Genomic DNA, 52,927 nt, shown 5'->3' with positions numbered 1-52,927 from the left:
TCTTTACGTCCGTCTCATCTCATGATGTTCAGGGTTAAGTTCCAAACTTCATCCTATTTGATACCGAGATAAACACCTCCGCTGGAACCCAGATATAGCGGGACGTAACACAGCCCCGTCGCACCGCTGCGTTATCGATGTTGTAAACCGCGCGGCAGACTCGTAAACTACGGCGCATGTCGAACGGCGCCGATCTTCCTGACGATGTCGAACTCCTGAAGGCCTTGCTGGTCGAGGCCCGTAGTCTGCTTGCCGAACGCGATGTCGAGATTGAGCAGCTCAAAGCCCAGATCGACAAGCTCAGGCGCATGCAGTTCGGTCGCAAGTCCGAGCAGTTGCAGCGGCAAATCGAAACGCTCGAGACTCAACTTGAAGATCTGGCCGCCGGGCGCGGCGTTGCGGATGTGGAGCGTGCGCAGGCGCGCGGTGCAAATGCGTCCACCTCGAATGCGACGACGGACGAAGCGGCGTCAAGGCGAGCGCTTCCCGCGCATCTGCCGCGCGAGGATCATGTACTCCAGCCCGAATCGAGTTGCCCGGACTGCGGTCAACCAATGCAGATGCTCGGCGAGGACGTGTCCGAACAACTCGCCCGGGTCGCAGCGGCGTTCAAGGTCATTCGCACGATCCGGCGCAAACTGGTTTGCCCATGCTGCAGCACTATCACCCAGCTGCCAATGCCCGGCCTGCCGATCGAGCGGAGCATCGCCCATCCGAGCTTGCTGGCAGACATCCTCGTCTCGAAGTATGCAGACCACCAGCCGTTGTACCGACAAGCGGCGATCGCGGCGCGCGACGGCGTGACGCTTGACCGGGCCAGTATGGGCCGCTGGGTCGGCCAATGCGAGGCACTGTGCGCACCGCTAACAGAGGCGCTGCGCCGCTATACGGTGGCCGCCACCAAGCTGCACGCAGATGACACGCCGATCCCGGTGCTCGCACCGGGCAACAGGAAGACCAGGACCGGCCGGCTGTGGGTCTACGTGCGCGACGATCATCGCTCGGGCTCGACGCAACCGGCTTCGGTCTGGTTCTCGTACTCGCCGAACCGGCAAGGCATCCACCCTCAAACCCATCTCGCCAGGTTCAAAGGGATCCTGCAAGCGGACGCTTACGCGGGCTATGTTGCGGCCAAATTTATGTGGCGGCGATGTCTTCGAGTCAGGGCTTATCCAATCCCCCCTGACTCGTGCCCGCACATAAAAAATGCCAGCGAACAACTAAAGTTGCTTCAGAAACGTCATCAGTGAAGGCAGCGTGGTCGCACGCCTTGATGCTGCGGGCAGGCCTGAGATGTCGACGCGAGCAAGCGCCTTTGCTTTCATTTCCAGGTCGACCTCGGCGTAGATGTGTGTCGTATCCAAAGAGACATGCCCTAACCAGGCTCGGATCGTGTTGATATCGACGCCGGCACGTAGCAGATGAACCGCGGTCGTGTGGGGGCAATGTCTCCAACGACATTGCGGGCAAAGTACTAAACCGCTGACGCGGTAGGGGGAGGAGTGCGAGAGCTGATGGCTGACGTTCAGTGTGGCGGTGAGCCGACGCAGGATCCCAACGAGGGGACGCAGATACCTCCAGGAGCAGTATGTGGATGCCCAACCGGGCTCCACCACTGCTTCCAGGAGGTTAGTCATGACGCCGCTGCGCCAACGCATGTTGCACGACATGGAGATCCGCAATCTCGCCGAGAACACGCAGAAGTCCTATCTGATTCAGGTACGCAGTTTCGCCCGGCACTTCCACCGCTCGCCCGAACTGCTGGGTCCCGACGAGATCCGGGCCTGGCTCGTCTACCTCCTCGAAGAGCGCAAGCTGGCACCCGCCAGTCTCGGCGCAACGATCGGTGCACTGCGCTTTCTTTACCGCGTGACGCTCAAACGCAACTGGAGTGACGAGGACTTTCCCTTGCCGAGGAAGCCGTTCCGACTGCCGGTCGTCCTCAGCCTGGAGGAGATCACCACCTTCTTCGAGTCGGTCGCCAGTCTCAAGCACCGCACCATCCTGATGACCGCGTACGCCGCCGGCCTGCGGGTGTCGGAAGTCGTGCATCTGAAGGTCACCGATATCGACAGCAGGCGTATGGTCATCCGTGTAAATCAGGGGAAGAACCGTAAATGTTCTTGAGAACATTTGGCAGAGGGATTTTTGGTTAGCGATTGCGGCTACGAACCTTTGAAGAGTCCTTATAAGTCGCACCGCAATCGGTAACTAAAAATCCGTTTGTGCTGAACCGCTCCACAGGCGGTCGCGTCTATGGGCATTGAATGACCGGCGGGGCCATCCAGCGCGCGCCACCCGCTTGGGGCGGGCACCGGACGACGATGAAGCGGAGTGGATGAGTGCGTGAGGGTGGTGCGAGCGTTGGGTTGGCGAGGTCAAGGGTGCGGATTGGGGGCGTTCACCTGCGGCAAAGACCCGATGACGCAAGGCCGGGCGCGTTGCCATCCGGAATGCATGGAAACGTGACCGGCCGCGGTGCGAACGCGCATCAGTGAACATGGTGAGCGGGTGGCGGCGCACGCGGCAATGCGCCTGGCAGGAAGGTTTCGATGCAGACCATGTGGCCGTTGCCGCAGACGGGGCAATCGCGCAGGGACCTGCCGGTGAGCCGCTGGTAACGGTCGCGGTAGTCTTCTGTGGGGCCGGGCATTTCGTCCGGGGGAGCCACGACGCCGAGCAGGCTGCGGCAGGTGGCGAGGCGGGCTGCCCGGTGGCAATTGGCCAGCAGGCCGTAGCTGCGGATGTGCTTGAAGCCGTCGGGCAGCACGTGCAGCAGGAAGCGGCGGATGAATTCGTTAGCCTCGAGGGTCATGGTCTTCGTTGTGTCGGGGTGTTTATAGTCTTTCCACCGGAAGGTGACGTGGCCGTCGTCGAAGCTGACCAGCCGGTGGTTCGAGATGGCGACGCGATGGGTATAGCGGCCCAGGTAGTCGAGCACGTGCCGGGCGTCGCCGAACGGAGGCTTCGCGTAGACCACCCACTCTGCCTGTGCGGCCGGCGCGAGAAAGGCGGAGAATGCCTGAATGTCGGCGAGCGGTTCAAGCTGGCCGTAGAAATGCAGTGCGCCGGTGTCAAAGGCGTGGCGCAGCTGTTCAAGGAACAGTCGCCGGAACAGCCGCGAGAGCACCCGCACGGGCAGGAAGAAGCCGGGACGGCAGGCGATCCAGTGTTCGCCGTCCGGGGCGATGCCGCCGCCCGGTACCACGCAATGCACGTGCGGATGATGCTGCAGGTTTTGCCCCCAGGTGTGCAGCACCGTGATGAAGCCGATCTCCGCGCCCAGGTGTTTCGGATCGGCGGCGATCGTGCGCAGCGTCTCGGCGCTGGTGCGGAACAGCATGTCGTAGAGCGCTTTCTTGTTCTGGTAGGCGATCATCGCGATGGGTTCGGGCAGCGTGAAGACCACATGGAAATACTCGACCCCGGGCAGCAGTTCGGCCTGCCGGTGTTCGAGCCATTGCGCGCGGGCGAGCGACTGGCACTTCGGGCAGGCGCGATGCCGGCACGAGTTGTAGGTGATGCGCTGGTGACCGCAGGCGTCGCACTGTTCGACATGGCCGCCGAGGGCCGCGGTGCGGCACAGCTCGATCGCGCTCATCGCACGCCGCTGGGCACGACTGAGCCCGTCGGCGTGGGTCTGCCGGTACTGCGGGCAGCCGCGGAAGATGTCCGCCACTTCGAGCGCCGGTCGCATGGCCGCACTCAGAAGTACTCGGGCGTGGGCGGCTGGGTTGGAATCGGTGCGGGATGCGGCAGCAGGTCGAAGGGACTCGCGGTCGCGCACACGGTGCTGGTCGCCACTTTCAGGTAGCGAGAGGTTGTGGCGAGGGACCTATGCCCCATCAGCAGCTGGATCCTGCGCACGTCGGTGCCGGCCTCGAGCAGATGCGTGGCGAAGGCGTGCCGCAGCAAATGCGGGGTGATGGGTTTGCTGATGCCGCTGCGCTCCCGTGCGAGATTGCATGCCCGTGCCACGGCAAACCGGGTGATCGGCTGACCGGGGATGTCCCCCGGAAAGAGCCAGTCCCTCGGGTGAGCCTCGTGCCAGTATGCACGCAGGATCTCGAGCAGCCGCGGCGAGAGCATCACGTAGCGGTCCTTACGATTTTTGCCCTGATCCACACGGATGACCATGCGCTGGCTGTCGATATCGCTGACCTTCAGATGCACGACTTCCGACACCCGCAGCCCGGCGGCGTACGCGGTCATCAGGATGGTGCGCTGCTTGAGACTGGCGATCGACTCGAAGAAGGTAGTGATCTCCTCCAGACTCAGGACGACGGGCAGTCTGAACGGCTTCTTCGGCAAGGGAAAGTCCTCATCGCTCCAGGGTCGCTTGAGCGTCACGCGGTAGAGGAAGCGCAGCGCGCCGATCGTTGGACCGAGGCTGCCGGGGGCCAGCTTGCGTTCCTCGCGAAGATGGACGAGCCAGGCCCGGATCTCCTCGGGGCCGAGCAGTTCAGGCGAGCGATGAAAGTGTTTGGCGAAACTGGAAACCTGCAGCAGATAGGACTTCTGGGTGTTCTCTGCCAGGTTCCGGATCAGCATGTCGTGCTGCATGCGTTCACGGAGCAGTGTCATGGTGGACCTCCTGGGAACAGTGGATGGAGTGCCCGGTGGGGCACCTCCATGCTGCTCCTGGTGGCCTGCTCACCACCTCGCTGGGGTCCGGCTCCAGATAACCGTCCTCACGGAACGCCAGCCACTCGCCTTCGCGTCCCTCCCACTACCGCTTCAGCGGTTTAGTACATGCGGCCTCATGTGTTGGCGAAACTTATGTTGCGGCGCTCCTCCTACGTCAATGCGGGCGGCCCTCTTTCTCCTATCGACAACACATAATTTTTCTGCTTCTCTGGACGAACTTCCCGGTGCATTGATGGAGGTTCGACCATGTTTGAACAACTTTTTCACCATGCCGCAACGGTAACCCGTCATGCGACCGCTCCCTTCGCTGAAGAACGGATTCACTATCTGAACTACTGCTGGCAACGAGGGGACTCCCGTTGGTCGATATTGCGCAAAGCCGATGACGTGCTCTGGATCGCACGTAAGCTCGAGGTGCACACCGACTTGCATGTTACGGTCGAGCAAGTACGAGCGCTTGTTGCCAATCACAGCGATCGTGACGGTACCGATGGTCCACAGCTCCACCTGCTCTCGACACGCAAGCGCCTGATTGCTAACGCCTGCGCATGGCTTCGATTTCTCGGTTACCTGCGCGAACCGGTTGAGCAGATTCCGTTCGGATCACGGTTGGACGAGTACGCGAACTGGGCAAAGCACGAGCGCGGGCTCAGCGAGGCCACCATTGACCGTTTCCGCCGTACCATCAGGCAGTTTCTGCATTGGTATGGTCCAAACGGACGGCCACTGTCCAGTCTCCATGCCAACGATATCGATGCCTACCTTGCTTTTGGGAGCGGCCGCGGATGGACTCGTGTCACCATCCGCAACGTGGCTGATGCCCTGAAGGCATTCTTACGCTATGGTGCTCAACAGGGGTGGTGTGAGGCACGTCTACCGCAAGCGATTCAAGGGCCGCGGATTTATGCTCTGGAGAGACTGCCAACGGGGCCCAGGTGGGAAGATGTACAACGGCTTTTTGCCGGAATGGATGAGAGTCGTCCCACGGACGTACGTGACCGCGCCATTCTGATGTTGTTCGCCATTTACGCTTTGCGCGAGAGCGAGGTGGCAACGCTTCGCCTCGATGATATCGACTGGGAGCACGACCAGCTGCGTGTACCGCGCGCCAAGCGGGGTAAGGCACAGGTGTACCCGCTTCTACCTTCGGTCGGCAACGCCCTCATCCAATACCTGCAGGCAGTCCGTCGGTGCGACACCTTGCATCGTGAGGTATTCCTGACCCTGGTGTCGCCGTATCATCCGCTGTCACGCAGCGGGCTCTACGACATGGTCTACGCCAGACTGAAGTCGCACAATGTGCAGTCCGACCATTATGGCCCCCACAGTCTGAGGCACGCCTGTGCGACCCGATTGGTTGCGGAAGGATTGACCCTCAAGGAGATTGGCGATCATCTCGGACATCGCAGTACCTCTTCAACGCGGGTGTACGCAAAGGTGGATCTACCTGGCTTGCGTGAAGTGGCGACCTTCGATTTAGGAGAACTATGATGAGACTCCATGATCTCGTCGAGGCCTACATCGCGTTCAAGCGTTCGTTGGGTATGCGATTCCGATCACAGTCCGCCCTGCTGCGCGCCTATAGTCGCGCTATGGGTGATGTTGCCGTCGAGGAAGTCAGGCCCGAAGCTGTCCTCGTCTTTATCACTGGGAGGGGGCCGGTAACCACGCGTTGGATGGATTGTTATGGGGTATTGGCCGGCTTCTACTGTTATGCGATCACTCGTGGCTTCGCGACGATGTCTCCGCTCCCCGTGGATACTCCCAAACATCCGCCGCCGTTCATCCCCTACGTCTATACAGTGGACGAGTTAAAGCGCTTGGTGGCGGCGACCGACATCCTGGAAACACCCTTGTCACCGCTGCTGGCCGTTACCATGCGCAGCCCGCTACTGCTTCTTTATGGCACCGGGATGCGCATTGGGGAGGCGCTGTCGCTCACTTTGAAGGATGTCGATCTGGAGAGCCGCGTGCTGACCGTACGCGATGCCAAGTTTTTCAAGACGCGCGTGGTTCCCATTGGGACGCGACTGGCGATGGTTCTGAGTGACTATCTCTCACGCCGTCGTCAGCTCCCGTTTCCGGTCGGCAGTGACTCGGCGTTCCTTGCTACGCGCACCGGCCTTCATCTCGACTACAAGCGCGTGAACAAGCTGTTTTGCCGACTTCGCCGAGTTGCAAAGATCCAGCGCGAATCGACGGCGCGCTATCAGCCTCGTATTCACGACATTCGACACGCTACCGCCGTTCATCGGATCATCGCCTGGTATCGCGCCGGTGCCGATGTGCAACGACTACTGCCGCAATTGGCAACCTATCTGGGACACGTTGATATGCGGTCCACCCAGCAGTACCTCAGTATGACCGCAGAACTGTTGCAGGAAGCCAGTTTGCGCTTCGAACGCTACGCTCAGCCGGAGGTGCGCCATGCGTGACAATACTTTGATTGGCCCTTGGGTCCGCCGCTTCCTTCTGGAGCATCTCGTCACAGAACGAAACCTCGCCCGCAATACCCAACTCAGTTATCGCGACACGCTGGTCCTTTTGCTGCCCTTTCTAAGTAAAGCACAAGGGAGGCCAGTCGATCGCCTGACGATAGACGATTTGTCACCGGCTCGAGTGCGCTCTTTCCTGCAATCTCTGGAGAAGGAACGCGGCTGCAGCGGCGCTACTCGTAATTTGCGTCTCGCGACGATCCACTCACTCGCCAAGTTCATCGGCACGCATAGCCCGGAGCATGTGGCCTGGTGCTCCACGATACGCGCAGTACCGTTCAAGAAGACGGCGAAGTCGACACTGACGTACCTGGACAAGCCGGAAATGGACGCGTTACTGCAGACGCCCGATCTGCATACGGCACTGGGGATGCGAGATTATGCCTTGTTGCTGTTTCTCTATAACACCGGGGCGCGCGCTGACGAGGCTGCTCATCTGGCCGTGGGTGATATCACCTGGGGCACCTGTCCCGCAGTGCGCCTGGTGGGCAAAGGTAACAAGACGCGCTGGTGTCCCATTTGGACGCGTACCGCGGATGTTCTAAAACCGCTCGTTGCCGGACATGCCAGCGAGGACTTCGTGTTCCTTAACCGAGTCAATCAACCGCTGACACGGTTCGGTATCTATGCTCTCGTCCATCGTGCGGCTGTACACGCAAGTCAGGCCTTGCCGTCGCTCGCGGCAAAGACCATCAGCCCGCATTCCCTGAGGCACACCTGCGGGGTTCATATGCTCCGTTCGGGTGTGGACATCAATACCATTCGGTCCTGGCTGGGACATGTCTCCCTGGACACCACTCATATCTATGCCGAAGTCGACCTGGAAATGAAAGCGAAAGCACTCGCACTCTGCGATCTCCCAGATGAGGCGAAGACCGCCCCTTGGCATACCGTTCCCGGTCTCATTGACTTCTTGAAAACGCTCTAACGATTCATGGGGCAAAATTAATGTTGCGGCTCCTGCCGGGATACTGGCTTTCCGATTACCTCTTCGGTGGCCGCCGTAACATAAGTTTCGCCAACACATGAAACCGTAAGGATCGCTATGTAATGCTCTCGCCGAGGCTGCTCGACATCCTGAGGCTGTACTGGCAGGACGCCTATCCGAAGGAATGGCTCTTTCCAGGCAACATTCCGGGGCGGCCCATCACCCGCCATGCCGTGGGCGACGCATGCGAGCTTGCACGCAAGCGCAGCGGCATCCCCAAACCCGTGACACCCCATTCTTTGCGCCACGCGTTCGCCACGCATCTGCTGGAAACCGGTACTGACGTGCGCCGGATCCAGCTGCTGATGGGCCATAGGTCCCTTGCGACAACGTCCGGTACCTGAAGGTGGCCACCAGCACCGTGTGCGCCACCACCAATCCCTTCGATCTGCTGCCGCACCCCGCACCCATTCCGTCCCCGCCACCTGCGCCCGAGTACTTCTGAGCGCAGTCATGCGGCCGGCGCTAGAAGTGGCGGACATCTTCCGCCAGTGCGGGCCCAGTTTCCGGCTATCCCATGCCGAGGGGCTCAGTCGTGTCCAGCGACGCGTGATGAGTGCCATCGAGCTGTGTCGTACCGCCGCGCTTGGTGCCCATCTCGAGCAGTGCGATGCATGCGGCCATCTGCGCATCAGTTACGACTCGTGTCGTAACCGGCACTGTCCGAAGTGCCAGTCACTCGCCCGCGCGCAATGGCTCGAACGCCGGCATGCGGAGCTCCTCCCCTCGACCGAGTATTTCCATGTCGTCTTCACGCTTCCCGAATCCATCGCCGCTCTCGCGTTCCAGAACAAGAGGACGCTCTACGATCTGCTGTTTCGCGCCAGCGCCGAAACGTTGCGCACGATCGCCGCCGATCCGAAACACCTGGGTGCCGAGATCGGCTTCCTCACGATCCTGCATACGTGGGGACAGAATCTGCAGCATCACCCTCATGTGCATTGCGTGGTGCCGGGCGGCGGCCTCTCCCCGGACGGCGGGCGCTGGATCGCCTGCCGTCCCGGCTTCTTCCTGCCCGTGCGGGTCCTGTCACGGCTCTTTCGCCGCCTGTTTCTCTAACAACTGCGTCGCACTTACGACGCCGGCGGGCTGCGCCTGCACGGTCAGTTCGAATCCCTGAGCGATTCCGTCGAATTTGCAGCCTGGCTTGCACCCGCAGCACGGGCGGAGTGGGTGGTCTACGCCAAGCCACCCTTTGGCGGAGCCGAACACGTGCTCGATTACCTGGGCCGTTACACCCACCGCCTCGCCATCTCCAACAACCGGCTGCTCGCCTTCGACGGGCACACCGTCCAGTTCCGCTGGAAGGACTACCGGCACGAGTCCAGACAAAGGACCATGACGCTCACGGCCGACGAGTTCATCCGCCGCTTCCTGCTGCATGTGCTGCCTGACGGCTTCAAGCGCATTCGCAGCTACGGGTGGCTCGCCAACTGCCACCGTGCCGACAGGCTCGCCACCTGCAGACAGCTGCTCGGTGTCGAGGCTCCCGCCGCCGCCGAGCCCGGGGAAGACTACCGTGACCGCTACCAGCGACTCACAGGCAGGTCACTGCGCGACTGCCCCGTATGTGGCAAGGGACACATGCTCCGCATCGAAGACATGCCCGGCAGCCTTCCACGAGCCCCGCCAGGTCCCACCCATGCGCGCTAGCTGCCACCGCACCTGTTTCCGTACACGTTCGCCTTTCCTGACGAGGCCAACGCGGCTCCACTCGTGCCTTCGATCTGCTGGCACACCAGCGTACTCCAGAACGGCGGGTGATTTGCCGGTTCACGCGCACATTCCTGCTTCCTTTACACGTGATGCTTCCCACTCCCGCCGGAAGTCCGTGTGTGATCGCCCCTGCAAGACATCACAAATTACCGCGGCGGTCATTCAATGCCCATAGCGGCCACCGCCTGTGGAGCGGTTTAGCACAAACATTTTTTTGATTACCGGTCGCGGATCAGGTCCGACGACATGGCGATGCGCTGGTTGTCGCGACCGCCAACCAAAAAAATCTCTGCCAAATCACCAGCTGGTGATTTGCTGACAACGCCGCCACAGAATTCCATCGCGTCGATCAGGCCGCCGATCCAGTCCGGCGTCGTCTCCGAGCGTGTCGCACAGGCATACGTGTAATTCGATGCGCCGAGCACAGCAACAAAGATATGGGCCTGGAAGGCAACCCCGCCGTCACGAGCGAGGACCGGCATGGCCTGTCCGGCAAAGTCGGCGAACAACTTCTCGCCGGCGCGGTGCTGCTGACGCATTGAACGCTTGAGCGTTTGCGCCCAGTCCTTGTAGCGCTGACAGAACTGCGTGTAGCGGTACGTGCGCCCGCCGGGATGGGACTCAACGTATTCCTCCCAGAGCAGTTGCAACGTTACGCCCTTGCGGCGCAGTTCCCGGTGGATGACGTTGCAATCTGGCTCGACCCGCTTCGCCGGCGCCGGCGACGACGCAGGCGACAGGATGCGCCGCTCAAGCTCGTCCTCTTCCAGTGGCTCGGCCGCAGCCCAATCGAGCCCTGCGGCGGTGGCGAGCTGAAGGTATTGCGTGATCGTCCCGAGGCCGACGCCGAGCGCGCCCTGTACCTGTCGGTGCGTGAGATTGCATGCCCACTTCAGGCGGAGCACTTCCTTGATTCTGCGCATGGTCGTCCGGTGAGCCGGCATCGTCGATAACTCCCAAAGGGAGCTACCTTAATGCCGGCAGATTGGTCCATACGCAGCACCGCCATGATGAAGCCGACGATCCGTTTCGGTTTGCCGAACACTCATTCCGGGAATCCGAACAGGTGTTTCGGCAAATCGAACAACCGTTTCGGAACACCAGCGTCTTTGTTCGACTTCAACCGAAACGCGTGTTCATCTTCCAGCGAAAACCCTGTTCGACATCAACCGAAATCTCTGTTCGGCTTCGCCGAAATACGCATCTTTAGTCAAGCTTCGCCTGTCCACATGACTTGAAACGCACATCGGCAGCCGCGTCGGCAAAGCGATGTCAGAGTACGTAAAAGACGCCTGCGAGGATAGCCCCGAACAGCAGCCATTTGACCACATAGTATGTCGGCCGGTGCCATGCCTTCAGTCTCTTCCCTACTCTTCGGACCGCATATACGTATCTGAATATTCGGTTGAGGAAACCCGTCTTATCGCCGACGTCATTTGGCGAAGCTGCTGCGCGCATGAGCGTCGCGGCGAACGCACGGTTGATCACCCCAGCCCAACGGAAGCGCATGGGTCTTTCGACGTCGCAGAACAAAACGATGCGGGATATCGAGGTATCGTTCTTCGCATAGTGAATGAAAGTCTCGTCGAAGAGCACGTCCTCTCCGTCACGCCAGTAATACTGCTGTCCGTCCACATCGATGAAACACTTCGGGTCCGCCGGCGTCGTGAGGCCAAGGTGGTAACGAATGGAACCGGCATAGGGGTCACGATGGCGCACGAGACTCGCCCCCGGAGGCAACTGGGCGAACATGGCCGCCTTCACGGACGGAATCGACTGAAGCAGGTTCGTCGTGAAAGGGCACAGCGCCTCGGCCGACGGATGCGGTGTGTCGTACCACTTCAGGTAAAAGCGGCGCCAGCCTGTCTTGAAGAACGAGTTGAATCCGATGTCGTTGAAATTCGAGGAAGCCACGATTTTCTCGGCTGCTCCGACTGCGAGCGCCTCTTGCTGGATGGCTTTCCAGTTGTCCCGTAGTGGCTTGAGCTCAGGGAAGCTCGACGTGTGGAAATACGGCGTCGCCTTTAACGGCGAAAGCAGATAGCACCAGATGTTGACCGGCGCCATAAAGGTCGAATGGTCAGATAATTGCCGCCAGAACGGAAAGCGCACCGCTCCGCGCCTGAAGACATAAGCGGCGCTGACCACAAACCATACCAATACGATCCATCTCATAAGTGTGCTGGGCAAACGGGTTGAAGGTTGAGATGTTGTGCGGCGCAGCTTCTGTAATAGGAGCCGTATAGTCGCGTGTTGCAATTGAGGGAAAGGGAGAAGCTGACCTCGGAGCAACTCACGCTGAATCACAGGTGTCGTGACTTCCGTACCCGCTCTGCAGTCCTATGCTGTCATTAAAATCTCGGCCTTGTCATATAGGTCAACGGCGCGCTGCGTCCGACTTTCGTCTCGGGTCAAGTTCGATCGCGGGAGCCGAATCCGTTGTCCCACTATGAATGCAGCGGTCGCCACACACAGACGAAATATCGGGGAAATCCATCGCCCGATGAACCGGAGCCGGCTCGGGAATGTGATGGAGACAGGATGGTGCTGCTGGAGAGTTGAACCAACCGGCTTGCGGCAAATCGTTCGGTACGGGGCATCACAGGCATTCCTTTTTATTGGGCCACGATGACGGTACCGGAGTTCGCCGGGAATTGCCATGCGACGAATCCGAATTCGAACGGAATTTAACAATAATTCACATCCAATTATGTCCTTGCATTTTCCGATCAGGCTGCGCGGCCCGATTCAGTGGGGCGAGCCAGTGCGTACGGCAGTGTCCGCGCCGACTGAATTTTGAGCCACCGCGCCAGCCAGCGTGCGCACCGCTTCGGCGGTAGCGTCGCTAGTCCACAATCCGTGGATCACCTCGACGAGCGGCACCGAGCCGCATATCGCCGCCGGGCTCACTGCAATCGAAATGAAAGTCTAATTGCTGAGCCGAGACCAGTGCAGCTGGTGAGGATCAGCCAGGCTGAGGCGACCTTACCTGGCGCGCGAGCCCCCTTACTGGCCAAACGGCTTCTTGACGGTGAGCCTGTTGGTGATGGACGTTACCCCCGGAACGCCTTTTGCGATCTCGGCGACCTTGTCGATCTGCGAGGCATCGACCACCGTCCCGTCAAGCGTCACCGCCCCTCCCTTTGTAACGACGCTGATGTTTCCCGCGGCGATCTCCTTGTGCTTCCCAATGGCGGCGTACACCTTCCTGCGCAGCGCGCGATTGGCCTGCCGCGTCTCCTTTGGTGTCTCGCCAGCAGACGCCGCAATGGCGGAACCGCTAGATGCTGCGCTCGGTTCGCTGGTCTGAGACCATGTGTGAACGGATGCGAGCGCGATCAAGATGCCACCGGCCATCCTGAGTACCGTGTCTGTTTTCATTGAGTTCTCCAGTTGTTGTGCGTCACAGAATCAGAAGCTGTGGCGGATGCCGATCATCGCCGCGGTGGTCGACGTGCCAGGCGCAACAGGCTGGCCATACACGATCGTCTGGTTCATTGTGCCCTTGTTGTTGACGTACCCGACCTGTACGTAGGTGAGTGTTCTCTTGGACAGGCTGTATTCGGCGCCCACGGCAAATTCATCCGAGTGATTGGCCGAATTGTTCCGGTCCTTCAGGTAGTAGAAGCCCGAGGTGACCCGGAAGGCCGGTGTGAACCTGTAGCCGAGTCCTGCGGAAACCATCTCATAGTCGGCGTGATTGGCGTTCGCCGGGTTCTTGCCAATGCCGTAAGACGTCGACACGGAGAAATCGTGAAACGTGTACATCGCGCCGAGGTAGTAGAAGCGGTTATCGTTCTTGCCGGTCGGGACCGCAATGTCCGCAGGACTTGACTCGTGCCCGTTGTAGTACACGGCTGCCAGATTCAGACCGTAGTTCGAATACTCCAACACGGCTGACTGTCGAGTATTGCCCTGGGGCTGGCCCGCGACGCCGCCTGGCGCGTACTCGAGCGCGACGGATGCGCCATAGAATTTCGGCGACCGGTAAACCAGCGCGTTGTCGTCATACAGCGCGCCGATCGGGGCGTTCGTGTTGGTGCCAGGCCAGCCCGCCGCCTGGTTCATGCCAACCCATGCGGTCAGGATACTGCCGAAGTACTGCGCGCCCCGTACGTCGGTGTCGTAGAGTGCGTAGCTCATCGGCGCGTACTGCCGGCCCGCGTCGAAGGCGCCGAACGGACCCGATATGCCCACTGTTGTTTGCTGGTTGAAGAGCGCGGTGGCGCCCGTCGTGCTGGCCAGCCCGAGCCTCCCGGTGCCACTGTTGTACGCCCCCTGCAGCTTGAAATTAACCTTGTAGCCGCCCCCGATGTCTTCGACCCCCTTCATACCCCAGAAGCTTGAATAAATGCCGCCGTCCTTGAATGCGTAAACTTTCCCGGTATTGTGCGCGTTCGGCGCGAACGAAGCCGCCGACGTACTCTGATACAGCAGCCCGGAGTCGGTCGCACCATACAACGTTACCGACGACTGAGCGTGCACGCCCGTCGCACATGCCAGCAGCGCCGCCGTGGCTGTCACTTTCAACTTCATTTCGTCTCCTCCATTGAATGGTCAATGCCACTTTGCATCTGCAAGGTACCCAACCCGAAACTGGCCCCGGCCCTGCGTCGGCTATCCCTGCCTAGTGCGGCGCCAGGAAGCCGAATCCGATGATCATTGCTGCCAGCCCGAACGGAGTCGCCAGGCCAGTAAAGCGTATTTGTCGCGTCAGCTTGCTTACGCACGCATCGTCAGTTGCCTTTACCCGCGCCCGCACCAGCACAACGCAAATGAGGTTGGCGACTACAGCGATCAGCCCTGCGCCGACCTTCAGCATCAACAGCGGTGGCGCAGGCCAGGCGCGCGCCAGAAGCATGGCCCCGGTCACGAGCACCAGCGCGATCAGCGGCACCTCGATCAGAATGTCGATCCAGGCGTGAATGGAGGCGATCAGCCGGCGCTCTGCGGGTTCGTGCTCGCGAAGTTCAAGCACCGCCTCTGCAGCGATCAGGCCGAACCAGGCGCAGACTGCAGCAGCATGAATTTGCAACAGGGTCATCTTGGAGTCCTTACGTTTAGACGTTGATAGTTGGATTGGTTGGCAGAGCGGCACGTTCTACTGCGGCGCAGCATGAATGGCGAATACGAGCGACCGCCCAAGGATGCCTGGCGTGTAACCCGTTTCGGTGCTCTGCCTTGAGCGTGGACAATGCTCCCGAGAGGCAACAATAGGTAGCCGTTATCCACGCCGCCTGTCATTACGGCGAAACGTTTTGTCTTGGGAACGCAAAATCTGCGAAAAGGAAAGTTGATCTAAGGGCCGCACACGGCGAGCCGATGCCGTGTGGGTTCAAGATCTGCGTCGTAGCCCGCGAGCGCGAGGGTTTTTCCGAACCCTTAGCTCTTCACTCGAGGCAAGGTAAGCACGGACCTACTGTGATCATTCTGCAAAGCGAGTTCGCACCACGGGACCGAAGCGCCGGTCTTACGCTCCGCAGCGGAAATCGGTGGGCGAGCAGCCCGTCCAACGCTTGAACGCGCGATTGAAGTTGCTGGTGTCGGAAAACCCCAGCAAGAAACCGATTTCCGTGAATGAACGCGAGCGTTGTTGAACATAGCTGCACGCCAATTCTTTGCGAGTGTCGTCGAGGACCGCCTGGAAGCTGGTATTGCGGCGCAGAAGCTTGCCCTGCAAGGTGGTAGGACTCATGCACATCGCCTGTGCCACACGCTCGCGCGTGCATTCTCCCGTTGGCAGGAATTCGACGATCTTCTGTTTGACCACGGCAAGCACATCGCTGCGATCGATGCGAGCCAGATAGTCGGTGACTATGTTGTCGTGGTGCTGCGCCAGCTCCGGACAGGCGCCGGCAAGCGGTTGCTGCAAATCCGTTCGGACGAAAACAAGCGCCGCCTGCCCGGCACCGAAAATTACCGGCGCCCGGAACAGCTTCTCGTACGGTTCAGGGCCCTCGCGCGGCATGTCATGGTGCAGAACGACACGAATGGGGTTAAAGCTTCCTTTATGGAGCTGGCGCATCGACATGATCAGATAGGCCAGAAAGGCGTCCTCCGACTCGCCGCATACATCGGCAAGCAGATTGAAGCGGATGACGGTGTCGTCGCCGCTCTCCTCCAGCGCGATTTCCGCGGTTTGCGACACCAGCCGGAAATAACGTGCCACGCGCTTGCAAGCGTCCATCAGGGTACTGCTGGCAGCCAGCGCGAAGCCCAGTGCGTGAAGGTTCGAAATGTGAATGAAGCGGGCGACCGCGAGCCCGAAATAGGGGTCGTGCGTGACGTCCACGCATACCCGAAATAGCTGGGTGACCGTGTCGACTGGCAATCGCGAAAGCGGATCATTACCAATCGCAGCCGGAATGCCGGCCACCTTGAATACGCGGCTGGCATCCACGCCGTAATGGTCCAATGTCTTCGCAATAGCCAGTGCGTACCCGCCGATCGTCGATGGTTGGCGACGGTGCGCGGCCAGTTCGGACATCGATGTTTGCGTAGCTGGCGACGCTACTGTGTTCGGATCCCGCATCGATTTTCCCAGGGCCGACCAAAACAAAGATTGTTGGAGAAGGGTCCGAACGTGTCAATTAGCATTCCCGCTACCTCGGGTCCTTTGCACGTGACTGTGTTGACCAAAGTTCTGGCGCTAAAGACAGGCGAGCGTCATCGACCGAAAACTACCATCGGTTCCGTCATTCGAAATCCGCCCAACTTAAAGCGCGAAGGAAACCGTCATCATGACCCTACCGCATCGTTCGAGTTTCCCGGCTCTTGCTCCGCGACTTCTGACACTCGGCGCCCTGGTCACCAGTACGCTCGCCAGCGCGCAGGAATCGTTGCCGTTTCCGCCGGCACCATCGGCCAGCAAGATTGGCGAGACGCTCACCGAATCGACGAATCACTGGCGTCAACCCGCCACGCATCTTCCAGCCAATGCGCCGAACGTGCTCATCATCTTACTCGACGACGTCGGTTTTGCCCACCCTGACACCGTAGGCGGGTTCATCCATACACCGACACTGACGCGTCTTGCAGAGAGCGGCATTCGCTACAACACCTTCAACGCGACGGCCATCAGCTCGGCTACGCGCGCGGCCCTGCTTACCGGGCGCAATCCGCATCACGTCGGCTTCGGCACGATTTCCGAACTGGCAAGCGACTTCGACGGCTATACCGGCGTAATGCCGAAGTCCGCCTCTACGGTAGCGGAAGTACTGAAGCAATACGGCTACAGCACAGTGGCATACGGCAAGTGGCACAACACGCCCGCGAACGAAACGTCGCCCGCCGGGCCGTACGATCATTGGCCTACAAGTTACGGCTTCGAGCATTTCTACGGATATATGGCGGCCGAAACCTCGCAATATTCACCCCGGCTTTTCAACGACAAGACGCCGATCGAACCCCCACACGATCCGAAATACCACCTGAGCGAAGACCTGGCGAACCAGGCGACGGGCTGGCTGAAGCAGCATCATTCGCTCGCCCCCGACAAGCCGTTCTTCATGTACTGGGCGCCGGGAGCCACCCATGCGCCACATCAGGTGTCGAAGGAATGGGCGGACAGGTACAAGGGCAAATTCGACGCCGGATGGGACGTATATCGACAGCAGGCGTTCGAGCGGCAGAAGGCACAGGGTTGGATTCCCGGCGACACCCGGCTTAACCCGCGTCCCGCCAGCCTGCCCGCATGGGACAGCCTGAGCCCGGACGAAAAGCGCTTCAATGCCCGCGAAATGGAGGTATTCGCCGGTTTTCTCGAGCATGTGGATACACAAGCAGGAAAGCTGATCGACGAACTCGACCGTGAAGGCATTCGCGATAACACGCTGATCTTCTACGTCGTGTCGGACAACGGCGCGTCGGCTGAAGGAATCAAGGGCACGATCAACGAGATGCTGACGATCAACGGCGTGGATGTCCCGGTCGAGAAGCAGATCAAAGCGCTTAACGAGCAATATGGCGGGCTGGCCGCGTTGGGTGGGCCGAAAATCGAAGAACACTACAACGCAGGCTGGGCCTGGGCGTCCGAGAGTCCGTTCCAGGGCACCAAGCTCGTAGCGGGCTATTTCGGCGGCACGCGTGTTCCGCTCGTCGTGTCCTGGCCGAAGGGAATCAAGGCGGACAAGAGCATTCGCACTCAGTTCTACGACGTCGACGACATCGCGCCGACGATCTATGACGTGCTCGACATCAAGGCACCGCAGTCAGTCAATGGCATCGCGCAGATTCCCCTCGACGGCGTCAGCATGCGCAACTCGTTTAACGATGCAAACGCCTCGTCGACTCACCACGCCCAGTACTTCGAGACCTTCGGCAGTCGCGCAATGTACAAGGACGGGTGGGTCGCATCGGTGTTCGGTCCCCGCACGCCGTGGGTCGCCAGCCTTGCAGGTCTGGCGGGATGGGACCCGCGCAAGGATCAATGGGCGCTGTACCACATCGACAACGACTACTCCCAGGCGGTCGACCTTGCGGCCCAGTATCCGCAAAAGTTGGCGGAGCTGGAAGCACTGTTTGATGCCGAAGCTCGCGCGAACAACGTCTACCCTGTCGGCGCTGGCATGTATCCCTTGCTGAATCCCCGCGATCGCGTCGGCAGCCGTCAGACCGAGTGGCACTTCGACGACGAAACCCGTCGCGTACCCGACTTTGTCGCACCACGGCTGGGCGCATTCAGCAATCGCGTGACGGTCGAGGCCGACGTGCCGGTCGAGGCCAGCGGCGTGCTGTACAAGTTGGGCGGCACGGCGGGTGGTGTAACGCTCTACTTCGACAAGGGGCACCTCCATTACGAATACAACGCGATGGCCATGTGGCGCACCAAGCTGCTGTCACCGAAGACGATCCCGCCCGGCCACCATCGTATCGAGATGGACACGCTGGTCACGTCGCCCGGGCGAGATGCCCCGGCCGACCTGATCCTGCTGGTGGATGGTGTCGAGGTGGCCAAGGCCACGACGCCAGTTACCGCGAGCCTCGCATTCAGCGCGAGTGAGACGTTCGATGTCGGCGCCAACCCGGGCTCGTCTGTATCGCTGGACTACTTCGACCGCGCACCGTTCAAATTCAACGGCCGTATTGCCGACGTGCATGTCGTCTATCTGCCGAACCGCGTGACGGCGAGCTCGGATCAGCGCTCGACGTCCGCGAGCAATTGACGGCCCGGGTACCGACCAACTTGTATCAAAATCGCCAATGGGCAACTGAATGACTATCGCCGCTGCATTGAGAAAGAATCTGAAGTTGCCCGTCATCACCGCACCGATGTTTCTGGTGTCGGGCCCCGAACTCGTTCTGGCCGCGTGCCGGGCCGGCGTAATTGGAACGTTTCCGGCCCTGAACCAGCGCAGCACCGAGGGATACGCCGATTGGCTGGAAACGATCAAGGGCGGACTTGGCCCGAACGATGCCGCGTTCGGCGTCAATCTGATCGTCCACAAAACCAACCCGCGGTTGCAGGCCGATCTCGACGTGACGGTGCGACACCAGGTGCCGCTTGTGATCACTTCGCTCGGTGCGGTGCGTGAAGTCGTCGACGCAGTGCACGGCTATGCCGGACTGGTCTATCACGACGTCACCACGCTCGCACATGCAAAGAAAGCCGCGGAGAGAGGCGTGGACGGGCTGATTCTCGTTTGCGCCGGAGCGGGCGGCCATGCGGGGACCAGAAGTCCCTTCGCCTTCGTGCACGAGGTTCGCCAGTTCTTCGACGGCGACATTATCTTGTCCGGCTGCCTGTCCACCGGCAGAGACGTGGCGGCCGCGATGCTCCTGGGTGCGGACTTCGCCTACATGGGCACCCGCTTCATCAACACCACCGAGAGCCGGGCCGCCGCCGAGTACCAGCAGATGATCATCGACAGTCGAATGGACGATGTCACGTACACACCGGCCATTTCGGGCATTCCCGCCAACTTCCTCAATGCGTCTCTGGTCGCCTGCGGACTCGACCCGAGCAATTTGCCGGAAAAGACAAACGTGGATGTTGCCGAGGAACTCAACCATGAGGCCAAGGCATGGAGGGACGTGTGGTCTGCCGGGCATGGAACGGGCGCGATCCAGGATGTCGTGTCGACGGAGACCTTGATAGTGCGCCTCACACATGAACTGGATGCCGCCCAACTCGCATTTCAGGCGCGACGGGTTCCGTTCAGCAATCCGACAGCAGGTTGAACGGATCTGGACGCCATCGTCGCGCGGACCAATGAATTGGCGGCAACGACAAGCGAGAAACTTAGGCCTCCCCTACCATCGTCTGCATACCTACCTTCACTGACGAGAATTAGCATGACTGAAGAAGTAATACTGTTCGAGGCCGCAGGCCCGGTTGCTTACGTAACCCTGAATCGGCCAAAGGCAATGAACGCGATCAACCTCGCAATGCTGGCCGCTCTGGACGGCTTTCTTGATGAAATCAGCCGACGCGAGGATTTGCGCGTCGTCGTCGTGAGCGGCAATGGCCCGGCCTTCTGTGCTGGTGCGGACCTCAAGGAAGTCCTCGCCGGCGCGACACTGGAGGCAGGCGAGGCCGATTTCCTCGATCACGCCAGTGCGGTATTCAATCGCCTGCGCGATTTCCCCAAGCCGGTGATCGCTTCGGTGAACGGCACGACCATGGCCGGCGGTCTTGAACTCGCCATGTGCGCCGACATCGTCGTCGCCGCCGAAAGCGCGACGATCGGCGATGCCCACGCCAATTTCGGTGTCTATCCGGGGGCCGGCGCCGCGGCAGTCCTGCCGCGGTTGATTCCACTGAACATGGCGCTGTATCTGCTCTTCAGCGGCAAATCCTTGTCAGCTGCGCAGATGCTCGCGTCCGGTCTGGTGAGCGAAGTGCACCCGGATGAGCGGCTGGCAAGCGCTGTGAAAAAACTTGCCGAGAACATCGCGCTGAAGAGTCCCATCGCATTGAGCCGCATGAAGGCTGTGGCCCGCGCCTCGGCTGACAAGACGCAGGCCGACGCGCTGCTGCACGAGCAAGTCATGTTGCGCCAGCACCTGCGTTCCGCCGATTTGCAGGAAGGCTTGCGGGCCTTCGCCGAGAAACGCACACCGCGATTCGTCGGACGCTGAATCGACCCGCGCGCAACGCGCCCGAATGATAACGGCGCGTCCCTCTGATCCCGCAGTTCGTTGCCCGCCCTGGAGAGACAACGCAATGGAAAAAATTTACGTGGCCGGAGTTGGCATGACGCCATTCGGCCGGCTCCTTGACAAAAGCATCTACGACATGGCGGGCGTTGCCGTCCACCTCGCGCTGACAGACGCCGGCTGCGCCCCGGCCGATGTCGACGCGGTGTTCTACGCCAGCGCTACGACGGGCCAATTGCAGGGCCAGCACAGCATTCCCGGTCCGATTGCGATGCGCCGTCTCGGCTTCGCCGGAATCCCGGTCTACACGGTCGAAAACGCATGCGCCTCGGGCTCGTCGGCGTTCAACCTTGCGGTGCAGGCCGTCAAGGCCGGTACGGCGGACGTTGCATTAGCGGTCGGCGCCGAAAAGATGAACGTTGCCGACAGAGCCAAGATGTTCGGCGTGTTCGACAGCGGCTGGGACGTCTCGACCGTGACGCAGAACAAGGACACGCTCGTCGCGCTGGGCGAAGGCGTCATTCCGCCGCCGGCCACCGTATCGGATCGGCCGTACAGCGTCTTCATGGACGTCTACGCAGCGATCTGCCGCAACCATATGAAGCGCTACGGCACGACGCAGCGCCAGATCGCCGCCGTGGCAGCCAAGAACCACGGCCATTCGGTTCACAACCCGCTAGCCCAGTACCGCGACGCCTGCACCATCGACCAGGTGCTCGCTTCGCCGCCGATCACTTATCCGCTGACGATGATGATGTGCTCGCCAATCAGCGATGGCGCGGCCGCAGTCGTTGTTTGCAACGAGGATGGCTTGACGCGGCTCAAGGGTGCGGGCGGACGCGCGATCAAGGTGCTGGCAAGCTTGGTGCGCGTCGGGGTCGAGCGCACGTCCGACGAGCCCGAAAAGATCATTTCTCATCTCGCGGCCAGGCAGGCTTACGAACTGGCGGGAATTGCTCCATCCGATGTTGATGTTGCCGAAGTGCACGACGCGTCGGCCATGGGCGAAATTCTCAATGCCGAGTCGTTGATGCTGGTCCCGTTTGGCGAAGGCGGCCCCGCTGCGGAGCGTGGTGACTTCACGATCGGCGGTCGCATTCCGATCAATCCATCAGGCGGCCTTGAATCCAAGGGACACCCGATCGCTGCTACTGGCCTCGCGCAGATCCATGAACTCGTTACCCAACTGCGAGGCGAAGCCGGCCTGCGCCAGGTCGAAGGCGCCCGCATCGCAGCTCATGAAAACGGCGGCGGCCTGTATGGCATCGAAGAGGCCGTAGTAGCGGTCAACCTGTTCGCCAGGCAATGAGGAGAATCTGAAGTGGGTTATGTATTCCGTACCGAAGAGCAGCAAATGGCGGTCGATGGGCTGCGCCGCTTCCTGCATGCCGAGATCGATCCGGTTTTCAACCGGGAGTATCGCGACCGCTTCCTTCCGCGCGAGCGAATGTCCGCAGTGATGCGCCAGCTCGCCGAATTCGGCCTCGTTTCCGGCGTCGTCGGCGCAGACCGCGGTGGCCTGGGTCTCGATTGGCTGACCTCGCTGATGTTGTTCGAGGAGGTCGCCGCCACGTCGGCCGACCTGTCGGTGCCGGTACTGATCAATTCATTCGGCGCCGTGATGCTCGACAAGATCGCGCCGTCACATTTGCGTGAGCGGTACCTTCCGGGTCTGCTCAGCGGCGAAAACTTCATTTCGATGGGCATTTCCGAGCCCGATGTCGGCTCCAACGTGCTGGAGATCAAGACTCGTGCGCGACGCGACGGCGACCATTATGTGATCAACGGTGAAAAGACGTGGATCAGCAACGGCGAATACTCGGACTTCCTGATCTGCACCTGCCGCACCAGCGACGACCCCCGTCGTGGCCTGACTCATTTCCTGCTCGACCGCAAGGAGCACCCCTACGAAGTTCGCGGTATTCACAAAATCGGCCTGAACAGCCAGTCCACTTCGCAAATCTTCCTGACTGACGTGCGCGTCCCAGCCCGCAACATCATCGGCAACGAAGGAGAAGGGCTCAAAAACACGCTGTCGCTGTTTGAACGCTCGCGAGTATTCGTGGCCGCTCAGGGCCTGGGCATCGCTCGCCGTGCGCTCGAAGAAGCGACGCGCTACGCCACCGAGCGACGTCAGCACGGCAAGGTCATCGCGGGTCACCAGTTGATCGCGGCAATGCTGGCCGAGATGGCGACCAACGTCGACGCCGCCCGTTTGCTGACCTATCGCGCCGCGTCGATGATCGAAGCGGGCGTTCCCGCCGAGATGGAAGCTGCCATGGCCAAGTATTTCGCCTGCGAGGCAGCCGTCACCATCGCTCGCCAGGCGGTACAAATCCACGGCGCCAATGGCGTAACCACCGAGTTCCTGGTCGAAAAGCTTGCCCGCGAGGCAATCATCGTTCCCATCCCCGAGGGTACGACGCAGATGCAGCAGCTGATTATTGGCCGCGCCTTGACCGGCGTTGGCGCTTTCTAAACGATTTCTACGAGGCAATTCACATGCGGATCCAAGACAAAGTCATCGTTATTACCGGCGGCGCGTCCGGACTGGGCTTCGCCACTGCCCGCTTCATGCTCGACAAGGGCGCGCGCGTCGCCATTTTCGACCTCAATGCCGAAGCGGGCGAGAGAGCAGTCGCCGAGCTCGAGCGCGAGCGGTGCCTCTTCGTGCAAACCGATGTCAGCAACGAGGAATCCGTGCAGCAGGCAATTGCCGCTACGATGGAACGCTTCGGCGCGGTTCATGTTTGCATCAACTGTGCTGCCCTGCCCTCGCCATGCAAAGTGTTGGGCAAGGACGGCAAGGCGACACCGCTCGCCAGGTTCGCCCAGGTCACGGCAGTGAACGTCAACGGCGTATTCAACGTGATGTCCAGGTGCGCCGAAGAAATGGCGAAGAACGATCCCGAGGCCGGCGAGGAGCGGGGCGTGATCATCAACATCTCGTCCGGCGCCGCTTATGAAGCCCAGATCGGCCAGTGCGCCTACGCGGCGTCCAAGGCAGCACTGCTTGGCTTGAACATGCCGGCGGCGCGCGAACTTGGCGACGTCGGCATCCGCGTCAACGCGATTGCGCCCGGCCTGTTCCTGACGCCGATGGTGCAAACGCTGGATGAGAAAATCGTCAACGCGCTCAAGGCGCAGATCGAGGCGCCGAGACGCCTGGGCGACATGCGTGAATTCGCGCACGCCTGCGCATTCATCATCGAGAACGCCTACCTGAACGCAGAGACCATCCGCCTCGACGCTGCCTCGCGTTTGCGCGCCAGGTAAGCCGACGGCCCGCGGATGCGCGGGCCACTACGGTCCATAGGGGAGACACTTTCGTGAAAATGAACTTCAGCCGCATCATGCGCGCGCTGGCGCTGAAACATCGCGACCAAGAGGCTATTGTCAATGCCGAGCGCAATCGCCGGTACAGCTACTGGGATTACCATTTGCTGACCAACCGGATCGCCAATGCGCTAAGCGGCACCTTGAAGGTGGGCGCGGGCGACAAGTTCCTGTTGATCCTGGAGAACGACAATCTCAGTTTGATGATGCTGCCTACCGTGCTCAAGCAGAAAGGCACGGTCGCGCTGACCAATTTGCGCGATTCGATGGAGGAACATCGCTGGCAGGTTGAGCTGATCAAGCCGCGCGTCGTTTTCCTCGAAAATCGCCTGCTCGACGGCTACTACGACTGGCTGCGCGATCTCGGTTGCGAGATCGTGGTGATGGACCCGCCCGAAGCACTCAGGCCTGGCGTTCATTCTTTCTGGGCGCTGGTGGAAGCTGCGTCGGAAGCGGACAGCGACGTGGAGCTTGATACCGATGCGCACACGTTCATGCTGCGCTTCACCGGCGGCACGACCGGCCGCGGCAAGTGCGCCGTCTATAAGATCCGCAACGCCTTGGCGTGCCGCGACAGTATGCTCGGCAATCCCGCGCTGGAGATTGATGCGCACACGCGGATTCTTCACGTGGCGCCTCTGTCCCACGGGTCGCAACTGCTGTTTTACCCGACCTTCTTCGTCGGCGGGACGAACGTTACGCTGAACCAGCTGGATCTCGAACGCTGGCGTGAAGTCGCCGAAGCGGAGCGGGTAACCCATTCGTTCCTTGTGCCAACCATTCTTTATCGCCTGCTGGAGCTTCAGCGGTCGAAGCCGCGGGACCTGTCGCAGCTGCGCACGATCCTGTACGGTGCAGCCCCCATGAGTCCCAGCAAGCTTGGGGAGTTGATCAGCTGCTTCGGGCCGATTTTCGCCCAGGGTTACGCCGCCACCGAGGTGATGGAGCTCATTTCAGTGCTGGACAAAGCGGAACATTGCGCCAACGACGCGCTTGCGGTGGCGCGCCTCGCGTCCGCGGGTCGCATCATGCCGGGTGTGGAGGTGTTCGTAAGCGACGAGACCGGTTGCGTGCTACCCACTGGCGAGGTCGGCGAAATCCGCATCCGTTGCCGGGGCGTGATCGATGGCTACTACCTGAACCCACACGCCACCGCATCCGAATTCATCGACGGCGCATGGAAGTCCGGCGACCTCGGGTATCTCGACCCGGACGGCTTTCTCCACATCGTGGATCGCCTGAAGGACATGATCATCACCGGCGGATTCAACGTGTATGCGGTGGAGGTCGAAGCGGCCCTCTCCTCGCATCCCGCCGTGCTGTTGTCTGCCGTAGTTGGCGTTCCGCACCCCGACTGGGGCGAGGCCGTGCATGCCGAGGTCACGCTTCGCGCCGGTGCAGACGACGTAACGGCCGAAGAATTGATGGCCCACGCAAAGGCGAAACTCGGAAGTCACAAAGCGCCGAAATCAATCTCCTTTGTAGCGAACCTGCCGGTGTCGGTGGTCGGCAAGGTGTTGCGCCGTCAAGTGAAGGAGAAGTATTGGCAAGGCTCACAGCGTAAGGTCGGATAACACAAGGATTGGTCATGAAGCAATTCGACTACGTCATCGTTGGCGGAGGTTCCGCTGGTTGCGTGCTGGCTGCGCGCCTCAGCGAGAATCGCAACGTGCAGGTCTGCCTGCTCGAAGCCGGGCCGCGCGACTGGAGCCCTGCCGTTCACGTGCCGCTTGGCGCTGCGTTCATGCTGCCCTCGCGTCACATGAACTGGGCGTTCGAATCGGAACCGCAGGCCGGTTTGCGCGGCCGCCGCAGCTACCAGCCGCGCGGCAGAACGCTCGGCGGATCGAGTTCAACCAATGGCATGGTCTATATCCGTGGCAACGCCGCCGACTATGATCATTGGGCTGCTTTGGGCAACCACGGCTGGTCATACGAAGACGTATTGCCCTATTTCCGCAAGTCGGAACACAACGAAGGCTTCAACGATACTTTCCACGGACAGAACGGGCCGCTGAACGTTGCCGCCCCGCGTCAAGCATTTCAAGCCTCGAAAGCGTTCCTGGATGCGACGCGTGCGCTAGGTCTGCCGCAAACAGCCGATTTCAACGGCGCGAAGCAGGAAGGGTTCGGCTACTACCAGACCACCACCGTCAACGGCTTGCGGTGCAGCACGGCACGCGCGTTCCTGAAAGACGCCGAAGAACGTCCCAACCTGTCAATTATCACGAACGCACACGCGACGCGCGTGCTACTTGACGGTCAGCGCGCGACCGGCGTCGAATACAGGAGACGCGACGTCACGCTGACGGTCGGCGCCCGGAGAGAAGTCATCCTCAGCGCGGGAACCTTGCAATCGCCCCAACTGCTGATGTTGTCCGGCATTGGCCCGGGGGAGGTGCTCAAAAGTGCCGGCATCGGCGTGGCACATCATTTGCCCGGTGTGGGCAGGAATCTGCAGGATCATATCGACTGCTGCATCGCCTACCGATCGAAATCGTCCGACCTTGTGGGCTTTTCCGTCCCGGGAACCTTGCGCTTGCTGGGCGAGGCGGTTCGCTATGCCGCCACGCGGCGCGGCATCTTCGCCAGCAATATCGCCGAAACCGGCGGCTTCTGGCGCAGCGATCCGTCTCTCGCCCATCCTGACCTCCAGTTCCATTTTGTCGCCGCTTTGCTGGACGACCACATGCGCAAGCTTCATTGGGGACACGGCTTCAGCATACATGCGTACGTCTGCCGACCGAAGAGCCGCGGCTTGGTGGCGCTGAAATCGGCCGACCCATTGGCACCACCCTTGATCGACCCGAATTTTTTCGCGCATGACGACGACCTGGAAACCCTGTTGCGCGGCTTCAAGCTCATCCGGCGCATGGCCGAGACCGAACCGTTGAAGCAATTCGTCGCCAGTTCACTCAAGCCCGCCGACATGCGGACCGACGACGAGATGAAGACCTTCCTGCGCCAACACGCCGACGATGGCTACCATCCGGTGGGCACCTGCAAAATGGGTAACGATGAGCAGTCGGTCGTCGATGCACGTTTGCGCGTATACGGTGTCGAGCGTCTGCGTGTGGTGGACGCCTCGATCATGCCGACACTCATAGCGGGCAATACCAACGCGGCGACGATCATGATTGCCGAAAAGGCCAGCGACCTGATTCGCGACGACATGCTGGGGGCACAGCGATGACTGCACCAGAACGGTTGTTGGCCACGCAAGACATCGCTACGCTATTCGATGCACAGCGTGCCGCATCGCGTACCGATCAACAAGTGGCGCTCTCGATTCGCCTCGATCGGATCGAGCGCGCGCTCGCCATGATGGTGGCGCATTGCGATCGTTTATGTGCGGTGATGTCGGCCGACTTCGGCACGCGTCCCAAGGAGCAGAGCCTCGCCATCGACATCACTGCCACCATCGACAGTCTCAAAACGGCCCGCCGCAATTTGCACAAGTGGATGCGGCCGGAACGCCGGGCTGCCAACTTTCCCATGGGGATACTCGGCGTCCGTGCACATGTGCATCATCGTCCACTTGGCGTGGTCTGCATCATTGGCGCATGGAATTTCCCGGTGGGAACCGTGACCGTGCCGATGGCCGGTGCGCTCGCGGCCGGCAACAGAGTGCTGATCAAGCCGTCCGAAATGACTCCGCGCACGGCGGCCGCGCTGGCAGATGCCGTCGCGGAGTTCTTCGCGCAGGACGAAGTGGCTGTCGTGACCGGTGATGCCTCGGTCGGCCGTCAATTGACCAGCCTCCCCTTTGACCGGATCGTGTTCACCGGCGGTGCAACGACGGCCCGCCACATCATGCGTGCCGCCGCCGAACACCTGGTGCCGTTGACGCTCGAGTTGGGCGGAAAGAGCCCGGTCATTGTCGGCAATCGTGCGGACTTGCCTCAGGCCGCGCGGCAGATCATGTTTGGCAAATTGCTGAACGCCGGCCAGGTGTGCGTCGGTCCCGATTACGTGCTGGTGCCCAAGCCGTTGCGCGAGGCGCTGGTCTCCGAACTAGTCGCGGCCACGGCTCGCATGTTTCCGCGCATGCACGGCAATCCCGATTACACCGACATCGCCACCGACGCGCACCGACAGCACCTGCGAGCGTTGCTCGCGGACGCACGCGACAAGGGTGCGCGCGAACTGGTCATCAATCCGGCTAACGAACCGCTCGAGGTCCCCGGCAGCGGCAAGATCCTGCCGCGCTTGTTGTTCGACGTCGACGATGACATGGCTGTGATGCAACAAGAGATCTTCGGGCCCATTCTGCCGGTTCTCGGTTACGAGCGTATCGATGAGGCGCTCGACTATGTGAATGCTCGCCCGCGACCGCTCGCGCTCTATTACTTCGGTCACGACGCACGGGAAGCCAAGCGCGTGATTGACGGAACGGTGTCGGGCGGCGTGACGGTCAACGACGTGCTCCTGCACGCGGCACAGGAGCAGGTTCCTTTCGGCGGCGTCGGGGCAAGCGGCTTCGGCCAGTATCGCGGATTCGACGGTTTCCGCGAGTTTTCGACGCCGCAAGCCGTGTTGAGGCAGTCGCGGTTGAACCTCGTGTGGGGACTGCTCCGACCGCCTTACACTCCGTTCAAGCTGCGCGCCTTGCGTGCGCTGGTTTCCAGGTAACACTATCATGCAAGACCACGCCAAGGCCCAGCAGGGCTTCCATTTGATGGCCAAGCCGATCGGCCCCCTGTGCAATCTCGATTGCGGCTATTGCTTCTATCTGGAGAAGGAGCAGCTGTTCCCGCCACGAGAGCGCTTCCGCATGAGCGATGAGGTATTGCGCGCCTATATCACCAGCTATGTCGCGGCACAAACCACGCCGGTGGTCGAGTTCACCTGGCAGGGCGGCGAACCGACCCTCCTCGGCCTCGAATTCTTCGAGCGCGCGGTAAGCTTGCAGCGGGAAATCGGCAGCGACAAGACCATCCGCAACACCTTGCAAACCAACGGCACGCTGCTTGACGACGCGTGGTGCGCTTTTCTCGCGCGCGAAGGGTTCACGGTCGGCATCAGCCTTGATGGTCCGCGAGAAGTGCATGATCTTTATCGGCAGGACAAACGGGGACGCCCGTCATTCGACGACACGCTGCGCGGCTTACGCCTTCTGCTTCAGCATGGCGTGGCGGTGAACGTACTGGTGACCGTCGCGCGAGAGGTGGCGAAGTATCCGCTCGAGATCTATCGCTTTCTGAAAGCCGAAGGCGTGCGCTACATTCAGTTCAACGCCGTGGTGGAACGCGCCCCAAGGGAGCAGGAAATCCGTTTTGGCCTGACCTTCGCGACGCCGCCTGCACTGTCAAGACCCGGACGTGCTGAGACGGACCTGGCAAGCGCGGTGACGACGCACAGCGTCGAGCCCGAGGCTTATGGCGACTTCCTGATCGCCGTATTCGACGAATGGGTGCGCCAGGACGTCGGCAATGTCCACGTGATGAACTTCGAATGGGCGCTGGCGGCCTGGTGCGAACTTCCTGCGAGCGTTTGCCTGTTCGCGCCGCGCTGCGGCAAGGCGGCGATCGTCGAGCATGATGGCAGCATGTATGCCTGCGATCACTTCGTGTACCCTGAATACAAGCTTGGCAACATCCGCACGGATGACGCCGCGGCGATGATTGCGTCGCCGGCGCAGACGGCGTTCGGCGAAGCCAAAGAAAGCACCTTGCCGCAGTATTGCCGGCAATGCAGCTATCGCTTCGCTTGCCACGGCGAATGCCCGAAGAACCGCTTTATTGCAACGCCAGACGGCGAGGCGGGACTCAATTACCTGTGCGCCGGCTACAAGAAGTATTTCCGCCACATCACACAGTACATGAATGCGATGGCCAAGCTGCTGAGCCACGGCCAGCCTGCGGAATTGATCATGCAGGCGTTCAAGGGCCCGCTGTTGGTCAAACTGGCGCGGCACAGAACCTGACGTCCTGTCCGAAGTAGCGGTGGGATCCTCATTTGCGCGTCGCTGGATCATCTGCCTTCCAGCCATTAGTCTCGTTGTTGGCCCAACGCGGTCGGCTATGGCATTGAGCCGACTGACTGAAACTGGCCGAGACTTTGTAAAAACGCGTGGACCGGCTAGCCGGTCGAGCACCTGTGAGGCTGCGTCTTCGCAGTTCCGGGTTACCGGCGCCTGACCTGACTGCGCTGTGCCAGCGAGCACGGTCAGGCGTGAGATTACGCGCCTGCCAGCTTCATCGCTCGTAGTGTCTTTGCGAATCCAAGAATCCTGATGACGCGCTTGAGGTTGTATGCCAGCACATGCAAGCTCATTTCAGTCGAGACGTGCCCAAGCCTGCGCATCTGGAAGTGGGTGGAGCCCATCCAGTGCTTCAGCGTGCCGAACACGTGTTCGACCGTTCGGCGCCGTATTGTCATCGCGTCAGGCTGACGATCCAGTCTGCGTTGCATTCTCTCAAGTACCGCTTCGTGTTCCCACCGGCGAATGCGCCGATAGGGCGCCGGCGTGCACTGCTTTCTGAGCGGACAATGTGGGCAGGCACTGCTCCAGTAGGTCCGCAGTTTCAGCAGATTGGCGCTCTCAAACGAGGTGTACCGGTATATCGCGCGCTGCCCCGCCGGACACAGGTACTGGTCGTCTCGGGCGATGTAAATAAAGTCGGCCCGGTCGAACCGACCGTCGGCCTTTGCACCGGATGTCTGCGATTTGGGCACCAGTGCCGCAATACCCGTGTCGTCGCACGCCTTGATCTCTGGCGCGCTGAAATAACCCCGGTCCGCCAGCGCTTTGATTTTTCTCTTGCCCATCGCATCACGCGCCGCTTTAGCCATCGGGCTCAACTGCGTCCGGTCGCGGCCGACATTCGTGACTTCCTGGGTGACGATGAGATGGTGCCGGGTGTCGACGGCTACCTGGACGTTATAGCCAACCACGCCCGTGCCCTTGGCTTGCGAGATCATCGAACGTGAGTCGGGATCGGTCAGCGAGATCTGCTTTTCCGGCAGATCGTTCAGAAGCTCCGCTGCGCGATCCAGATCGCGCATCTGTTCACGCAGCGTCTTGATCTTCTCCCGTAGGCGTGCAGGCTTCGCTTCTACCTCGGCTGGTTGGGTGCGATCGGCGGTCTCCAGTGCGTCCAGATAACGCTGGATGCTTTTCTCGATCTGCTCCTGACGCCGTGCAATCTTGTTGGGCGTGAAGTTGTTGTCGCGGCTGTTGACCGCCTTGAACTTGCTACCGTCGATGGCCACGATCGCTTGTGTGAACAGCTTCAGGTCCCGGCATATCCTCACGAAGCGACGGCACACGTTGCGGATGCCTTCACCATTACTTCGCCTGAATGAGCGTGAGCACGTAAGTCGATGGGAATTCGGGGCCTTTTGAGCAACTTGCGTGATGTACGCGCAGCCGCGAACCTCGTTCACGTTGCTCAAATTTGTTGACGTCAATGAAGCCACTGTTCGATGCTTCGATCATCTCTCATCCTCACGGACTATTTGATGATCAGTGAAATCGTTGACAACAGGCGGCTCGGTACATTCTTGTCGAGCATCGACGCTGACCTCGCCGCGCGAGCAAAAGCGAAAGGCTGTGCGCACTGTGGCGGCACCTTGCACAGCGCGACCTATGCGCGCAAGCCTCGTGGCTTGCCTGATTCAAGCGAACAGACTGACTGGCGTCGTCATAGCTTTTGCTGCCAGACATGTCGGCGGCGTACTACACCTGCATCAGTTCGATTTCTCGGCCGGCGCTTCTACGCCGGTACTGTCGTGGTCCTGATGCCTGCAATGGACGACGGTGTGACGAACCGGCGAATCGAAGAGCTGCGCCACGTGCTGGGTGTGCATCGTCGGACCCTGCTGCGGTGGCGGCACTGGTGGCGCACCGCGTTTGCCGTAACCCCGTTCTGGTCAGTGGCCCGGAGTAGCCTGGTGCCGCCGCCGAACGTCACCGCCTTGCCAGCTGGCCTGCTCAAACGCTTTGTTGGACCTGACGACACGACAAGGCTCGTTCAGTGCCTGCGGTTCCTCGTCCCGCTTCACTCGCCTTACGGCGATCACAATTGTTGAGGGAATGTCGGCACCCGCAGAAAATGTCGCTTGACTGTTGGAGAAACCTCGGCAACCCTTGCCAGCCCTTCGAATTGACCTTTAAACGCCGCTCCGTTTGGGCATCGTCGCGCTGATTCACGCACCTGTGACGCCGACAATCGCGCTGCCCAATTTCTGATGCCGAACCGCCATCGCCGTCAGTTGGACTTGTTCGGTCGAGCGTCCCTCATTTTCGATGCTCAGAGGCCCATCGATTTTCGTGCTCACGCTCACCGCTCCAGACGACGGCTCGACTGCACACGATTGAGATAACCGTAAATATAGATCTTGAGCAGCACTGCGGGGTGGTAAGAAGGTCGTCCGGTGCTCGCGGGCATGGTTCCTTCGAATCCGAGGGATGCCAGTTCGAGTTCTTCGACGAATGCGTCGACAATCCGCACAGGATTATCTTCAGCGATAAAGTCATCGAGACACTCCGGCAGGAGTGTCGTCTGACTGCGTTCCGCACCTTCGACAAATCGCCCCATCTGCGCCTCTCGTTCCAGCAGGTTGATTTAGTCTAGGTGATCATTCGAGTTTTTACACAGTCTCGGCCGATTTGTGCCTGATCCCCGGCTACAGTTGATGTACTTAATTCGTGGGAAATCCATTGCACAGTAGCGACGTTCAAGAGGCCTGGATACGGCGGTACGCGTTGTAGTGTCGGAGCGCGCCTTGCTTGTCCCCTCGAAGTTCCTTGAGTCTTGCAAGGTTGTAGTGTGCATCCGCGTAGTCTGGCTCAATCGCGAGGCACTTTCCGTAGCCATTCAGCGCATCGTCGGCGCAGTCCAGCTCTTCCAGCGCAACGGCGCGGTTGAAGTGCAGCTGGCAATCGTCCGGGAAGAATTCCAGGGCCCTGTCAAACACTGCCAGCGCTTCTTCGCAGCGTCCCTCTTCATACCGGAGAACGCCCAGGTTGGTGTAAGCGCCATAGTGCGCCACAGGCAGCAACTCCAGGACTCTCCGATAAGCATGCTCGGCCCCCTGCCGGTCCGTGGTGGTCAGTTGCTCACCGAGCTCAAACCACTCTTCGGCCTCGATGTGAGCCTCCTTTGCGCTGCGAGGGGAGCCGTCCAGAAACGCCACGTCACCTTTCAGGGGAGCGACATCAAAGTCGAGCAGCAGCTGGCCCGACTCGGCATCCCATTGGTCGGGACCTAACCGCACGGCGATCGTGTTGCCAACAGCGGTGATTCGAATCCCGGTCAAGGGCAGTTCATCCGGGAGCGAAGCTTTGAGGCGCGTCAACGAGCGCAATATCTTGCGCGAAGGAATGTTGGCCGTCTGGAGCTGATAGGCCGTACGCAGCAGGACAGCATCGTGAAAGCTGAAGCGCAGTTCGTTCCGGGGGCCGCGGGCAGGGGTCACAAAGCCGGCTTCGACCAGGCCGGTCAAAACTCTGCGTGATACACCAAGCAGGGACTGGAGACTGCGCAGAGAGTAATGATGCTCTAAAGCGTGGCTCGTCACTTCCGGGCCCGTATGCGATCGCCACTATCTAGGCCGCCTACCCAGCACTCCCGCCCCCGCTCAGCGGGTTTTTTTCTTGACCACCTTGCGGGCCTCGCGCTCCATCCGACGACGTTCTGCGCGGCTCATGAACGGCGCATGGCGTTCGGGGCCGAAGTTGAACGGTATCAGGAACTCCTTGGCCGTGTCCTTGTAGAACGCAAACTGCGTTTTCGGTCGAAGAATCTCCAGCTCGGCGGAGACGCCAATGGCTTCCTGTACGGTCGGCATGTCCCCTTTGATGCCGAGGCAGTAAGTCGTCAGGTATCGACGCGATCACCTTCCACTGACACTCATGCTCTCCACGGTGCTCGTGAACCATTCGAACTGCCCGTTCACGGACTTCCGGCGAATACCACGGTGACTTCTTCTTGACGTTTTCCATGGCTCCATTCTCTCGAGAGTTGGAGTCTCCGGAAAACCCGGGGCGCTTCACGGCCCAGCCTGCCGGCCAGCCCATAAGGCCGCACGGAGAAAGCCCGTAGCAGCCCGACGATGAGCGCAAGGCCAGGCTGCTTCATGAAGTGTCGTGTGTGTTTGAGCAAGGTGGTGTTTAAACCGGCAGATCCAGGCTAGTGCGACGCGGAAAACAAGCCCAGCAGGAACAGCATGGGCCTGAACGAAATCGGTTCTGAATTCGGATTCAGCGTCAGCCTGATACTGTACACGGCAAATGCCGGCACCTCGCGCCAGATCGAATACAGGTCGCGACCCTGAAATGACCAGGGAAACGCTCCGTACACCTGAGGGATACCTAACCGCTCGAAAGTCAATTGTGCTCTCGCGAGATGGTAATACTGGCTCACCAGCATGACCCGTGAAAGATGGTGTTCCCGCATGTAGTCCACTGCGTGGCGAACCGTTGCCAGCGTGTTGTCCCCCTTGTTGTCGACAATGATGTGGTCAGCGGGCACGCCGCGCACCAACAGATAGCTTCGCATTGCCGATGCTTCGTCAAGCCCAGGGCCGTCGATGCCACCGCTAACAAAGAGCTTCGGGCAGTAGCCAGTCTGATAGCAATGCAGGGCAACATCCAGGCGGGACGCCAGAATCGGCTTTGGCGTTCCATCATCTTCAAGTGCGTTACCGAAGATCACGCCAACATCGGCTTTGTCATAGCGGATGGATATACCGCGCACGCAGATAAGAACAGCGGCCAGCATCCAGACGAGCATGAGGGAAATGCAGATTTTCGATAATCGTGAAGTCAAACGTGCTCCGAAAGAAATACCCCTACGCAACCGATGACGAGCTCAATCTACACGCGCGCCGGCCAGCACCGCATGTTCGAGGCAGTTGTACGCTATTACATGAGATTAACCCCAGCCTTGGCCACGGCAGCCGTGGCTGAGCAGTCATCCTATGAATGGGAAAGCAGGCTGGCTCCAGTCGGATACGAGATCCGCAAGAGCGCCTGCCGGTCAGAACAGTCGTGGGGTCCCCACCCAGACGACGAGGGTTTCGGAGCGAGCCGTGTTGGCCCAGCTATGCGGCACCGTCGACTCGTAGTGCGCGCTGTCGCCCGTTTTCAGCGCGAACGTCTTGTCTTCCAGCGTCAACGCTACGTTCCCGCTGATCACATACAGAAATTCTTCGCCCGCGTGCGTGTTGACCTCGGAGCGCTTCTGGCCGGGCGGCATCTTGAGGAGGATCGCCTCGAGCTGCCGGCCGCCCGTCAGGTTGGTCAGGCGCGCGAACAGGTTCGCGGAACCGACGAAACCGAAAAACTTCAACTGGTCGCCACGGCTGACCGAGCGTTCTTCGCTCGGGGTGTCGACGAAATACTGTACGGTCACGCCAAGAGCACTGGCAATCCCCGCCAGCGACGTGAGGGACGGGGTGGCGAGGCCGCGTTCCACCTGCGACAGGAATGGTTTGGAAATACGCGCCGCTGTGGCTGTGTCATCGAGCGTGCACTTCAGCCGTTGCCTCAACGCCCGTATCTTGCGACCCAGCTCGAGGGCCGGATCTTTGTTTTCAGTTTTCGTGACCATAGCGAGCTGAATCAGCCTGTTAAAATATGTTTGAATCTGGTTAGCATTCCAAACCCTTGACAGGCTTGGCGTTGGCGGAGAAATTGAGATGAGGTATACCGGCGAACGGCAGCGTCGCGCCACCCGAAAGACCAATGATGCGCGCTCGCGGCGTGCTCGCCGTGGAGTGGGCGTACTGATCAAGGGGTATTGACCATGTTCCGATCCCGTAAAAGAGGCGTTACCGCAAGCTACATTCCCAACCCAAAATCCACCCTCGTCGTCGCACCCTTGTCCTTGATACCTTGCGCGTCGAGCTTCGGAGCGACGATGAACAGTCGGCTGCTGTCGATCTTGCCCTCGAAGTATTGCTGCACGCTCTGCGAGCGTCGTTGCGCGAGCTCACGCAAACTGGCGTCGTTGATCGGCGCGTGCTCGGCCAGCGAGCTTTTCATCTCATCGTCGGGCAGCGTCCTGGTCAGGCCCACGAAATTACGCGGCTTCCGGAAGTCGGCGTCTTTATAGGCCTTGGTCAGGTACCTCTCGTACTCTTCCGGATCCACGGTGACCGTGGAGAGATCGACGCTCTCACCATTGCCGACCACGTCCCTGATCTTCTCCTGCCTGACCAGCCGCTCGACATACCGGGTACGCAAGGCCGCCTCGTCGACTGCGGGATCGGCCCGCCCGATGAGGTCGATACGGATCGACGGCTTGTCGGCCAGCGCCTTCGCGATGGTATCGAGCTTCTGGTCGGCGGCATCCGACAATTTCGCGGAACCGGGTTCGAATTCGACATAGCCCATTTCCTCGCCATTGCCGCCGAACGCATTCGCCAGCAGCGAGAACGGCGAGGTTACCGCCTTCTCCAGCAGGTTCAGCACCGCGTGCCAGATCAAACCGCCGATACTGAATTCCGGATTCGACAGCGAGCCCGAGACCGGAATATTGACGTCGATTTCGCCTTTCGTGTTCTGCAGCAGCGAGATCGCAAGACGCACGGGTAGTCTGGTCGCCGTGTCGTTGTCGATGTGATCGCCGAAAGTCAGCTGGTCGATGAATAGGTGATTGTTGGCGCTCAGCTGGTCGTTGTCGAGCTTGTAGCGCAGATCGACGTTGAGCTTGCCCTTCGTGATCGGATAGCCTGCATATTTTGCGGAATACGGCGTGAGGTTGGTCAGCTCGATCTCGTGCGCACTCGCCGTCAGGTCAAGCGCTGGACTGGCGGCCAGCGGACTGACCGTGCCGCGAATCGACAGCGGCCCGTTCGCCTCGAGCCTGCCGGCCACGTCCACTGGCGCGGAGGTGGTCGACTGCGTGCCGAATGCGCCGACCGTCCCCTGAAGTCCGACGAGATGAGCCGTGAAGTTCGGCTTGACGAAGTTGTCGGTGTACGTCACGCGGCCCTGCTGTAGCACCAGTTGACCGAAGTGCACTCTCACCGGGCTCGAGGGTGGTGCGGCGGTCACGATGGCCGACGCGGCCGACGCAGACGCGGGCTTCGGTGCTGCTGCCGTGACAAGCGTCGAGGTTGTTGCAGGCGCCGGCGGCGGCTCGCTCGCCGCACCCGGCGTCAACGGCACCGGCTCAGTCGTGCTCTTGCCGCGTATCAGGGTCTGCGGCGCGACGCTTTCATGCGCGACAACGTCGGTGAGATTCAGCTTGCCCTGCGGATCCAGCAGCACCCGCGCATAGAAGTTCGAGAACGTCACGCGCCCGGCATCGACGTCGGTGCCATGCTGGTCGTAGCTCGCCCTCAGGTTCGTCAGCGCGAGCGCGCCCCATCCGGCGAACGGGTCTGAGGTCGCCTTGTCGAGCATGCGAACATCGACCAATGCGGCGTCGCCGCGGTACGACGCCTTCAGCGACTTCGATGCCTGCGAAACCGCCACATCGCCCTTCATGTTCAGCAACGCGCTCGCAATCGTCGCGTTAAGCTTGCCGCCGAAGTACGGTTCGAACGCCGCCGCGTCGAGCCGCTTCGCATCCACTTTAAGCGCGAGTTTGAGCGGTGTCGTGGTGACGTCGCCGGAGATCCCGAGCGTGCCCTTGCGATTGAGTGTCGCCTGCAGGTCGATCGGCAGCGACTGGCTCAGGTCGTCGCTGATCTGCTGCACCTTCAGTTGGAGCGGTGTGATGTTGAGTTTGACCGGACGCGGCGTCGTGTTGTCGGTGAAGTTGGCCGTCGCGTCTTTCAGGCTCAGTTCGCCGATCCTGTAGTGCCAGGCGGCGCCCTGTTCCTGAGCCTTTTTGACCGCATGGATTGCAGTGCGATGCTGTGCCTCCTGGCGTGGTCCAGCGAGCGCGGCAAGATCGATGCGGCCATCTTTCAGACGCTGCGCATTGATCACGAGCCCCGTCGCATCGACGCCCGTGATCTCTGCATTGCGGCCCGATACGTCAACCTGCCCGACGCCCACCTGGCCCTGCGCCAACGACACAACCGGCTCCCTGGTACCGAGCGCCGCCAGCTTCAGCGATTGCAGATCCAGCTGGCTCTCGCCGACCTTGATCTCCGGCGGCGATTTCGCCCAGCTCGCGCTAAGACTGGTTGTCGCGGAAAGCGACCCGTCGGTCACCTGGACTGCCGTCACGCTGTCGAGATACGGCTGCAACATCGGCAATGACAACGACTTGATGTCGATCTTCGAGTCGGCGCTCTTCGCGACGATGCAAAATGAACCCGCCGCATCGAGCGAGCCCGGGCTGTCCTTGAACGCCGTGCTCACCGTGTAGTGCGCAGGTGTCCTGTTCCGCGTCGAAAAGTCCGACAGAGAGACCGCAAGGCTCTTCAGGCCCAGCGCCACAGGTCGCGCCGCCGCATCGTCCTGAACATTGACGATGCCGTCATTGAGCGCGAAGCGTTTGATCGCCAGATCGAGCGGCGCTGTGGCTTTTGCGGGGCTGACCGCCGCCGGAGCGGGTGCCGCTGCCGGCGTAAAGGTGCGTTCCACGCTCAGCACACCGTCCCTGTCACGCGTCAGATTGACGGTGGGCGTATTGATACGGATCTCGTCGAAGTGATACACGCTCTTCAGCGGTTCAAGCGCCGCCGCCGCGACATGCAGCGCATGCGCCGCGAAGAACGGCTTCCTGTTTTCGTCGAGCACGTCGACATCGGTCAGATCGACGGTTCCGGTCACGCGCAGCGACGGCGCATCGTTGGACTCGATGAAATTGAGCTTGAGGTTCGTCGAGAGATTACCCGACTGCACCGTCACCGGCAGCTTCTCCGGGGCATACGACAAGATTTGCGGCACATCGAGCCCGTCGAAGCGCAGCGACACTTCCGACTCGCGCGAAGCAGCAAACGGCTTGGTCTTGCCGTCGATGGCAAGCGGGCTGCCGTCGATGCGCGCGCGCAGCAGCGGCTCGACAAAGATATCGGTCTTCGAGGGCAGCGTGGCGATAATCGGAATGCCGAGCTTCCAGTGATCGATCACGTGCTTCACGCCGAGCAGGCGATCATCGAAGTTGATCTGGCCGTTTTCGAGCCGGATGTTCGAGATCGAGAACAGCGTCGGCTTGCTGCCGGGTTTGGACGGCTGTTTCGCAAACCTCTCGATCAGATCGGTGAAATTGAAGCGCTGTGCGTCGTAGCGGATGATGTTGAAGCGCGGCGAGTCGAGTTGCACTTCATCGATAATCGGCGCGGCGCGGAACAGCGAACTCCACGATGGTTTCACGATCAGCCGCGCGACATCCACGAAATCGCCCTGGCCGCCGTGCTCGCCGATATGAATGCGGTCCGCCTCGAACCTGAGCGTATAGGGATTGAGCGCGATGCAGCCAATCGTAGCTGGCCTGTCGAGTTGCTGGCTGAGTTGTTGCTCGGCGATGTGGCGAATCAGCGGCGGTGCCGCGAAAAACCCCAGCACACCGAACAACATGAGGGAGATCAGCAGGACGACCACGATACGCCGTGTACGACGCGCCTGCACGATACGGCGTGTGGTTCGCAGGAAGGATTCCAGGATTACTTTATTGAGGCTTGCCATGTTCAGTCAAAATTAGCTCATCGATCGCATGCCCATGCGAAGACGAATCAGGCTGCCGACACCTTGAAGTCCCGGACATCTTCAGCCGCCTGTTTCCACCTCAGTGCACTTGCAGTCAAGTGCTACGCGCTGGCTGTCCTGCTTCCCGACGCTCTCGATCCTGACCCGCATGGTGCCCGTTCGCGACAGGCCGAGCGCCGCTGCCGCGACATACGACAGGTCGATCACGCGACCGCGTGCGTATGGCCCGCGGTCATTGATACGCACTACCACTGAGCGGGCATCCCTAAGGGCAGTCACCCGGACATACGAACCCAACGGCAAGGTCCGGTGTGCCGCTGTCAGCGCGTACATGTCGTACTGTTCTCCGCTCGCGGTCCGACGTCCATGGAAAACCTTCCCATACCAGGATGCCAGTCCCGACTGCCAGAAATGTGCCACGTGCCCATGGTTGTACGGCAGGGGCGGCGTTTCTGCATCCAGTCGGTTTTCCGCACCAGCCACGAGCATGGGCGGCGAGCCCTCTATCAGGCGCGGCGTGACGGGCGCGCTGGTCACCAACTCCTGCCCATTCGACATTGCGTCGCCAGCCCGCTCATCCTGCGGAAGCCGGGCGCATCCAGACAGTATCGCAGCGAACAGCAGGATTCCTGTATGTCGGTAGTCGCGCGACTTTTTCAAAGAAATGTGTTGTGGTTAAGGTTACTTCACGCGGCGACCGTGTGGCAGCGAACGCTCGCGCAACCTTTGATCAAGGCGACGATGGAATCCCATTAGCCGGGCTGTTTCGGGAGAAAGTCCAGCGGATCAACCGGCCTGCCATCGGTCCGTATTTCGAACCTGAGAGATGCAACCGCGCTCGTGTCCGCACCCATTTCCGCGATGGTCTGTCCTCGGGTCACCGCCTCTCCCTCCTTGACCAGCAGCCTGCGGTTATTTCCGTACACGGTCAGGAAATGCGAATCGTGCTTGATGATGATCAGCAGGCCATAAGCCTTGATGCGCCCTCCCGCGTAGACGACACGGCCGGCTTCCGCAGCCTTGACCGGGTCACCCGCGCTACCACCGATCTCGATACCACTGGACCTGCCGGCCACAAATACCGGCGTGACCAGTCCGCGCGCCGGCCATGCGAATCGCGCAGTGTCCGCAGCCTCGATGCCATCGTCCATTCTCGATTTCGGCAAGGCGTCCGCGGACGTGCTTGCCATTGGAGGCGCGACGCGCAGCACCTGCCCGGCGAATACAGGCGCAGGACCCGACAACCGGTTCCAGCTCGCAATTGACTGGGTTGAGCGACGGAACGAGGTCGCGATCCCTGATAGGGTGTCGCCGGGATTGACGCGGTAAAAACCCGCCGCAACGGACGGCGGGGTACTCTCTGTCGTCATGGAGTCCATGTCGCTAACGCCGGAGGGCGATGTTCTCCGCGGCGCGATGGCACAACCGCCAAGCGCTGCCGCCGTAGCGACGCACAGCAGAACTGGCGTGCCAGCCTTACACCACTGACGCACTATCTTCATGAAATGGGCAGGGGAAAATTGTTTAAGTACGGATCGCAGGGCCAGCATTCCCTGAACGCGGAACGTCGGGCAACTGCCCTGTCGGGTAAGCGTCCGGTGGCGTACCGTGCACGATGGAGCAGACTCCGCTTTCAGGCACTGCCACGTCGATCAGGAATTCCAGAATGAGGCATGCTCCGTGCAATGCACGGAGCATGGGCAGACAAACCAGCTTTAATGCACCATATGATCGTCGTGATGCCCATCCGCCATCTGATCACGATGCATCCGGTCGTTACGAGCATCGCGAGGCATGCGCTGGTCATGTTCATGCATGCGCTGGTCGGCTGCTGCACGATGCGCATCGGCTTTGTGATGATCGGAATCCTGCGCGAATGCGCTACCGGCAAACGTCAGGGAAAGGAAAACAAGCGCGACAAGTTTCGATTTCATTCTGGGCTATCTCAGTATGTTGAACTTCAGGAAGATGTCCATTTGTCCATTGACACCTTCCCTGCGTTAACGAACCGCTATGGGCGATCGTTGACACGTTTCATGGAGTTTATATTCTTTAACATTGCGAATTATTTTGAGATACCAAGCATTGCGAGCGAAATTCATGCAACCACGCATCAGTCACAATGCGCGGGGACCGCTTCTGTGGGGGATTTTGACGGAAGCAACTATCTAGGACTTACGAAAAAAGCCGCACTTGCGCGGTGAAACGAATTGTTACGAAATGGCGTAAACCCGTTGCTCTCCGCAATTGACGACCGACCTCATCGCAATGAAAGCACGACTTCATTTATGCCTGAATGGCACTTCACACTATGCCCCGGAGGAATCCCATGTCGTATTTTCCGAAAAGCGCGCTCACTTTGAGCGGCACTATTGCCACTTACGCGCTGATCGTCGGCATCGTCGAAGCAGTGGTTGGCTAACGGACATCGCGCGTGCGTGGGTAATCCGGTTTCAAATGTGTCCGCGAGAATACGACGGGTTCCGCAGATGGACGCTGACAGTCCGCTTGCGCAATTGCATGAAGAGCCGCTATTTTTTGCTTCCCAAGAGAACTATTTTGGGACCCGTCTGATAGGCTGCTCAGGGCTGTGTCGATACACTGGAAGTACGATCACGCACTTCCTCGCGCGACATGACTCTGTTTCCCCCTATGGACTTCTCCTTCGCTATTCAGTCTTTCGCCTGCATGCTGTCGCTGATCTGCATCGTACTTGTGCCTATCGTTATACGGCGCGATCCGGTCCCCGTCATGAGTATTGTCGGAACCGGCCAACTGTCAGACACACGATGGCCCGGTCGGGCCACTCGAATAGGCACCGTCTGCCTGCTTGCGTCGTTTGTCATACTGCTTGCCGAGTGCTATGTGCTGCTTCCCACATGAGTTGACGCCGAGTGTTTCTGCACGGGTAGACGCATCCCCTTATACGGAAGTGTCGTAGCCGTCGCGCAAGATCTGGATGGTGATCACGGCATCCATGACCCGCTGCATACCGATCCACAGCGTCTTCGCGCCCGGTTCACCGTCGCTCTTACGCCCGAGGAATCCGCCTAGTGATGCGATCATCCGTATCATCTGATTCAGCGTTGGTGTCTTTTTCGGGCGTGGCTTTTTTGAGAGTACATGAGCGCCATGTATCTCGTCAGCCGCAAAGAAGAGCGACGCGTCCAACTCCGGACACGTCCTGCCCAGACGCATGAGCCGTGCAATACGCCACGATACGACCATGTACAGCGCGAGTGCCTTCTCGATCCGCTCCATCTGCGACAGTTGCAGCGCCTCAACCCGGCAGGCGTTCTTCAGGACATTGAAGTACATTTCGATCTCCCACCTCGCTCGGTACCAGTCAACGAGTTCGATGAGCGCATCCGCATCAGCCGCTTCGCGGTTGGTCACAAGACGCCAGATAACGGGCTTTCCGCCCGCTGGCGCATCCACCTCGCACGCCTCGACGCAGGTGAGTGTGACACCGGCCCGCCCGGGCAGCGTGATGCGCTGGCTACGCAGTTCCTGCTTCACTTCACGCGCCTTTTGGCCACTGCGTCCCGGCAACACGAAGCTGATATGGCCGAGCACATTACTCGCGTGCACCTTGTCCCACAGCTTTTCTTCATCCTTCAGGGCACGATTGTGCTGGGAGCGGATCAGCCAGTCAGCCGGATTACCCTGTTCCTGCGCACACTGCATGAGCGCGGCGATATCGCTTTCGCGGTCGGCCACGTACACCAGCCGCGTGTCAGGCAGGGCCTGTGCCTGTTCGGCCACGATCTCATAACTTTCAACCCACCGTGTACTTTCCCTGACACCACCACGCCTGCCGTTTGCATCGCGTGGCTCGCGCGCCCACATCCAGGAATTGATGACACCCAGCGGCTCCCGATCCGGTGTCACCGCATAGGTCGCATGAAGATACATGCCCACCTGCGCTTCATAACTGAGCGGGCCGGCCCCCTCGATGTCCTGACCGTTAAAGTTCAGCTCTGTCGTATCGGCAATACACAGCACCACCGGCAACTGCCCCATGCGTGCTGTGGTGCGATCCCAATGCGGCTGCATCATGTCGCGCCAGTCGATGCGCTCATTGCCCAGAAAGCGATAGGCCGCCATCGTCTCGGCCCAGCCTTCGCACGCGCCCGGGATACTGGCCGTCGGACGGCTGGCAAACCGCTTGACCAGCTCCTTCGCGCGCCGGTCTCGCCGCGGATCACCCAGATCCAGCGTTTCGAATTCCTCGTCCGCCCATGCCCCCGCGTCGTCCTGGATCTTCATGCCGAAAATCCGAGAGTAAACGCGAAATTCGCATTGTTAACAACCCCCCTCTGTCTGCTTTGCTATTCCTCTCCTAACGTCAACTTGTGTATAACCACATGGGGTAGACGGCCAGCGCAACAGTCCCCGTGCATCAGCAGGCTGCGCGGCTCACCAGGTATCGCCGCTTCAGCTGCGCAGGGGTTGCGCTCGCATCCGGCAGGTCTGTTAAGGTTGCTGTCTTTTATTGGCGTGTCCGAAATATCGGTTCTAGAATCACAAAGGAGTAGTCCCCCGCCACCATCCTATATTTTTGTCAGTTGCAACCCGCGCTTCGCGCGTCACTTCCCTGACGCGTTTTTTGCGCGGGTTTCGGTAGTCCGGTTTCATGGCCTGTTCTCAAGGATAGGAATGATCCGTTCGTTTTCCGCAACCAGCAGTATCAGACTTGTCCGATTGCATGCCCGACAGATTGTCTGCAACATCAAACCCGTGTTGAACAAGGTCATTCCCCTTCTGAGCCGAGTTCGTCACGGCCCATGCAATACCCCTTCGCGCGTCCGTTTCTGGGCGCGTTTTTTTGCTTGCCTGAAAGAACGTTTCCAACCTGTCTGCTTTCTGCCGGAATCACGTACTGCTGAGACCGGCTTTCCCTTGTCAACTTGGAGAACGTCATGCATGCGCATCGGGATCTGACCGACGATCAGTGGGGGCCGCGTTGAAACCCTGTTCCAAGCCTTGCGTCTGCGCAAAGATCGGCACGGCCGGACCGGGCACAACACGCGTGACGTACTGAACGGCGTACTGTGGGTTGCCCGCCCGCTATCCCGAGTACCGCACCTGCCATCACCGCTTCAAGAACTGGTATGCATCCGGGGTGCTGCGCGTGGTGTCGTGGGAACTGTTCGGCATCGAGGCGTTATCATATTTGATGACATCACCATGCGCATGCGGCCGCAGGGAACCGTTGCTGCGGCCGGGTTGCCGCTTCGGCCGCAGCGACACTGCCAGCCCGGTCCGGCAGATCCAGACCGCGTTCGTTCATGAGCCGGATTTCCATCGTCCGCTGGTGCAGCACTTCCTCGTAGTCGAGTCCTGTTCCCCGCATTCGTGTTTGAGCGTCAAGAGCGCCGCGGCCATGTCCATCACCGCCCCAGCCTTTTCCTTGGTCGGGTCGATCCGGCCGCGCGCCACACCCATCCATGAACAGCGCGCATAGGCCGAGCGCGCCTCAAGATACGCCGGCGCACCTGATGGCAATGCCAGTTCACCCCAGTCCATCGGTGCCCATAGCCACCACGCGCCGTAGAACGGCGACGCGAAGCAAACAAGAAGAAACTGGAGAAGGCAGTACGGGAATTCCGCACCTATATCAGGGCCAACCAAGCGTTCATTCCGAATTACGGCGACCGCTACCGGCACGATGAGCCGATTTCCCCGGCGTTTGTCGAGTCGACTGTGAACTATGTGGTCAGCAAGCGCTTTGTGAAAAAGCAGCAGATGCGTTGGACCCAGCGCGGCGCGCATCTGCTGCTGCAAACCCGCGTGCAGGTCCTGAACGATGATCTGCGGAAAACCTTCGTTCGCTGGTTTCCCGGGATGAGACCGGAAGAACCTGCGGCGCTAAAGGAGGCGGCATAGACCTTTCAGCCCCCCCCGAAGTGACGCGCTCTCGCTCGTCCGTACCATGCATGATTCCTTCTCAGACTATCGCAACTGATCGCGAGCACCCTCATTTCCGGTCTCGTTCACCCTTTGGGTCCGCCCGTTGACTGCACTATGTCGGACCCAATCGAAACCTGCAACCAGTTGTCTCGATGTGTTACCGGATGTGCGGGCCGAGAGTTATTTTCTGTTGCCGATGCCTACCACATCGGCAATCGGCACAAAGTGCCACTGGGCAAACTCGGGATCGAAGAGCGCAATCTGGTTGCATGACGAGGGGAACCCTGGCGTCAGCATCATCGATCGCAGTGCATGGTCAATTACTTCCGCCACGCTCCGATCGCTCCAGTTGCGGAACGCACCGATCGTTTCGCGCCACGCGAACAGGCCCGCACGCTCATACAGCCAGTCAACCGCCCTGATCGACTCTTCGTCCACCTCGAACGAAAGAGGAATGCGAATTCCTTGGTGTAGCGTTCGGATGTACCGGTGCGGCTCGAGCCTGGGCCGCACCAGAATCTTGCCGTCACACGCGGACCAACCCAGATGCAGGCAGGCAATTAGCTCCTGGCGCGACGCGCGGAGGAAGCGTTCCCGGCCGATCTCCGACGCGGATACGGCGTGATAGGCTTGTCCGAGCCTAGTGAAATGTGCGACCTCGATGAGCGCGTCGAATGGTGAAAGAAAGCACAGGACGGCCCGGCCCCTCGGGGTGCTTTCGGTCACGATGGCGATCCGTTCAGGCCCGCGCTGGCGAACAAGTCCATAGGTTTGCGGCGCAGTGAAGAAGCGTGACTCATTGTCGTCGTGGTGGATGTGTCCAGATGCCAGGATGACCTCCCTTTTTGTGGTGGCGTGCTCGCACCGTTGCTGGTGTCGACGGGGGCGTCAGTCATTGATAGCGGGGGCAGTCAGTTCCGCGAATGCAGCCGCGCGCGATACGATCGCCTTGCCCAACCGGTACAAGGTCATCCAGCGACCCAGGCAGGCCTTCTTCCGGATATCCAGAGCGCCGAGATCGACCAGTTCTTTGACTGCACGCGTCAACTCTGGCTGCGAGAGGCCCGACTCCTGTGCGGCCGCATATGCCGAAAAAGATCTGTAGGACCATGTATCCAACACCCTCGTGAGCACGAGCGCCAGCGTGAATGCCCCGTCGCTGACTCCCATGCGGCTCAGTTCCGTCACGAACGCCTGGTGCAGCGGTAACATCATTCGCCAGCGCCTGCCCAGATATTCAACGTTAAGTTGTCCTGTGTTCATTTTTAGGTAAAAAACTGTTAGCTTCTCTGTGCTTACTTCGCTCGGCGGTGTCCGAGCCTAGAAATGATACCGCCACCATCGTGCCGACCAGTACTCCGGCCAGCGCGTCCCCAATGGCACCGCTCTTTCCGACGAGCGTTTCACCGACAGTAGCCCCCATGAACAGGCAAATACCTATTGCACAAAAGTGAAATGGCTCGAATCGCACCAAGCATCCTTTTTAAGGCAAAGTTCATTTCGGTATTCAAAATTGCGTGGTGAGCTTGAGACCCACCGCCACCCGCGTGGTCGAAAAAGCCTTTCCGCGGTACCTCCGTCCCTTACGTGGTTCGATCAGCGTGAACGCGTCTTAAGTACTTGCGTCGCTTCTGTTCAGCGAGCGAGCACGCCGTTCTGCTAGAAGCAATGGAATCAATGAAGCTGCTTCGGGGCACGTAAGCAGCCGGCTCGTGAAAGAACATGCGGTTCGGAAGCGTCTGCTCCGTGTGAAATGCCTGCGGATTGGTCTGGATAAGCTGGGCGAGCAGTTGCCCGATCGCGTCGATGCCGTCGACCGACGCATCACGCAGGACCTAGCATTCCTGTTGAGTGAGATACATGTTGGAAATGTTGTTGAGAAATTCGTGCTGTATGTGGTAGCGCTTGTGGTCAGAGCTGGGGCATTACCTCGAATCCGAGCGTTAAACGCGCGATCGGAAACCCGATGGCTTATAGAGCGACGTGCCCGCGAAGAGGTCATGGCGAAGCCGTCAATGCGCGCTGGGACGCTGCGGCGCACGCCAATCACCGCGCCGGCCAGTTGCGTCCTTTATGTTGCTGTTGCCGTACGAAATCCCCCTGCCGGTTGGGGCCAGACTGGACTTCGTTTCTTCGTGGAAATGGCGGCTCTCGCTCGCGCCCTGCGTGGTCGCAATAGTCAGGGGCAAGGTCATCCTGCGACCCAGAAAGGCTTTTTTCTCAACATCGAGCGAGCCAAGATCAACAAGCTCTTCGACGGCACGCGCCAACTCGGGCAGTGGCAGACCCGAGTCCTGTTCGGCTGTAAACGGCGAAAAGGCCTTGTAGGTGTGGGTAGGTAACAGGAACAGGAACAGGACTTTCCATATCGTTAGACCCCCGGTCACGTGGTGGAATACAGGGACAACGCAGTTACAGTGAACGCAACCGTCGGTTCAGTCGGCGTGCGCGACGTGCCAGCGATCTGGCTACACGGGTTGACGCCGGAATGGTCATGCGGCGAGTTGCTGGATGGTGTAGGCAATCCGTGCATAAACCCCGATGCCCCTTAGTGTGGCCGCACTCTTCGTGAAATACGAAACAGGGCTGCCCCAGGTAATGAGGTCGCGCAGGCAAGGCCGGTCAGGTTGCGGTTCACCGGCGTCCGTGACGTCAGCATGGGCTGGCAGATGGTCCCGGCTGCGCAAGCGGGAAATGTCGAGAAGATAAGAGGGGCTCATGCCAGTTCTCCGTAAAGATGCAGCGGTGCTGCGAATCAGGCATCAGGATAAGTTCGTGGTCGCACCAAATAAATAAGACGGATCCTATTTTAAGTGTGGCAGTCGGTCGATCAAAGGCTCGTGCCGGTGCGACACCTGCCCGCAGCCGCGCATTTGGTTGCCGAGGTGACGCAGCCGCCGGACAGCGACGATGCGGCGATGGACAACGCTGCGCCGTGAATATTCGCAATTGCATCTTCATGTCATTGAGGTGTAACGGGGTGCGAAAATATGAGAGCAAGAATGCTACGAAGAAACGCCTAGGCGAACAACAACACGCCCGGCAGGCTCGCGATGACCATTACGGGTGTCCAGCGAAACAGAGAGGCCTGTGCTGGGCGCGCGCATCGCGCTCAGCACAGGCCTCTCAACTGGGTCGTTCAGATCGTCGGTTCCTGCGCTACATTCTGGTTCCTGTATGCTGCCCTTTTCAACCTAGGCATCAGGTGACGCGGGCCGATTTGCCAGTTCGGCGCAGCCGGACAGTCCGACCAGAATTGCGCGTAGCCAGCGCCGCGATGGGGGAATCGTCTTTTGTTGCTTTGTCTGACATTGCTAAACAGGTGAAGTGATTTACAGATTGCTGATGCCATAGGCTGCCCCGATTTCCATCGGCCCATGATCGCGTTTCCACTGCTCCACTAATTGAGCGCGGCATATTGTTGACGAGAACAGGAATTTGTTCAGCGACAAGAGGAAGTCCTGCTGATCTGGCTTATCCAGACTGGCAAAGACTAGAAGCGCGTGGGGCACAAGGAAACTATTGTTCTTTGTTTTCACAGGTAACTCTCCATTCAATCGTTCTCAAACGACGACCTGTTCGGTCCGAATCCGGATTGGTGTGCGCGGGTCGGCGGCTATCTGGGCCTCGTATGGGAACATCGGGCACGAAACGCCACAGGTCACCTGTGGCAGCACCAGATAGCACCCGGCAAGCAGGGCACAACAAACGACGCCAACAAACACACTGCACCGACCCGTGTCAGTACGCCAAGCCATGACGTGTGGGCAGCACATCAATCTGGACGGCACCTCTGATGGGTGCCGGATCCCGCCGCATCTCGATCGGCACGAGTGCGATGCTGACCAGCCGCTTCATGACAGCGAAAAACAGAAGAGCAAGCGAGCAGCACATGACAAAAAATCTGGTCGAATCACATGAGAAAACCGTGTCCATTTAATCATCGTAACGATACGCACGCGTGGACTCCATCGGACAGGTCCGAAAACATCGCGCCGTGTTAAAGAAGCGTGTCACGCGTTGGATGAGCGGCCTGTGCCCGGCTCACGTTAACGTGGCGAGCGGGCAATTCATCTGGTCGCCGCATACGGCAGCGGGCTGGTGGGTCAGGTGCGCTCATCGTCAGTCGTCGGGGCTGATGCTGATATCGATCCGGTAAAGGGTGTACTTATTTGGCGCGGGGGCACAGTAATCCCAGCACCGGAAACTGAAACGCATCGCGTATCTGTGCGACACCACCAGTTTCAATGTGTTTCCCCGCCGAACCTCTGGCATGCTTGCCTGCCTAAGCTCGGACAGGCCTGCCGCAGACGTGATGTCGAACCACGACGGCGCGCGCTCGTCGGATCGCCCGCCTGGCTCCCAACCTGCTTTTCTGAATTCGGTCTGGAGCTGGTTCACCAGGACGACGGCGTCATCGAACGGTAGCGCCTCAAACATGGGTGACGTGGTGATGGTTGCAACCCGTCCGTCACGCCAGGTAATTTGCGCGAACTTCGTAGGCGGAAGCGTAAAGCCGTTGACGGAGTCGTTGAACACGATGACGAGCGTGGGCGCATCGACATCCGTCGCTCCAGAACCTTTGCCGGGCAGAACGGCGTGTTTACTGACGGGAAAGGTCGATCCTGCGACCACGTCCTCATACGTTTCGCCAGGCCGGACGGACAGTGTGGTCGCCGGCACGAGGTAGTCGCGATTGATACACGCGACCGCCGCGAGAATGACGACGGCGACGACGACCGCACACAGGTAGAGAAGATTCATCGGAGACCGCTGCCTAGCAGGCTGTTGAAAAGCGCCCCGTCATGAGGACCGAAGCTATGTTCAGGAGGCTTGCGCGTGCGATTTCCCGCTGAATTACCGGTTCGCCGCGCAATCTGCGCGGGGCATGCGCACGCATGCAGCCCTTGTGGCGCGCAGTCTTCGCGCCGTAGCGGCTCATCGCGTCGCTCCTTGCGGCACCACACCTGGCATTCGGGCCATGCGGGTCAGATTGCTCGCAACCATCGTCAGTTTGAAGTGCTGGTCGACGCGCTTGATACCGCGATAGACGGTCTGCCGGATCCGTCCGATGGTCTTGCCCCAGCCGAAATGCTCTTCGATTCGTTTGCGGATGATCTGGCTAATCCGGTAGCCCGCATGCCGCGAAGTGCGACCGTCGATTGCGCTGCCGCCCCAACGCTCATCGTTGCGCGCGACATGCGGTGTCACGTTGCGAGCGCGGCAATCGTTCACGAAGTCGCGGGTGTCATACGCCTTGTCGGCGCCAACTGTCTTCGCATGAGCGCCTGGCACGCAATCGAGCAATTGCAACGCGCTGGCCCGCTCGGCGAAACCATCCGCGTGACTAACCACGGCGCCGACCACCAGCCCCGAGCGATTCTCCATCAGGATGTGCCCGTGGTAGCACAGGATGGCCGGGCTCTTGTGGCTCTTCTTGAACAATCGCGCCTCCGGATCAGTAGTCGACTCGTGCGTGGCATTGCTACGTCGCTCGCCTTTCCAGTCAGTGTCGGCGTTGCGGCCACCGCCGGCTGGCGGACCATCGTCCGGGCCGTCCTTGCGGCGGAAGCTCTTGTGACTGGCCCACGCCTGAATCAGCGTGCCGTCCACCGAGAAATGGTCTCTCGACAGCAAGCCCCGTTTGTCCGCCAGGCTCATGACTTCGGTGAAGAACGCTTCCACGACTTCATGCTCCAGCAACCGGTCGCGGTTCTTCGAGAACACCGAGTGGTCCCACACGGCGTCCTCAATCGCCAGCCCGACGAACCAGCGGAACAGCAGGTTGTAGCGCATCTGCTCCATGAGCATGCGCTCGCTGCGCACCGAGTAGAACACCTGCAACAGCAGCGCCCGCATCAGCTTCTCAGGCGCAATCGAGGCACGGCCGGTGTCCGCGTAGATGACGCTGAACAGCCCGTTGAGCCGTTTCAACGCATCATTCACCAGCAACCGGATCGGTCGCAACGGGTGATCTGCCGGGACGAAGTCCTCCAGCTTGACCGTCGTGAACAGGGGCTCCTGCATCTCATCCATTCCGCGCATCGCATCCGCTGCCAAAGATCATGAACACGATATCCATAACGCCTGTCCCTCAAACCCCGTTTACACGGGATCCAAATTCAACAGCCTGCTAGGGAACATTCCCGTGATGCGAGCGAGCTTGCTGTTGTTCGGAATGTTCATCGTATAAAGCCTTGCCCGATTCCTGTGTCGTAGTGTGCTGACAGCGGGTACGCGAAACTTATAACTTGGCAGAATGGATATTTGGCAGGTCCACGGGCAAGGGGGCAGCTTCGCAAGCCTGCCACGCGAGAATCACCACCGGGCTGCGACCGATGACCGAGTCAAAGCTGCACGTCCTAGCGCCTGCGTAGGCGAAGGTTCCCGTTAATAAACTACCGATATGAAGCTTCGCATCATCGACCAGGAATCCCGGCCAGACTCCTGTGTATTACCTTAAATCCAGATCATCAGCGGTATATTCGATCCAGCAGAAGAGCCTCGTTGTCCTGCCACTGACACTTGGCACACGCTGCACCAGACCGACAGTAAGGATTGCGCGCCCGGTATCAGCTTGGCATGGAGGGCAATATAAAAAGACACGGTCCGCCGTCGCCGGCGAGACCGTGAAATATCAACTTCCGACAGGCCGTATCTGCATGGTGTATCTGCCGCGACCAGCTACTAGAACTCATAACCGACCTGAGCGCGCACGCCTACATCGCCAGTCGACGCGACAGACACGGCACTGCGTGTACGTTGCAATAAGTCCGAACGGAAAATTGAGAAAGTGGACGATTTTGAAGAGAGGCAGATGCCTCTCTTCGCCTACTTCCTTTACTACCACTGATATGAAGCACCCACGCCAACTGTGGTACCACTAGCGCTCACGCCCGCACCGAACTTAACCTTGATGTTTTCGGTGACACGAGCAGTTCCGCCGAGTGCGACCGCCTGATATCCCTTATAGTTCGCAGAGCCAATGCCGAACGACAACGTTTTGCCTTGGTCAACGTCAGGAATCATCGTCAACGCCGTTGCAGCTGCGACACCGGAGTAAGCGGCCTTCGCGACGTCGTTGATCTGATTCTGTACGCCGGCAATCTGCTGATTGGTGTAGCTGTTAGCCTGCTGTACGCCCTGTGCAACCGAACTGTTCAGCTGGCCAACGTTGAC

44 protein-coding genes and 5 pseudogenes are annotated in these 52,927 nt (G+C 60.1%); 22 read left to right on the top strand and 27 right to left on the bottom strand.

Annotated elements, in window-relative coordinates; translation table 11 throughout:
* Positions 1-176: 176 nt before the first annotated feature.
* Together tnpC and KHO33_RS37110 are read left to right on the top strand one after the other, a co-directional pair.
* A pseudogene (gene tnpC, locus KHO33_RS37120) lies at positions 177-1,124 on the top strand (IS66 family transposase); the annotation flags it as partial.
* A gap of 511 nt (positions 1,125-1,635) precedes the next feature.
* Positions 1,636-2,127, top strand: coding sequence for a tyrosine-type recombinase/integrase (locus tag KHO33_RS37110; RefSeq protein ID WP_234480848.1), 492 nt, complete (start codon positions 1,636-1,638; stop codon positions 2,125-2,127).
* 364 nt (positions 2,128-2,491) lie between these two features.
* Here the strand turns inward: KHO33_RS37110 and KHO33_RS37105 are convergent, their stop codons facing one another.
* Positions 2,492-3,697, bottom strand: a complete 1,206-nt coding sequence (locus KHO33_RS37105; RefSeq protein ID WP_200567694.1) for an IS91 family transposase — start codon at positions 3,695-3,697, stop codon at positions 2,492-2,494.
* An 8-nt stretch (positions 3,698-3,705) separates the two neighbouring features.
* Entirely contained in the window at positions 3,706-4,584 is an 879-nt protein-coding gene (locus KHO33_RS37100; RefSeq protein ID WP_200567695.1) for a tyrosine-type recombinase/integrase, read from the bottom strand.
* Positions 4,585-4,893: 309 nt separating this feature from the next.
* Between KHO33_RS37100 and KHO33_RS37095 the strand changes: the two genes are divergently transcribed.
* The 5 genes and pseudogenes from KHO33_RS37095 (at position 4,894) to KHO33_RS37075 (ending at position 9,783) form a co-directional block, all read left to right on the top strand.
* Positions 4,894-6,138 (top strand): tyrosine-type recombinase/integrase, encoded by a 1,245-nt coding sequence (locus KHO33_RS37095; protein ID WP_200567696.1) that lies wholly within the window; start codon positions 4,894-4,896, stop codon positions 6,136-6,138.
* Complete coding sequence (locus tag KHO33_RS37090; RefSeq protein WP_234480849.1) at positions 6,135-7,082, top strand: tyrosine-type recombinase/integrase; 948 nt, start codon at positions 6,135-6,137, stop codon at positions 7,080-7,082. The genes KHO33_RS37095 and KHO33_RS37090 overlap by 4 nt, the downstream gene beginning before the upstream one ends.
* Positions 7,075-8,070 (top strand): tyrosine-type recombinase/integrase, encoded by a 996-nt coding sequence (locus KHO33_RS37085; RefSeq protein WP_200567697.1) that lies wholly within the window; start codon positions 7,075-7,077, stop codon positions 8,068-8,070. Before KHO33_RS37090 ends, KHO33_RS37085 begins: the two co-directional genes overlap by 8 nt.
* A 122-nt stretch (positions 8,071-8,192) precedes the next feature.
* Positions 8,193-8,474 (top strand): tyrosine-type recombinase/integrase, encoded by a 282-nt coding sequence (locus KHO33_RS37080; RefSeq protein ID WP_234480850.1) that lies wholly within the window; start codon positions 8,193-8,195, stop codon positions 8,472-8,474.
* A gap of 109 nt (positions 8,475-8,583) precedes the next feature.
* Positions 8,584-9,783 (top strand): annotated as a pseudogene (locus KHO33_RS37075) (IS91 family transposase).
* Positions 9,784-10,166: 383 nt separating this feature from the next.
* Here KHO33_RS37075 and KHO33_RS37070 read toward each other — a convergent pair.
* The 6 genes and pseudogenes from KHO33_RS37070 to KHO33_RS37045 form a co-directional block, all read right to left on the bottom strand.
* Positions 10,167-10,790: pseudogene (locus tag KHO33_RS37070) on the bottom strand (IS21 family transposase); the annotation flags it as partial.
* A gap of 328 nt (positions 10,791-11,118) precedes the next feature.
* The gene (locus KHO33_RS37065; protein ID WP_200567727.1) at positions 11,119-12,021 is read right to left on the bottom strand and encodes an aspartyl/asparaginyl beta-hydroxylase domain-containing protein; all 903 of its coding nucleotides are present in this window, start codon (positions 12,019-12,021) and stop codon (positions 11,119-11,121) included.
* Positions 12,022-12,852: 831 nt separating this feature from the next.
* Entirely contained in the window at positions 12,853-13,227 is a 375-nt protein-coding gene (locus tag KHO33_RS37060) for a BON domain-containing protein (protein WP_200567698.1), read from the bottom strand.
* Between the two features lie 30 nt (positions 13,228-13,257).
* Positions 13,258-14,382 (bottom strand): porin, encoded by a 1,125-nt coding sequence (locus tag KHO33_RS37055; RefSeq protein WP_200567699.1) that lies wholly within the window; start codon positions 14,380-14,382, stop codon positions 13,258-13,260.
* 91 nt (positions 14,383-14,473) lie between these two features.
* Entirely contained in the window at positions 14,474-14,890 is a 417-nt protein-coding gene (locus tag KHO33_RS37050; protein ID WP_200567700.1) for a hypothetical protein, read from the bottom strand.
* Between the two features lie 426 nt (positions 14,891-15,316).
* Positions 15,317-16,333 (bottom strand): AraC family transcriptional regulator, encoded by a 1,017-nt coding sequence (locus KHO33_RS37045; protein WP_200567701.1) that lies wholly within the window; start codon positions 16,331-16,333, stop codon positions 15,317-15,319.
* A gap of 253 nt (positions 16,334-16,586) precedes the next feature.
* Here KHO33_RS37045 and KHO33_RS37040 point away from each other — a divergent pair, with 253 nt between their 5' ends.
* The 10 genes from KHO33_RS37040 to KHO33_RS36995 all read left to right on the top strand — a co-directional run bounded on the left by KHO33_RS37040 (position 16,587) and on the right by KHO33_RS36995 (position 30,205).
* Positions 16,587-19,010, top strand: coding sequence for an arylsulfatase (locus tag KHO33_RS37040; RefSeq protein ID WP_200567702.1), 2,424 nt, complete (start codon positions 16,587-16,589; stop codon positions 19,008-19,010).
* A gap of 85 nt (positions 19,011-19,095) precedes the next feature.
* Positions 19,096-20,025: an NAD(P)H-dependent flavin oxidoreductase gene (locus tag KHO33_RS37035; protein ID WP_328822825.1), complete on the top strand. Its 930-nt coding sequence runs from the start codon at positions 19,096-19,098 to the stop codon at positions 20,023-20,025.
* Positions 20,026-20,139: 114 nt separating this feature from the next.
* Positions 20,140-20,925: an enoyl-CoA hydratase/isomerase family protein gene (locus KHO33_RS37030; protein WP_200567728.1), complete on the top strand. Its 786-nt coding sequence runs from the start codon at positions 20,140-20,142 to the stop codon at positions 20,923-20,925.
* Between the two features lie 85 nt (positions 20,926-21,010).
* A complete protein-coding gene (locus KHO33_RS37025) occupies positions 21,011-22,252 on the top strand; it encodes a thiolase family protein (RefSeq protein ID WP_200567704.1) in 1,242 nt (413 codons plus the stop codon).
* Positions 22,253-22,264: 12 nt separating this feature from the next.
* Positions 22,265-23,422 carry an acyl-CoA dehydrogenase family protein gene (locus KHO33_RS37020; protein WP_211629276.1) on the top strand — a complete coding sequence of 386 codons (1,158 nt, stop codon included), beginning with the start codon at positions 22,265-22,267 and terminating at the stop codon, positions 23,420-23,422.
* 23 nt (positions 23,423-23,445) lie between these two features.
* A complete protein-coding gene (locus KHO33_RS37015; RefSeq protein ID WP_200567706.1) occupies positions 23,446-24,219 on the top strand; it encodes an SDR family NAD(P)-dependent oxidoreductase in 774 nt (257 codons plus the stop codon).
* A gap of 59 nt (positions 24,220-24,278) precedes the next feature.
* Positions 24,279-25,853, top strand: coding sequence for a class I adenylate-forming enzyme family protein (locus tag KHO33_RS37010; protein ID WP_234480853.1), 1,575 nt, complete (start codon positions 24,279-24,281; stop codon positions 25,851-25,853).
* A 14-nt stretch (positions 25,854-25,867) separates the two neighbouring features.
* Positions 25,868-27,472: a GMC family oxidoreductase gene (locus KHO33_RS37005; RefSeq protein WP_200567707.1), complete on the top strand. Its 1,605-nt coding sequence runs from the start codon at positions 25,868-25,870 to the stop codon at positions 27,470-27,472.
* Positions 27,469-28,911, top strand: coding sequence for an aldehyde dehydrogenase family protein (locus KHO33_RS37000; protein ID WP_200567708.1), 1,443 nt, complete (start codon positions 27,469-27,471; stop codon positions 28,909-28,911). Before KHO33_RS37005 ends, KHO33_RS37000 begins: the two co-directional genes overlap by 4 nt.
* Before the next feature lie 7 nt (positions 28,912-28,918).
* Positions 28,919-30,205, top strand: coding sequence for an anaerobic sulfatase maturase (locus tag KHO33_RS36995; protein WP_234480851.1), 1,287 nt, complete (start codon positions 28,919-28,921; stop codon positions 30,203-30,205).
* Between the two features lie 254 nt (positions 30,206-30,459).
* Here KHO33_RS36995 and KHO33_RS36990 read toward each other — a convergent pair whose 3' ends face one another.
* Positions 30,460-31,641 carry an IS1182 family transposase gene (locus KHO33_RS36990; protein WP_268963364.1) on the bottom strand — a complete coding sequence of 394 codons (1,182 nt, stop codon included), beginning with the start codon at positions 31,639-31,641 and terminating at the stop codon, positions 30,460-30,462.
* 102 nt (positions 31,642-31,743) lie between these two features.
* Between KHO33_RS36990 and KHO33_RS36985 the strand changes: the two genes are divergently transcribed.
* Positions 31,744-32,313 carry a hypothetical protein gene (locus KHO33_RS36985; protein ID WP_200567709.1) on the top strand — a complete coding sequence of 190 codons (570 nt, stop codon included), beginning with the start codon at positions 31,744-31,746 and terminating at the stop codon, positions 32,311-32,313.
* 117 nt (positions 32,314-32,430) lie between these two features.
* Here the strand turns inward: KHO33_RS36985 and KHO33_RS42720 are convergent, their stop codons facing one another.
* The 9 genes and pseudogenes from KHO33_RS42720 to KHO33_RS42380 all read right to left on the bottom strand — a co-directional run bounded on the left by KHO33_RS42720 (position 32,431) and on the right by KHO33_RS42380 (position 40,986).
* Positions 32,431-32,562 carry a hypothetical protein gene (locus KHO33_RS42720; RefSeq protein ID WP_267915804.1) on the bottom strand — a complete coding sequence of 44 codons (132 nt, stop codon included), beginning with the start codon at positions 32,560-32,562 and terminating at the stop codon, positions 32,431-32,433.
* Between the two features lie 5 nt (positions 32,563-32,567).
* Positions 32,568-32,822, bottom strand: a pseudogene (locus KHO33_RS36980) (transposase); the annotation flags it as partial.
* Between the two features lie 139 nt (positions 32,823-32,961).
* Positions 32,962-33,729, bottom strand: a complete 768-nt coding sequence (locus tag KHO33_RS36975) for a tetratricopeptide repeat protein (RefSeq protein ID WP_234480852.1) — start codon at positions 33,727-33,729, stop codon at positions 32,962-32,964.
* A gap of 135 nt (positions 33,730-33,864) precedes the next feature.
* Positions 33,865-34,074: a hypothetical protein gene (locus tag KHO33_RS36970; RefSeq protein ID WP_200567733.1), complete on the bottom strand. Its 210-nt coding sequence runs from the start codon at positions 34,072-34,074 to the stop codon at positions 33,865-33,867.
* Positions 34,075-34,415: 341 nt separating this feature from the next.
* The gene (locus tag KHO33_RS36965; protein ID WP_200567710.1) at positions 34,416-35,018 is read right to left on the bottom strand and encodes a YdcF family protein; all 603 of its coding nucleotides are present in this window, start codon (positions 35,016-35,018) and stop codon (positions 34,416-34,418) included.
* Positions 35,019-35,264: 246 nt separating this feature from the next.
* On the bottom strand, positions 35,265-35,837 hold the full coding sequence (locus KHO33_RS36960) for a helix-turn-helix domain-containing protein (RefSeq protein ID WP_200567711.1): 573 nt from the start codon (positions 35,835-35,837) through the stop codon (positions 35,265-35,267).
* A 230-nt stretch (positions 35,838-36,067) separates the two neighbouring features.
* On the bottom strand, positions 36,068-39,814 hold the full coding sequence (locus tag KHO33_RS36955; protein ID WP_200567712.1) for a DUF748 domain-containing protein: 3,747 nt from the start codon (positions 39,812-39,814) through the stop codon (positions 36,068-36,070).
* An 81-nt stretch (positions 39,815-39,895) separates the two neighbouring features.
* The gene (locus KHO33_RS36950) at positions 39,896-40,393 is read right to left on the bottom strand and encodes a septal ring lytic transglycosylase RlpA family protein (RefSeq protein ID WP_200567713.1); all 498 of its coding nucleotides are present in this window, start codon (positions 40,391-40,393) and stop codon (positions 39,896-39,898) included.
* A 194-nt stretch (positions 40,394-40,587) separates the two neighbouring features.
* Positions 40,588-40,986, bottom strand: coding sequence for a murein hydrolase activator EnvC family protein (locus tag KHO33_RS42380; RefSeq protein ID WP_234480854.1), 399 nt, complete (start codon positions 40,984-40,986; stop codon positions 40,588-40,590).
* Positions 40,987-41,553: 567 nt separating this feature from the next.
* Between KHO33_RS42380 and KHO33_RS36940 the strand changes: the two genes are divergently transcribed.
* The gene (locus KHO33_RS36940) at positions 41,554-42,039 is read left to right on the top strand and encodes a hypothetical protein (protein WP_200567714.1); all 486 of its coding nucleotides are present in this window, start codon (positions 41,554-41,556) and stop codon (positions 42,037-42,039) included.
* Between the two features lie 718 nt (positions 42,040-42,757).
* Here KHO33_RS36940 and KHO33_RS36935 read toward each other — a convergent pair.
* Positions 42,758-44,104 carry an IS4 family transposase gene (locus tag KHO33_RS36935; RefSeq protein WP_200567715.1) on the bottom strand — a complete coding sequence of 449 codons (1,347 nt, stop codon included), beginning with the start codon at positions 44,102-44,104 and terminating at the stop codon, positions 42,758-42,760.
* A gap of 790 nt (positions 44,105-44,894) precedes the next feature.
* On the opposite strand from KHO33_RS36935, the gene KHO33_RS36930 reads away from it, so the two are divergent.
* Both KHO33_RS36930 and KHO33_RS36925 read left to right on the top strand, forming a co-directional pair.
* Positions 44,895-45,302, top strand: a complete 408-nt coding sequence (locus KHO33_RS36930; RefSeq protein WP_200567716.1) for a hypothetical protein — start codon at positions 44,895-44,897, stop codon at positions 45,300-45,302.
* Positions 45,303-45,415: 113 nt separating this feature from the next.
* A pseudogene (locus KHO33_RS36925) lies at positions 45,416-45,724 on the top strand (ISKra4 family transposase); the annotation flags it as partial.
* Positions 45,725-45,928: 204 nt separating this feature from the next.
* Here KHO33_RS36925 and KHO33_RS36920 read toward each other — a convergent pair.
* Both KHO33_RS36920 and KHO33_RS36915 read right to left on the bottom strand, forming a co-directional pair.
* Entirely contained in the window at positions 45,929-46,474 is a 546-nt protein-coding gene (locus KHO33_RS36920) for a hypothetical protein (protein ID WP_200567717.1), read from the bottom strand.
* Positions 46,475-46,636: 162 nt separating this feature from the next.
* Positions 46,637-46,963 carry a hypothetical protein gene (locus KHO33_RS36915; RefSeq protein WP_200567718.1) on the bottom strand — a complete coding sequence of 109 codons (327 nt, stop codon included), beginning with the start codon at positions 46,961-46,963 and terminating at the stop codon, positions 46,637-46,639.
* Positions 46,964-47,460: 497 nt separating this feature from the next.
* Here KHO33_RS36915 and KHO33_RS36910 point away from each other — a divergent pair, with 497 nt between their 5' ends.
* On the top strand, positions 47,461-48,090 hold the full coding sequence (locus KHO33_RS36910) for a hypothetical protein (protein ID WP_200567719.1): 630 nt from the start codon (positions 47,461-47,463) through the stop codon (positions 48,088-48,090).
* 150 nt (positions 48,091-48,240) lie between these two features.
* Here the strand turns inward: KHO33_RS36910 and KHO33_RS36905 are convergent, their stop codons facing one another.
* From KHO33_RS36905 to KHO33_RS36880, 6 genes are all read right to left on the bottom strand, one after another.
* Positions 48,241-48,468 carry a hypothetical protein gene (locus tag KHO33_RS36905; protein ID WP_200567720.1) on the bottom strand — a complete coding sequence of 76 codons (228 nt, stop codon included), beginning with the start codon at positions 48,466-48,468 and terminating at the stop codon, positions 48,241-48,243.
* 612 nt (positions 48,469-49,080) lie between these two features.
* Complete coding sequence (locus KHO33_RS36900; protein WP_200567721.1) at positions 49,081-49,287, bottom strand: hypothetical protein; 207 nt, start codon at positions 49,285-49,287, stop codon at positions 49,081-49,083.
* 202 nt (positions 49,288-49,489) lie between these two features.
* Entirely contained in the window at positions 49,490-49,684 is a 195-nt protein-coding gene (locus tag KHO33_RS36895; RefSeq protein WP_200567722.1) for a hypothetical protein, read from the bottom strand.
* 186 nt (positions 49,685-49,870) lie between these two features.
* Positions 49,871-50,512 carry a hypothetical protein gene (locus KHO33_RS36890; protein WP_200567723.1) on the bottom strand — a complete coding sequence of 214 codons (642 nt, stop codon included), beginning with the start codon at positions 50,510-50,512 and terminating at the stop codon, positions 49,871-49,873.
* Positions 50,513-50,686: 174 nt separating this feature from the next.
* Positions 50,687-51,793 (bottom strand): IS5 family transposase, encoded by a 1,107-nt coding sequence (locus KHO33_RS36885; protein ID WP_372342400.1) that lies wholly within the window; start codon positions 51,791-51,793, stop codon positions 50,687-50,689.
* A gap of 798 nt (positions 51,794-52,591) precedes the next feature.
* A partial coding sequence (locus KHO33_RS36880; RefSeq protein WP_200567725.1) for a YadA C-terminal domain-containing protein occupies positions 52,592-52,927 on the bottom strand: 336 nt, incomplete at its 5' end.

Origin of the sequence: Paraburkholderia nemoris, assembly GCF_905221015.1 — a bacterium.
Taxonomy (GTDB): Bacteria; Pseudomonadota; Gammaproteobacteria; order Burkholderiales; family Burkholderiaceae; genus Paraburkholderia; species Paraburkholderia nemoris.
This window is presented reverse-complemented; position numbering and strand designations above follow the sequence as displayed.

Excerpts from the sequence above, each read along its gene's own strand:
- KHO33_RS36890 (WP_200567723.1), bottom strand. The coding sequence starts at position 50,512 with ATGAATCTTCTCTACCTGTGTGCGGTCGTCGTCGCCGTCGTCATTCTC.
- KHO33_RS37110 (WP_234480848.1), top strand. The coding sequence starts at position 1,636 with ATGACGCCGCTGCGCCAACGCATGTTGCACGACATGGAGATCCGCAAT.
- KHO33_RS37045 (WP_200567701.1), bottom strand. The coding sequence starts at position 16,333 with ATGTCCGAACTGGCCGCGCACCGTCGCCAACCATCGACGATCGGCGGG.
- KHO33_RS37040 (WP_200567702.1), top strand. The coding sequence starts at position 16,587 with ATGACCCTACCGCATCGTTCGAGTTTCCCGGCTCTTGCTCCGCGACTT.
- KHO33_RS37100 (WP_200567695.1), bottom strand. The coding sequence starts at position 4,584 with ATGACACTGCTCCGTGAACGCATGCAGCACGACATGCTGATCCGGAAC.
- KHO33_RS37005 (WP_200567707.1), top strand. The coding sequence starts at position 25,868 with ATGAAGCAATTCGACTACGTCATCGTTGGCGGAGGTTCCGCTGGTTGC.
- KHO33_RS37010 (WP_234480853.1), top strand. The coding sequence starts at position 24,279 with ATGAACTTCAGCCGCATCATGCGCGCGCTGGCGCTGAAACATCGCGAC.
- KHO33_RS37030 (WP_200567728.1), top strand. The coding sequence starts at position 20,140 with ATGACTGAAGAAGTAATACTGTTCGAGGCCGCAGGCCCGGTTGCTTAC.
- KHO33_RS36915 (WP_200567718.1), bottom strand. The coding sequence starts at position 46,963 with ATGATGTTACCGCTGCACCAGGCGTTCGTGACGGAACTGAGCCGCATG.
- KHO33_RS36965 (WP_200567710.1), bottom strand. The coding sequence starts at position 35,018 with ATGCTCGTCTGGATGCTGGCCGCTGTTCTTATCTGCGTGCGCGGTATA.
- KHO33_RS37090 (WP_234480849.1), top strand. The coding sequence starts at position 6,135 with ATGATGAGACTCCATGATCTCGTCGAGGCCTACATCGCGTTCAAGCGT.
- KHO33_RS37065 (WP_200567727.1), bottom strand. The coding sequence starts at position 12,021 with ATGAGATGGATCGTATTGGTATGGTTTGTGGTCAGCGCCGCTTATGTC.
- KHO33_RS36885 (WP_372342400.1), bottom strand. The coding sequence starts at position 51,793 with ATGCGCGGAATGGATGAGATGCAGGAGCCCCTGTTCACGACGGTCAAG.
- KHO33_RS36935 (WP_200567715.1), bottom strand. The coding sequence starts at position 44,104 with ATGAAGATCCAGGACGACGCGGGGGCATGGGCGGACGAGGAATTCGAA.
- KHO33_RS36995 (WP_234480851.1), top strand. The coding sequence starts at position 28,919 with ATGCAAGACCACGCCAAGGCCCAGCAGGGCTTCCATTTGATGGCCAAG.
- KHO33_RS42380 (WP_234480854.1), bottom strand. The coding sequence starts at position 40,986 with ATGGACGATGGCATCGAGGCTGCGGACACTGCGCGATTCGCATGGCCG.
- KHO33_RS37095 (WP_200567696.1), top strand. The coding sequence starts at position 4,894 with ATGTTTGAACAACTTTTTCACCATGCCGCAACGGTAACCCGTCATGCG.
- KHO33_RS37080 (WP_234480850.1), top strand. The coding sequence starts at position 8,193 with ATGCTCTCGCCGAGGCTGCTCGACATCCTGAGGCTGTACTGGCAGGAC.
- KHO33_RS37025 (WP_200567704.1), top strand. The coding sequence starts at position 21,011 with ATGGAAAAAATTTACGTGGCCGGAGTTGGCATGACGCCATTCGGCCGG.
- KHO33_RS36960 (WP_200567711.1), bottom strand. The coding sequence starts at position 35,837 with ATGGTCACGAAAACTGAAAACAAAGATCCGGCCCTCGAGCTGGGTCGC.
- KHO33_RS36950 (WP_200567713.1), bottom strand. The coding sequence starts at position 40,393 with ATGTCGAATGGGCAGGAGTTGGTGACCAGCGCGCCCGTCACGCCGCGC.
- KHO33_RS37015 (WP_200567706.1), top strand. The coding sequence starts at position 23,446 with ATGCGGATCCAAGACAAAGTCATCGTTATTACCGGCGGCGCGTCCGGA.
- KHO33_RS36955 (WP_200567712.1), bottom strand. The coding sequence starts at position 39,814 with ATGGCAAGCCTCAATAAAGTAATCCTGGAATCCTTCCTGCGAACCACA.
- KHO33_RS36940 (WP_200567714.1), top strand. The coding sequence starts at position 41,554 with ATGCACCATATGATCGTCGTGATGCCCATCCGCCATCTGATCACGATG.
- KHO33_RS36970 (WP_200567733.1), bottom strand. The coding sequence starts at position 34,074 with ATGCCGACCGTACAGGAAGCCATTGGCGTCTCCGCCGAGCTGGAGATT.
- KHO33_RS37000 (WP_200567708.1), top strand. The coding sequence starts at position 27,469 with ATGACTGCACCAGAACGGTTGTTGGCCACGCAAGACATCGCTACGCTA.
- KHO33_RS36905 (WP_200567720.1), bottom strand. The coding sequence starts at position 48,468 with ATGAGCCCCTCTTATCTTCTCGACATTTCCCGCTTGCGCAGCCGGGAC.
- KHO33_RS37050 (WP_200567700.1), bottom strand. The coding sequence starts at position 14,890 with ATGACCCTGTTGCAAATTCATGCTGCTGCAGTCTGCGCCTGGTTCGGC.
- KHO33_RS37105 (WP_200567694.1), bottom strand. The coding sequence starts at position 3,697 with ATGCGACCGGCGCTCGAAGTGGCGGACATCTTCCGCGGCTGCCCGCAG.
- KHO33_RS36985 (WP_200567709.1), top strand. The coding sequence starts at position 31,744 with ATGATCAGTGAAATCGTTGACAACAGGCGGCTCGGTACATTCTTGTCG.
- KHO33_RS37055 (WP_200567699.1), bottom strand. The coding sequence starts at position 14,382 with ATGAAGTTGAAAGTGACAGCCACGGCGGCGCTGCTGGCATGTGCGACG.
- KHO33_RS36895 (WP_200567722.1), bottom strand. The coding sequence starts at position 49,684 with ATGGACACGGTTTTCTCATGTGATTCGACCAGATTTTTTGTCATGTGC.
- KHO33_RS37060 (WP_200567698.1), bottom strand. The coding sequence starts at position 13,227 with ATGAAAACAGACACGGTACTCAGGATGGCCGGTGGCATCTTGATCGCG.
- KHO33_RS37085 (WP_200567697.1), top strand. The coding sequence starts at position 7,075 with ATGCGTGACAATACTTTGATTGGCCCTTGGGTCCGCCGCTTCCTTCTG.